General features: G+C 48.6%; 54 protein-coding genes and 1 other RNA gene (1 of these 55 running past the window's edge). 45 read left to right on the top strand and 10 right to left on the bottom strand.

Features of this window, described 5'->3' with window-relative positions:
• From ruvA to yajC, 7 genes are all read left to right on the top strand, one after another.
• On the top strand, positions 1-477 hold the 3' portion of the coding sequence (ruvA, locus tag HPY31_RS25090; RefSeq protein WP_012685581.1) for a Holliday junction branch migration protein RuvA. 141 nt of this gene lie to the left of the window's left edge; the window shows 477 of its 618 coding nt (coding positions 142-618); its start codon lies beyond the left edge, outside the window; its stop codon occupies positions 475-477.
• 4 nt (positions 478-481) lie between these two features.
• Complete coding sequence (gene ruvB / locus HPY31_RS25085; protein WP_012685582.1) at positions 482-1,480, top strand: Holliday junction branch migration DNA helicase RuvB; 999 nt, start codon at positions 482-484, stop codon at positions 1,478-1,480.
• The gene (locus HPY31_RS25080) at positions 1,477-1,695 is read left to right on the top strand and encodes a DUF2905 domain-containing protein (protein WP_012685583.1); all 219 of its coding nucleotides are present in this window, start codon (positions 1,477-1,479) and stop codon (positions 1,693-1,695) included. The genes ruvB and HPY31_RS25080 overlap by 4 nt, the downstream gene beginning before the upstream one ends.
• 162 nt (positions 1,696-1,857) lie before the next feature.
• Complete coding sequence (locus HPY31_RS25075) at positions 1,858-3,792, top strand: SpoIID/LytB domain-containing protein (protein WP_172142900.1); 1,935 nt, start codon at positions 1,858-1,860, stop codon at positions 3,790-3,792.
• A gap of 43 nt (positions 3,793-3,835) precedes the next feature.
• The gene (gene queA / locus HPY31_RS25070; protein ID WP_172142899.1) at positions 3,836-4,864 is read left to right on the top strand and encodes a tRNA preQ1(34) S-adenosylmethionine ribosyltransferase-isomerase QueA; all 1,029 of its coding nucleotides are present in this window, start codon (positions 3,836-3,838) and stop codon (positions 4,862-4,864) included.
• Between the two features lie 117 nt (positions 4,865-4,981).
• Complete coding sequence (gene tgt / locus HPY31_RS25065) at positions 4,982-6,112, top strand: tRNA guanosine(34) transglycosylase Tgt (protein WP_012685587.1); 1,131 nt, start codon at positions 4,982-4,984, stop codon at positions 6,110-6,112.
• 18 nt (positions 6,113-6,130) lie between these two features.
• The gene (gene yajC / locus HPY31_RS25060) at positions 6,131-6,451 is read left to right on the top strand and encodes a preprotein translocase subunit YajC (RefSeq protein ID WP_172142898.1); all 321 of its coding nucleotides are present in this window, start codon (positions 6,131-6,133) and stop codon (positions 6,449-6,451) included.
• A gap of 49 nt (positions 6,452-6,500) precedes the next feature.
• On the opposite strand, the gene HPY31_RS25055 is transcribed toward yajC, so the two are convergent.
• Positions 6,501-6,908 (bottom strand): TIGR04086 family membrane protein, encoded by a 408-nt coding sequence (locus HPY31_RS25055; RefSeq protein ID WP_012685589.1) that lies wholly within the window; start codon positions 6,906-6,908, stop codon positions 6,501-6,503.
• A gap of 130 nt (positions 6,909-7,038) precedes the next feature.
• On the opposite strand from HPY31_RS25055, the gene corA reads away from it, so the two are divergent.
• Both corA and HPY31_RS25045 read left to right on the top strand, forming a co-directional pair.
• Positions 7,039-8,016 carry a magnesium/cobalt transporter CorA gene (corA, locus tag HPY31_RS25050; protein WP_007717563.1) on the top strand — a complete coding sequence of 326 codons (978 nt, stop codon included), beginning with the start codon at positions 7,039-7,041 and terminating at the stop codon, positions 8,014-8,016.
• 68 nt (positions 8,017-8,084) lie between these two features.
• Entirely contained in the window at positions 8,085-8,792 is a 708-nt protein-coding gene (locus tag HPY31_RS25045) for a DUF421 domain-containing protein (RefSeq protein ID WP_172142897.1), read from the top strand.
• A gap of 9 nt (positions 8,793-8,801) precedes the next feature.
• Here the strand turns inward: HPY31_RS25045 and spoVB are convergent, their stop codons facing one another.
• Entirely contained in the window at positions 8,802-10,388 is a 1,587-nt protein-coding gene (gene spoVB / locus HPY31_RS25040; protein WP_172142896.1) for a stage V sporulation protein B, read from the bottom strand.
• Between the two features lie 88 nt (positions 10,389-10,476).
• On the opposite strand from spoVB, the gene HPY31_RS25035 reads away from it, so the two are divergent.
• From HPY31_RS25035 to HPY31_RS25000, 8 genes are all read left to right on the top strand, one after another.
• Positions 10,477-10,713, top strand: a complete 237-nt coding sequence (locus HPY31_RS25035) for a post-transcriptional regulator (RefSeq protein ID WP_172142895.1) — start codon at positions 10,477-10,479, stop codon at positions 10,711-10,713.
• Between the two features lie 185 nt (positions 10,714-10,898).
• Positions 10,899-12,137 carry a protein translocase subunit SecD gene (gene secD, locus HPY31_RS25030; RefSeq protein WP_016739229.1) on the top strand — a complete coding sequence of 413 codons (1,239 nt, stop codon included), beginning with the start codon at positions 10,899-10,901 and terminating at the stop codon, positions 12,135-12,137.
• Positions 12,127-13,044: a protein translocase subunit SecF gene (gene secF, locus HPY31_RS25025; protein WP_172142894.1), complete on the top strand. Its 918-nt coding sequence runs from the start codon at positions 12,127-12,129 to the stop codon at positions 13,042-13,044. The genes secD and secF overlap by 11 nt, the downstream gene beginning before the upstream one ends.
• A 164-nt stretch (positions 13,045-13,208) precedes the next feature.
• A complete protein-coding gene (gene recJ, locus HPY31_RS25020; protein WP_172142893.1) occupies positions 13,209-15,557 on the top strand; it encodes a single-stranded-DNA-specific exonuclease RecJ in 2,349 nt (782 codons plus the stop codon).
• Positions 15,558-15,569: 12 nt separating this feature from the next.
• Positions 15,570-16,082, top strand: a complete 513-nt coding sequence (locus HPY31_RS25015; protein WP_016739232.1) for an adenine phosphoribosyltransferase — start codon at positions 15,570-15,572, stop codon at positions 16,080-16,082.
• A gap of 383 nt (positions 16,083-16,465) precedes the next feature.
• Positions 16,466-18,637 (top strand): RelA/SpoT family protein, encoded by a 2,172-nt coding sequence (locus HPY31_RS25010; RefSeq protein WP_016739234.1) that lies wholly within the window; start codon positions 16,466-16,468, stop codon positions 18,635-18,637.
• A gap of 51 nt (positions 18,638-18,688) precedes the next feature.
• Positions 18,689-19,126, top strand: a complete 438-nt coding sequence (dtd, locus tag HPY31_RS25005) for a D-aminoacyl-tRNA deacylase (RefSeq protein ID WP_016739235.1) — start codon at positions 18,689-18,691, stop codon at positions 19,124-19,126.
• A 22-nt stretch (positions 19,127-19,148) separates the two neighbouring features.
• Positions 19,149-19,700, top strand: a complete 552-nt coding sequence (locus HPY31_RS25000; protein WP_172142892.1) for a short-chain dehydrogenase — start codon at positions 19,149-19,151, stop codon at positions 19,698-19,700.
• A gap of 81 nt (positions 19,701-19,781) precedes the next feature.
• Here the strand turns inward: HPY31_RS25000 and HPY31_RS24995 are convergent, their stop codons facing one another.
• Both HPY31_RS24995 and HPY31_RS24990 read right to left on the bottom strand, forming a co-directional pair.
• Entirely contained in the window at positions 19,782-20,324 is a 543-nt protein-coding gene (locus tag HPY31_RS24995) for a DinB family protein (protein ID WP_216675808.1), read from the bottom strand.
• A 191-nt stretch (positions 20,325-20,515) separates the two neighbouring features.
• Complete coding sequence (locus tag HPY31_RS24990; RefSeq protein WP_172142891.1) at positions 20,516-22,414, bottom strand: N-acetylmuramoyl-L-alanine amidase family protein; 1,899 nt, start codon at positions 22,412-22,414, stop codon at positions 20,516-20,518.
• Between the two features lie 155 nt (positions 22,415-22,569).
• Here HPY31_RS24990 and HPY31_RS24985 point away from each other — a divergent pair, with 155 nt between their 5' ends.
• The 7 genes from HPY31_RS24985 (at position 22,570) to HPY31_RS24955 (ending at position 30,373) form a co-directional block, all read left to right on the top strand.
• Positions 22,570-22,740, top strand: a complete 171-nt coding sequence (locus HPY31_RS24985) for a hypothetical protein (protein WP_016739239.1) — start codon at positions 22,570-22,572, stop codon at positions 22,738-22,740.
• 107 nt (positions 22,741-22,847) lie between these two features.
• Complete coding sequence (locus tag HPY31_RS24980; protein WP_172142890.1) at positions 22,848-24,371, top strand: coproporphyrinogen III oxidase; 1,524 nt, start codon at positions 22,848-22,850, stop codon at positions 24,369-24,371.
• A gap of 490 nt (positions 24,372-24,861) precedes the next feature.
• Positions 24,862-26,136, top strand: a complete 1,275-nt coding sequence (gene hisS / locus HPY31_RS24975) for a histidine--tRNA ligase (RefSeq protein ID WP_172142889.1) — start codon at positions 24,862-24,864, stop codon at positions 26,134-26,136.
• Positions 26,137-26,160: 24 nt separating this feature from the next.
• Entirely contained in the window at positions 26,161-27,951 is a 1,791-nt protein-coding gene (gene aspS, locus HPY31_RS24970; RefSeq protein WP_172142888.1) for an aspartate--tRNA ligase, read from the top strand.
• 50 nt (positions 27,952-28,001) lie between these two features.
• A non-coding RNA gene (ssrS, locus tag HPY31_RS24965) (6S RNA) lies at positions 28,002-28,183 on the top strand.
• Positions 28,184-28,252: 69 nt separating this feature from the next.
• The gene (locus HPY31_RS24960) at positions 28,253-29,008 is read left to right on the top strand and encodes a tRNA threonylcarbamoyladenosine dehydratase (protein WP_172142887.1); all 756 of its coding nucleotides are present in this window, start codon (positions 28,253-28,255) and stop codon (positions 29,006-29,008) included.
• Between the two features lie 6 nt (positions 29,009-29,014).
• A complete protein-coding gene (locus HPY31_RS24955; protein WP_012685607.1) occupies positions 29,015-30,373 on the top strand; it encodes an AAA family ATPase in 1,359 nt (452 codons plus the stop codon).
• Positions 30,374-30,389: 16 nt separating this feature from the next.
• On the opposite strand, the gene HPY31_RS24950 is transcribed toward HPY31_RS24955, so the two are convergent.
• Positions 30,390-30,563, bottom strand: a complete 174-nt coding sequence (locus HPY31_RS24950; protein WP_016739245.1) for a hypothetical protein — start codon at positions 30,561-30,563, stop codon at positions 30,390-30,392.
• 97 nt (positions 30,564-30,660) lie between these two features.
• Here HPY31_RS24950 and cymR point away from each other — a divergent pair, with 97 nt between their 5' ends.
• The 7 genes from cymR (at position 30,661) to HPY31_RS24915 (ending at position 37,493) form a co-directional block, all read left to right on the top strand.
• Positions 30,661-31,080 carry a cysteine metabolism transcriptional regulator CymR gene (cymR, locus tag HPY31_RS24945; protein ID WP_012685608.1) on the top strand — a complete coding sequence of 140 codons (420 nt, stop codon included), beginning with the start codon at positions 30,661-30,663 and terminating at the stop codon, positions 31,078-31,080.
• Positions 31,081-31,148: 68 nt separating this feature from the next.
• Positions 31,149-32,294 carry a cysteine desulfurase family protein gene (locus tag HPY31_RS24940; protein WP_172142886.1) on the top strand — a complete coding sequence of 382 codons (1,146 nt, stop codon included), beginning with the start codon at positions 31,149-31,151 and terminating at the stop codon, positions 32,292-32,294.
• Between the two features lie 173 nt (positions 32,295-32,467).
• Positions 32,468-34,132 (top strand): methyl-accepting chemotaxis protein, encoded by a 1,665-nt coding sequence (locus HPY31_RS24935; protein WP_172142885.1) that lies wholly within the window; start codon positions 32,468-32,470, stop codon positions 34,130-34,132.
• Positions 34,133-34,214: 82 nt separating this feature from the next.
• Positions 34,215-36,476, top strand: coding sequence for an SF1B family DNA helicase RecD2 (recD2, locus tag HPY31_RS24930; protein ID WP_172142884.1), 2,262 nt, complete (start codon positions 34,215-34,217; stop codon positions 36,474-36,476).
• 74 nt (positions 36,477-36,550) lie between these two features.
• Complete coding sequence (locus HPY31_RS24925) at positions 36,551-37,030, top strand: PRC-barrel domain-containing protein (RefSeq protein ID WP_172142883.1); 480 nt, start codon at positions 36,551-36,553, stop codon at positions 37,028-37,030.
• Positions 37,031-37,064: 34 nt separating this feature from the next.
• A complete protein-coding gene (locus HPY31_RS24920) occupies positions 37,065-37,271 on the top strand; it encodes a hypothetical protein (protein WP_007717618.1) in 207 nt (68 codons plus the stop codon).
• A 27-nt stretch (positions 37,272-37,298) separates the two neighbouring features.
• Positions 37,299-37,493: a hypothetical protein gene (locus HPY31_RS24915; protein ID WP_229088206.1), complete on the top strand. Its 195-nt coding sequence runs from the start codon at positions 37,299-37,301 to the stop codon at positions 37,491-37,493.
• 113 nt (positions 37,494-37,606) lie between these two features.
• Here HPY31_RS24915 and HPY31_RS24910 read toward each other — a convergent pair whose 3' ends face one another.
• Positions 37,607-38,293, bottom strand: a complete 687-nt coding sequence (locus tag HPY31_RS24910) for a TerC family protein (RefSeq protein WP_016739250.1) — start codon at positions 38,291-38,293, stop codon at positions 37,607-37,609.
• 379 nt (positions 38,294-38,672) lie between these two features.
• Between HPY31_RS24910 and HPY31_RS24905 the strand changes: the two genes are divergently transcribed.
• The 9 genes from HPY31_RS24905 to HPY31_RS24865 all read left to right on the top strand — a co-directional run bounded on the left by HPY31_RS24905 (position 38,673) and on the right by HPY31_RS24865 (position 48,412).
• Positions 38,673-39,737, top strand: a complete 1,065-nt coding sequence (locus tag HPY31_RS24905) for an AI-2E family transporter (RefSeq protein ID WP_012685616.1) — start codon at positions 38,673-38,675, stop codon at positions 39,735-39,737.
• A gap of 308 nt (positions 39,738-40,045) precedes the next feature.
• Positions 40,046-42,694: an alanine--tRNA ligase gene (gene alaS, locus HPY31_RS24900; RefSeq protein ID WP_172142882.1), complete on the top strand. Its 2,649-nt coding sequence runs from the start codon at positions 40,046-40,048 to the stop codon at positions 42,692-42,694.
• Between the two features lie 110 nt (positions 42,695-42,804).
• Positions 42,805-43,065, top strand: a complete 261-nt coding sequence (locus HPY31_RS24895) for an IreB family regulatory phosphoprotein (protein WP_007727936.1) — start codon at positions 42,805-42,807, stop codon at positions 43,063-43,065.
• Positions 43,066-43,074: 9 nt separating this feature from the next.
• A complete protein-coding gene (gene ruvX, locus HPY31_RS24890; RefSeq protein ID WP_172142881.1) occupies positions 43,075-43,491 on the top strand; it encodes a Holliday junction resolvase RuvX in 417 nt (138 codons plus the stop codon).
• Between the two features lie 5 nt (positions 43,492-43,496).
• Positions 43,497-43,787: a DUF1292 domain-containing protein gene (locus tag HPY31_RS24885; RefSeq protein ID WP_005832492.1), complete on the top strand. Its 291-nt coding sequence runs from the start codon at positions 43,497-43,499 to the stop codon at positions 43,785-43,787.
• 147 nt (positions 43,788-43,934) lie between these two features.
• Positions 43,935-45,035: an endolytic transglycosylase MltG gene (gene mltG / locus HPY31_RS24880; protein ID WP_172142880.1), complete on the top strand. Its 1,101-nt coding sequence runs from the start codon at positions 43,935-43,937 to the stop codon at positions 45,033-45,035.
• A 105-nt stretch (positions 45,036-45,140) separates the two neighbouring features.
• Complete coding sequence (locus tag HPY31_RS24875) at positions 45,141-45,776, top strand: O-methyltransferase (protein WP_012685621.1); 636 nt, start codon at positions 45,141-45,143, stop codon at positions 45,774-45,776.
• Between the two features lie 51 nt (positions 45,777-45,827).
• Positions 45,828-46,472, top strand: coding sequence for a uridine kinase (gene udk / locus HPY31_RS24870; RefSeq protein ID WP_016739257.1), 645 nt, complete (start codon positions 45,828-45,830; stop codon positions 46,470-46,472).
• A gap of 113 nt (positions 46,473-46,585) precedes the next feature.
• A complete protein-coding gene (locus HPY31_RS24865) occupies positions 46,586-48,412 on the top strand; it encodes a peptidoglycan D,D-transpeptidase FtsI family protein (protein ID WP_172142879.1) in 1,827 nt (608 codons plus the stop codon).
• Here the strand turns inward: HPY31_RS24865 and HPY31_RS24860 are convergent.
• On the bottom strand, positions 48,324-48,815 hold the full coding sequence (locus tag HPY31_RS24860) for a Mov34/MPN/PAD-1 family protein (RefSeq protein ID WP_049684149.1): 492 nt from the start codon (positions 48,813-48,815) through the stop codon (positions 48,324-48,326). The two genes, HPY31_RS24865 and HPY31_RS24860, sit on opposite strands and share 89 nt — an antisense overlap.
• A gap of 216 nt (positions 48,816-49,031) precedes the next feature.
• On the opposite strand from HPY31_RS24860, the gene HPY31_RS24855 reads away from it, so the two are divergent.
• On the top strand, positions 49,032-50,096 hold the full coding sequence (locus HPY31_RS24855; protein ID WP_172142878.1) for an HD-GYP domain-containing protein: 1,065 nt from the start codon (positions 49,032-49,034) through the stop codon (positions 50,094-50,096).
• 192 nt (positions 50,097-50,288) lie between these two features.
• Positions 50,289-50,855 (top strand): GNAT family N-acetyltransferase, encoded by a 567-nt coding sequence (locus tag HPY31_RS24850; RefSeq protein WP_016739260.1) that lies wholly within the window; start codon positions 50,289-50,291, stop codon positions 50,853-50,855.
• Between the two features lie 91 nt (positions 50,856-50,946).
• Here the strand turns inward: HPY31_RS24850 and HPY31_RS24845 are convergent, their stop codons facing one another.
• The 3 genes from HPY31_RS24845 to HPY31_RS24835 are packed head-to-tail and all read right to left on the bottom strand — an operon-like array spanning position 50,947 to position 55,384.
• The gene (locus tag HPY31_RS24845) at positions 50,947-51,669 is read right to left on the bottom strand and encodes a DUF1266 domain-containing protein (RefSeq protein WP_172142877.1); all 723 of its coding nucleotides are present in this window, start codon (positions 51,667-51,669) and stop codon (positions 50,947-50,949) included.
• Between the two features lie 20 nt (positions 51,670-51,689).
• Positions 51,690-53,684, bottom strand: a complete 1,995-nt coding sequence (locus HPY31_RS24840; protein WP_172142876.1) for a J domain-containing protein — start codon at positions 53,682-53,684, stop codon at positions 51,690-51,692.
• Positions 53,684-55,384: a molecular chaperone HscC gene (locus HPY31_RS24835; RefSeq protein WP_172142875.1), complete on the bottom strand. Its 1,701-nt coding sequence runs from the start codon at positions 55,382-55,384 to the stop codon at positions 53,684-53,686. Before HPY31_RS24835 ends, HPY31_RS24840 begins: the two co-directional genes overlap by 1 nt.
• Before the next feature lie 190 nt (positions 55,385-55,574).
• On the opposite strand from HPY31_RS24835, the gene HPY31_RS24830 reads away from it, so the two are divergent.
• The 3 genes from HPY31_RS24830 to HPY31_RS24820 all read left to right on the top strand — a co-directional run.
• Positions 55,575-56,894 carry an SMI1/KNR4 family protein gene (locus HPY31_RS24830; RefSeq protein WP_253901944.1) on the top strand — a complete coding sequence of 440 codons (1,320 nt, stop codon included), beginning with the start codon at positions 55,575-55,577 and terminating at the stop codon, positions 56,892-56,894.
• A gap of 16 nt (positions 56,895-56,910) precedes the next feature.
• Positions 56,911-57,342, top strand: a complete 432-nt coding sequence (locus HPY31_RS24825) for an immunity 22 family protein (RefSeq protein ID WP_172142873.1) — start codon at positions 56,911-56,913, stop codon at positions 57,340-57,342.
• A 37-nt stretch (positions 57,343-57,379) separates the two neighbouring features.
• On the top strand, positions 57,380-57,671 hold a 292-nt coding region (locus HPY31_RS24820; protein WP_172142872.1), incomplete at its 3' end, for an ankyrin repeat domain-containing protein.

The following is a 57,671-nucleotide window of genomic DNA, read 5'->3' as shown; positions in this document are numbered from 1 at the left end:
ACCCACCACCACGTGCGGGAAGATGCCATCCTGCTGTACGGCTTTGCCACCCGTGATGAACGCGATTTGTTCCGCAAGCTGCTCGATGTTAGCGGAATTGGTCCAAAAGGCGGATTAGCTATTCTGGCCGCTGCGACGCCTGAGCAGCTAGTGATGGCGGTTCAACAGGAGAATGTTACCTATTTGACGAAATTTCCGGGGATTGGGAAAAAGACAGCCCAGCGCATTATCCTCGATTTGAAGGATAAATTGGTAGGGTACACACCATCTGCGATTTTGACTGTTGCAGCGGGTGATTTGACAGCAGGCGAGCAAGCTGTGTCTGCACTGAATGAAGCACTCGATGCATTGACTGCACTGGGTTACTCTGATGGTGAACTGCAAAAAATCAGAAACACGCTGTCTGAGAAATCAAAAGAGGGCGATGGTGTAGAAAAGCTCATCAAACAAGGGCTTGCGTTGCTCATGAGGGGGTAGGATTTTGGATTCTCGGATCATCACGACGCATATGAATTGGGAAGAAGATGCGGCGGAGCTGAGCCTCCGTCCTCGCTATTTAAACGAATACATCGGTCAGCAGCATGTGAAGGAAAACCTGAAAATTTTTATTGAAGCAGCCAAAATGCGGAAAGAGTCATTGGATCACGTACTGCTGTACGGTCCGCCTGGTCTGGGGAAGACGACCTTGTCGCAAATTATCGCAAATGAGCTGGGTGTGAATATCCGCACGACATCTGGTCCGGCAATTGAACGCCCCGGTGATTTGGCAGCGATTTTGACGAATTTGCAAGAAGGCGATGTCCTGTTTATTGACGAGATTCACAGACTTAACCGAAGCGTCGAGGAAGTTCTGTATCCGGCGATGGAGGATTTTGCGCTGGACATCATTATCGGTAAAGGTCCAAGTGCTCGCAGTGTTCGTTTGGATTTGCCGCCATTTACACTGGTCGGGGCTACGACGCGGGCTGGAATGCTCTCCGCGCCGCTTCGAGATCGCTTTGGGGTGGTCAATCGCCTGGAGTTCTATACTGTCCCAGAACTGACTTTTATCGTTTCGCGTGCAGCCGACATCCTGCAGGTCGTCATTCGAGAAGGCGGGGCAGAGGAGATTGCCAGACGTTCACGGGGAACACCCCGGGTTGCAAACCGTTTGCTGAAGCGGGTTCGCGATTTTGCCCAAGTAAAAGGTGAAGGCGTCATTACGACAGAGATTGCCAAAGAAGCGCTGGAAAGATTACAAGTAGATGCCTGCGGTCTCGATCATATCGACCACAAACTGTTGCTAGCGATTATTGATCGTTTTGACGGTGGACCGGTTGGACTGGATACGATCGCAGCAACAATCGGAGAAGAGTCACAGACCGTGGAAGATGTTTGCGAGCCGTACCTCATGCAGATTGGCTTTATGCAGCGGACGCCACGTGGGCGTGTACTCACCCCAAGTGCGTACCAACACTTTGGTCGGGAGATGAAATCGTGAATCCTGTAGCCAAGCTACTTATTATTGGTGGTGCTGCTTTAATCGTAATCGGTTTGTTGTGGCAGGTAGGAGGCAGATTTTTGCCGCTGGGGCGTTTGCCGGGAGATATCGTGGTAGAAAAGGAAAACGTCAAATTCTACTTTCCCATTGTGACCTGTATTGTGATTAGCATCGTCCTGTCTCTTGGCATGTATCTATTTCGGTTGTTTAAATAAGCAAGTGTGTAGGCCATCGGAGCTCATCGTTCCGATGGTTTTTTTGTGTGTGCGGGCGTTTGGTCCCATTTTACGAAAAAGGCAGGAGATCAGCCGACGATTGTCGAAAAAACATTGGGAAGACATGCCAATTTTTGTTGAAAATCAGGTGAAGAAAGGACAATGGACGACATGAGAAAGAAATGGATGGGGAAAGTCCTTTCGGTGGGCCTGCTATCAGTAGTTCTCGTAGGAGGACATGAACCAGCGCAGGCAGCCGGCGACAATATTAGGGTTGCGCTATTTGTGGATACAGGACAAGGCTACCGGGGAGTAGTTCCTTCCGTTACGCTAACTGCTGCAAATGGTATGGAGGTCGTGCTTAACGGACCCGAAGGCAAGACAGATTTACCCGAATTAAAGGGAGATGCAGCTCGTTACCGGGTTGATGAATATCATCTGATCGTTGCCGAAACAGGTGACTGGAATCGCGCACAGCAGATTGCACAGCAATTGAGCCAACGAAAATACGAGGGTTCGATCCAGGTGGCAAAACGTAACGGTCAGACCGTCTATCAGGTTGTAAGCGGCACGTACGACACATATCAGGCTGCTGCGAATCAGGCAAAAATAGTTGCCCAAGCAATCGGGCAGAATCCGCTGGTAAAAGGTCCGCATCGACTCGAAGCGGGTAAATTCAAAAGCTTAAAGGAAGCACAAGAATGGCAGGCGTCCTTTGAAGCAGCGGGTATTCCTGCTTATCCTGTGATGGTATCAGAGGGGGATAAAGTAAAGTATGCCGTTTGGATCGGTGATGAGGTTAGTCCTGATGCTGTGAAAGAATTGAAACGAAGAGCAAACGCTGCATTTCCTTCTTTCTCCTACCAGGAGCCAGACAGCCATTCATATGTTATATTGAAGCAGGATGTATACGGATCACCGGATGAAGTGATTTGGAAGTATGTATTCTCCCCTCAAGTTAAGCTGACCGTTGAAGCGAATAAAGCAGACGATGAAACGGTGATTGGCGTTGTGGAACGAGAGCAGCGCACATATCGTGGTGAGATGGAGCTGTCGGAATACAATGGTCACTTGACGCTAGTAAATGAGCTTCCGATGGAAGAGTATCTGTATGGCGTCGTTGGCTCTGAAATGGCTCCAGGCTGGCCGATGGAAGCATTGAAAACGCAGGCAGTCCTATCGAGAACTCGTGCTGTGTGGCAAGGCAATAAGTATGGTGTTGCTAATGTGTCCGATACGGTTTTCGAACAGGCGTATTATGGCTATACAAAAGAGTCTGATGATGTGCGTGAGGCCGTCGACGAGACGGAAGGCGAAGTCATTTACTACCAAGGCAAACCAGCCGAGTCACTCTTCTATTCCAACGCAGGCGGTATGACAGCAGATGGCACAGAAGTATGGGGCAATCCCGTTCCTTATTTGCGATCTGTCGAGAGTAAAGACACCTATCCAATGGATAATGCAAGCGTATGGTATCGTGTGGCTTTAGCAGATGGTACGAGCGGCTATGTACGAAATGATCTGGTAACCGAAACAGGCCAGAGCAATTCAGCCGGACAAAGAATAGCGGTCATTTCGACCGAGAATACCAATTTGCGCTCGGGCCCAAGTACAACGACGAATCGTGTGTTGTCCGTACTCCCTACTGGTGCAGAGGTAACGATTCTCTCAGAAGTAAAAGAAGAAAATGCGTATTCGTGGACGCGTGGTCCGTTTACCGCTACAGAGATCGCAGCCATGATTAATGCCGCGCATGACAAGAACAAAGCTCCACGCATTTCAGGAAACGTAACGAGCCTGAAAGTGACAGAGCGCGGTCCATCTGGACGTGTGATCGCGATGGAAGCTAACGGGAAGCCAATCGTCGTTTCTTCACCGGATGCTATCCGTTCTGTTTTTCAACAAGGTGGCTCCCCTCTTCGCAGCACGAAGTTTGAAGTGGAAAAAATCAATGGTTCGCAATTCATCTTCCGTGGTACTGGCTTTGGGCACGGACTTGGTGTTTCGCAATACGGAGCTCGTGCAATGGCAGAGGAAGGGTATGACTACAAAGATATCTTGCAACACTACTACCAGGATGTGACAATCGAAAAGTAAGTCGTTTGCCACAAGATCTACCGCAAAAAGGAGTAACGATTTCGTGGACGTGCAACAATTTGATTTTGATCTGCCGGAGCATTTAATCGCACAGCACCCGCTAGAAGACCGAACTTCATCGAGATTGCTCGTGTTAGAGAAACAAACAGGCAATATCGTTCATCAGCAATTTACCAATTTAATCGATCACCTCCAAGCAGGGGACGTACTCGTCATGAATGACAGCCGCGTTTTACCTGCCAGATTGATAGGTGAAAAGGCTGACACTGGTGCGAAAATAGAAATCCTTTTGTTGAAATCACTTGGTGACGATCGTTGGGAGACGCTGGTGAAGCCCGGGAAACGGATGAAGCCGGGGACAGAAGTGGTTTTTGGTAACGGCCTTTTGCGTTGTGTTTGTGAAGACGTGACAGAGACAGGTGGACGAATCGTGCGCTTTTTGTACGAGGGAATCTTTTATGAGATTCTCGATCAATTAGGCTCGATGCCTTTACCACCGTATATTCACGCGCAGCTGGAGGACAGTGAGCGTTATCAGACAGTCTATGCGAAGGAGCGCGGTTCAGCGGCAGCTCCGACAGCCGGACTTCATTTTACAAAGCCGTACTTGGAGCAAATCGCTGCCAAAGGGGTACAGCTGGCTTATGTGACACTGCATGTTGGGCTTGGGACTTTTCGCCCTGTATCAGCGGATTCCGTGGAAGAGCATGTCATGCACGCGGAGTACTATGAGATTCCCGAGGAAACAGTAGAGTTGGTGAACCAGGCAAAAGCAGAAGGTAGAAGAGTAATCGCTGTCGGGACGACATCCTGCCGAACATTGGAGACGGTAGGGCGCGCGAATGGAGGAAAGCTGGTGGCAACCTCTGGTTGGACGGATATTTTCATTTATCCGGGCTACACGTTTTCCATTTTGGACGGGCTACTGACAAACTTCCACTTGCCGAAATCTACGCTCGTCATGCTTGTGAGTGCATTGGCTGGAAAAGAGAATGTGATGCGTGCCTACAAAACGGCTGTGGAAGAGGAGTATCGCTTCTTCAGTTTTGGCGATGCGATGCTAATTTTATAAAAATGTGAACAACCCACCTGTATAAGTGTATACTTATTAGTCAGGTGGGTTTACTTCACCCGGAAGTTTTTCTATAATAGGTAAGACTTACATACATAGCTTGAGGAGTGCAAAGATTTGGCTGTACGCTACGAGTTAATCAAAACATGCAAACAAACTGGTGCACGTCTCGGTAAGCTACATACACCTCATGGGACGATTGACACCCCTGTCTTTATGCCTGTCGGAACACAAGCGACAGTAAAGACGATGAGCCCCGAGGAGTTAAAAGCGATTGGTGCGGGCATCATCCTTAGTAATACGTACCATTTGTTTCTTCGTCCAGGGCATGAAATTGTTCGCGAGGCAGGCGGATTGCACGGTTTTATGAATTGGGACCGTGCCATTCTGACTGATTCCGGCGGTTTTCAGGTATTTAGCCTTAGTAACCTCCGCAAGATCACGGAGGAAGGAGTATCCTTCCGTTCCCACCTAAACGGAGAGAAGCTGTTTATTGGTCCTGAAGAGGCGACACAGATTCAAAACGCGTTGGGTGCCGATATTTTCATGGCATTCGATGAGTGTGCTCCTTATCCTGCGGAGTACGACTACGTAAAAAAATCAATGGAGCGAACAACCCGCTGGGCAGAGCGTTGCCTGAAGGCGCATACTCGTCCAAACGAGCAAGCGTTGTTTGGGATCGTTCAAGGTGGAATGTTCAACGACTTGCGCGCACAAAGTGCACGAGATCTCGTTTCCATGGATTTCCCAGGATATGCGATCGGCGGTTTGAGCGTGGGAGAACCGTTTCCTTTGATGTACGAAGTGCTGGAGCATACCGTTCCACTGCTTCCGACAAGCAAAGCCCGCTATTTGATGGGGGTTGGTTCACCGGATGCTCTTATCGAGGGAGCGATCCGCGGCATCGACATGTTTGATTGTGTGTTGCCGACAAGAATTGCCCGCAATGGGACATGCATGACAAGCCAGGGAAGACTGGTCATCCGTAATGCAAAATACGCGCGCGACTTTACCCCGCTTGATCCAAATTGCGATTGCTACACCTGCAAAAATTACACACGTGCTTACATCCGACACCTGGTCAAGTCGGAGGAAACCTTTGGAATCCGATTAACTACTTACCATAACCTGCACTTCTTGGTGAAGTTAATGGAACAGGTGCGTCAGGCGATTGCCGAAGACCGCTTGCAAGATTTCCGCGACCAGTTTTTCGCTCAATATGGATTGGGTGAAGATAGATCTTTTTAATCGAGGGGGATTTTTTTCATGGATGGCTTGACTCAGTTTTTACCGATTATCATCATGTTTGCGATTTTTTACTTCTTGTTGATTCGTCCGCAACAAAAGAAGGCAAAACAACGCAACGCTATGCTTGGTGCTCTGAAAAAAGGCGACAAGATCGTAACAATCGGTGGAGTGCATGGAACGATCCAAGACCTGTCTGATGATACTGTTACGTTGCGTATTGCTCACAACGTAAACGTTACTTTCGATCGTGGAGCGATCAACAACGTAGCTGCTTCCAGCAACGAACCTGCTAAGACTGAACTAACGAAGAGCGAAGAAACAAAAGAAGAATCCAAATAATACATGCGAAAAGCAGGTGGGTGATCCACCTGCTTTTTTCTGTCTTGTTTTAGCGGCGTGGCTTGATAACTTTAGGTTTATGCTTGTTGTTGGAATTTGCTGAATTCACGCCGAGAATCCCGCCTAAGGCAGCCACTCCAAAAGCGCCGAACAAAAACAGAAAGGTTCCCCATTGCATCGGAGCGTCAAAGCCGAGGAAGCCAATCAAGAGAATGAAGAGAAAGTACGTGAGTCCGGTAAGTCCGCCATAATACCAGCCCTTGCCGCCGCAACGACGTCCAGTAACGTATCCCCCGACCAAGAGGGCAATGGCATTGATTACGTACGTAAAATAGGGCAGCGTGCCTTCTCGTATCGAGGTGAAGCTAAGGAGCAGGGTCGCGAGCAACGCTCCAATTAAAACAAGACATGTCGTATACAATAGACCGGTCAGTACAGAGGTGGATGCACTTCGCACGGTATGTACCCCCTTATTGGAAGTGTTTGTACATCTATATGAGAGGCTTGGCTCACGTATTCATCTTCGCGTTGAACATTGAAAGGAATTTTCGTATGATGGATGGGGAACGAGACGGGGGTGAGGAAGATTGATCAAAACGTACTTTTATAACCACTCTGAACAGAAGATGTTTCACGACGTTGATCTGGCAACGAAGGATCAATGGCTGAAATCACCAGAGGATTTGCTCTGGATCGATCTGTATGATGTGGGAAACAATGAACTGCCCTATATTGCCAAGATTTTCGACTTTCACCCGCTGGCAATTGAGGACTGCCTGCACGTCAGTCCACGTGCCAAGGTAGACAAGTACGATGACTACTATTTCTTCGTTTTTCACGCCCTGCGTTACAATGAAGAAAGTGACGACGAGATCACAACGGTAGAACTGAACGTTTTTCTCGGCCCTAACTACATCGTGACGATCCACAAGTCCCCGATGAATACCATCGGTCGGATCGCTGCCATGTGTCACCGCAACATTTCATACTTGAACAGAGGTCCTGACTATTTGCTGTATGCCATTGTAGACGGGATTACCGATGAATATTTTCCCATTATTGATCGGATTAGTGTGCGGATTGACGAGCTGGAGGACGAGATTTATGAACATCAGATGGAGGAAATTACCGAAGAGTTCCTGGCGTTGAAGCGAACGATTATTTTAATCAGGCGTGTGATCATGCCGCAAAAAAGAATTTTCGCGAACGTCAACGGCCGTTACTCCTTCGACATTTCCGAGGAAAACGTTCCGTTCTACACCGACCTAACAGACCACTTGGAACGGATTTCGGATTCAACGGAAACCTTCCGTGATCTGGTTAACGGTGCGTTGGATACGTACTACACCATCATTAGCGCCAAAACAACCGAGACGATGCGGGTTCTTACCATCATCTCCACAATCATCCTTCCGCTGACATTTATCACCGGACTATTCGGGATGAATACGTTCGCATGGCTGGGTGAAGAAGCAGAACCGTATATGCTGATCGTGGCACTCGTAATTATGCTAGCCATGACGTTTGCCATGCTTCACATTTTCCGCAAGCGAAAGTGGCTGTAATTGGTGCTAATACTTTCCCTGCCCCCTGTTGAACACTAGTATCAAATGTTCTTTGGGGGGCAGCGTAAGTGGATAATCTTACTATGGTGTTACTTCGCACCCTTTTCTCGTATTTTTTCCTCCTGATCTTAGTGCGGTTAATGGGAAAGCGGGAATTGGGAAAGCTGTCCGTTTTTGATGTGGTCATCTCGATTATGCTTGCAGAAATGGCTGCACTGGCGATTGAGGAAGTCGATAAGCCTGCTCTTCGGTTTTATTTGCCGATGCTGTTGATTGCCTTATTGGAAGTCGCCTTCGCTTATGTGTCATTAAAAAGCAAGAAATTCCGCGATACTGTGGACGGCTCTGCCGATTTGATTATAGAAAATGGGCAAATCAGGGAGCAGGCGATGCGCCGCAATCGCTTGAACATGGATGATTTGATGGTACACCTGCGGCAAAAAGACGTAAAAAACATTGCCGATGTTGAATTTGCGTTGTTGGAGCCAACCGGACAGATGAGTGTCTTTTTAAAGGAGCAAAAAGAAAAGGTTACGAGGGAAGATCTCGCGTTGATGAAAAAGCTACAGGTCGGTCCTGTCTCATACAAAGGCCTGCCCATCCCACTGATTCTCGATGGCAAGGTGCGAACGGAGGCATTGAGCAAGATCGGACAAAACGAGCTATGGCTGAAACGAGAAATCCGGAAATACGGAATCAAAGACATTCGAGAAGTTTCTTTTTGCAGCATTGACGAGCGTGGCATCATGTATTTGGACAAAAAAGACAAGCCGTAGCAATAAGTGCTAACGGCGAGGGAAGAATGCGGCGAGTTGTTCGCCGATCCACGGAATGCGACGGACGTCTTGCTTGCCCAAGACGCGCATGGCGATGAGTAGGACAATGTACAGCAACATGCTAATGAAGGTGCTTGCGGTCAATAGCTGTCCAATCGAAATGTCCGTAAACCAGTGCTTGGCAATGTAGGAACCGGAATAACCCATGAGCAGCATGGCAACCGCGATTTTGCCGAATTCCCGAAGGTCGACCGTAAAACCAATTTTTTTGATCAGGCTGGCGAAATGCAATAACGTCCCAAGCGTAATGCCGATATTAAGAGCAATGACAGCACCGTGAATGCCGAATGATGGATGTGCCGTGAAAAAAAACATGGCGACAGTTTTGATGATGGCACTGATCAGTGTATTTCGAAAGACGACCTGAGCGTAATCGAGACCTTGCAAAGCGGCGGCAAGAGGGGCTTGGAAAAACAGGAAGACGGAGAACGGTGCCAGCTCTTTTAGCAGCACGCCAACCTCCCGATACTCATTGCCGTAGAGCAGGACACATAAGGGTTCTGCAAAAATAGTGAGTAAGACGGTACAAGGTGCTCCAATGACGAGTGTAATCCGCATGGCTTGATAAATGCGGCGATGCACGAGTGGAGCATTTTTTTGATAGGCCGCTTCCGCTACGGCAGGAACGAGGGAAACGGACAAGGAATACGTTAAAAAAGTGGGGAAAAGCACCAAAGGAACGGCCATTCCAGCAAACTGCCCGTACAAGCTAGTAGCAGTCGAGGTGGTAAAGCCTGCAATAACGAGCGCGTACGGTACGAGCATCGGCTCAAGCACGTAAGCAATAGAGCCGATGATGCGGCTGAGCGTGACAGGGAGTGCGACATGGATGAGTTGCGACAAGCTCTTTTTGCTTGCTGAAACCGTCATGAGAAGAGGCTTATCTAGAAGCTGAGCTGCTGCTTTTTTGCTGCCTTTGCGATATTGCCAGAGAATGTACAAGAGTCCGGCGGCTTCTCCAAAAATAATACTGGCGACAGCCCCTGCTGTGGCGTACTCAATGCCTTCAGAAAGAAACGACATCGTCATGACAACGACCAGTGCCATTCGGACGACTTGCTCCACAAGTTGAGAGACGGCAGTAGGGATCATGTTTTGCTTGCCTTGGAAGTATCCTCGCAGGACAAGGGAAATGCCGGAAATCGGGATGACCGGAATGGCTGCAAGCAGAACAATGTGTGCACGAGGGTCAGCGAATAGCATTCCCGAAATCCATTGTGAGAACAAGAGAAGCAGGACGCAAATGAAGAGGCTAATCCCGCCGGCAACCGACAAGGCTAGTAACAAAAATCGGCGAGTCAGCCGCGGATTATTAGCTGCTTCCGTCTCTGCCACTTGCTTTGCAATGGCAACCGGAAGTCCGAATGTCGTCACAGTAATCAGAAAGTATAAAAGGGGCACAACCATCTGATAAAGCCCCATTCCTTCCGCTCCGATAATGCGCGACAACACGATCCTGTGAGCAAAGCCAAACACTTTGGTGATGCCACCAGCAATAATGAGGATGACCGTTCCGTAAAAGAAGGATTGTTTCATGGAAGGCTCCTTTGCAAGGATAAATTCACTCAGTAAAGAATATGGACGTGCCGCTGTCGGCATGACTACTTTGAGGGGGAAAATTGGGATGGACCAAGCGCAAAAACAGGAATGGTATGGGCAAGTCGTAAGTCTTTGTGTAAGCAAGGCAGAGGAATTTGCTCTTTTGGGGTACGATAACGTGGCGCCTGAAGACGTTTGGGAATGCGTCACGAACGGCTATAAAGAAATGCCACCGATACACCAGCTTGTCAACGACATTTTGTCCTTGAAGCCTAACAAGTACATGAATTACCTCATGATTCAAATGTACAAAAATTCTTAGTGATTTTATAGAAACTTCCGGCTGTCCTCTTCGTATACGTACATGTCGCGAAAAACGCAAGGGGTTGGTTACCATGGTTTACATTCCCAGCAATAATTGACACGTTTTTTTGTACTTCGTTATAATGGGCATATTGGTTTCTCGTCTAGGACGGGACCCTGTTAGGAAAGAGGGGTATTACTACTATGGTTAAATGGGGAAGATTCCTCCTGTTTCTGGTCGTTGTAGGGCTTTTGGCTACGCTTGTAGCAACTACGACCAAGCAGGTGGCAGGAAACATCACACTCGGTCTGGACCTGCAGGGCGGGTTTGAGATTCTGTATGAGGTAGAGCCTCTCGAGGCTGGGCACAAAGTTGATATCGAGCTTTTGAAATCAACAGCTCACATGATTGAAAGACGGATTAACATCGGTGGCGTAGCTGAGCCAGTCACCACTACCGAATTGCCAAACCGGATTCGTGTTCAAATCGCATCACAATCAGCGGATCAGGACAAGCTTCGGGAGTTGATCGGGAAGCCTGCTCATCTGACATTCCGTGATGAAAATGGCAAGATTATGTTGCAGGGAAGTGACTTGGCTCCAAACGGGGCAGCAGTTGGTTATGACGACCTGAAACGCCCGCTCGTTACCCTGAAATTCTCTGACCCGAAGAAGCTAGAAGAAGCTACACGTGCAAACCTGCACAAGCCAATGGCGATCTTTTTGGATGAGACGATGCAAACTAATCCGACCATTCAATCGGTCATCTCTGGTGGCAGCGCGCAAATTACTGGAAATTACACACAGGAATCCGCACAAGAATTGGCTGATCTGCTGAATTCCGGTGCGATGCCAGCCAAACTGATTGAGAAGCAAGTAACCTCCGTGGGTGCTTCCTTGGGAACTCTGGCTCTGGAGAAAACCATGTATGCAGGGTATATCGGTGCTGCGCTGATCTTTATTTTCATGCTAGTTGTTTACCGTATGCCAGGTATGATTGCAAACATTACCTTGGCTGGATTTACCTATTTTTGTATGGTTGTACTCGACTGGATGCATGCAACGCTGACGCTGCCAGGTATTGCTGGATTTATTTTGGCTGTAGGGATTGCCGTGGATGCCAACATCATTACCTATGAGCGCATCCAGGAAGAAATCCGTTCTGGCAAGACAGTCCTCTCTGCCTTCCGTGCAGGGGAACGCCGTTCCTTGATTACGATTATCGATGCTCATGTGACGACACTGATTGCAACGGGCGTTCTGTTTTTCTTCGGGACGAGCTCCGTACAAGGCTTCGCTGTTGTATTAGCGATGACGATTATCGTAAGTATCATTACCAACGTGTTTGGGTCCCGCTTCCTCCTCTGGCTGGTTGTCCGTTCCAACATGTTTAAAAAGCCGTTCTGGTTCGGGGTAAAGGAGAGTGAGATCCGTGAGCTATGATAAAGACCATACTGTAATCAGATTTGACATCGTGAAAAATCGCAGGAAGTTTTTCATCGCTTCCTCTGTGATTATTATCATCGGCCTTCTGTTTACGCTATTTCAAGGTCTTCACCTTGGCGTTGACTTCAAGGCAGGAACTCGCTTAGATATGTTCATTGGAAAAACATTCAATCCGACAGATGTAGAAGAAGTGATCAAAAAAGAGGTTCCTAATGTGAATTTCAGTAAGGTCACTCCGTATGGTGAAAATCAAGCCTACACACGTTTTGACCAAACCATTTCATCCGACACACTGATGAAAATGGAAATGGCTCTCAAAGCAAAATACGGTGAGCAGGTCTCGAAGCAGGTTTCGTCGGTTGATCCGAGTATTGCGCAAGAGATGGTGCAAAAAGCGGCGATTGCGGTTTCAATTGCTGCTGTGGGAATTGCCATCTACATCGCGATCCGCTTCCAATGGCTGTTCGGTATTGCATGTGTCGTGGGGCTTGCGCATGACGTGTTTATTCCGATTGCGTTGTTCTCTATCCTCGGGTTGGAGGTAGACATTACCTTTATCGCCGCGCTTCTGACGATTTTGGGTTACTCGATTAACGATAAAATCGTTATTTTTGACCGGATTCGGGAGAACTTGAGAACGATGAAATCCAAGACAATTCCTGAACTGGAACATCTGGTGAACGTGTCACTGTGGCAAACGATGCGTCGTTCTGTATACACGGTAGCGACTGTATTCTTCACAGCTCTTGCACTGGCTGTTTTGGGAAGCGAGAGCATCCAGAACTTCTCCTTGGCCCTGCTGTTCGGTCTGGTGAGTGGTACGTATTCCTCTATCTTTATTGCAGCCCAAGTATGGGTGAATTTGAAAGAACGGAATATGAAAAAGAAGAAAGAAGTAATGTAACGGTGGACGAAACCGCAGGTGAACCCTGCGGTTTTTCTATTCTCTGTTTCTGTATTTGCCGCAGTTTGAAGCCGTATGAGAGTTTTGCATAAAACGGTATGTTTTATGCAGTTGTCAGCTTCCTGCTCCATCCACTATAATGAATGAGGATTGGAGGAAAGCCCATGCTGAAAGCGAAAACACGCTGGAAACTGGCCACCTATGATGAGCAGCTTGCTGCTAGTATCGCCGCAGATTGCCAGCTTACTCCGCTCGTATCCAAGCTACTGGTGATACGTGGCATTGATACATCACAAAAGGCTCGTGATTTTTTACAAGCCGGTCCAGAATTGTTTCATGACCCTTTCTTGCTGGATGGAATGGAACAAAGCGTGCATCGCATTCAACAAGCCATTCAAAGGCAAGAACCGATTTGCATATACGGCGATTACGACGCCGATGGGGTTAGCTCCACATCGCTAATGGTACATCTACTGCGCCAACTCGGCGCTGTTTTTGACTACTACATTCCCAACCGTTTTACAGAAGGGTATGGGTTACATAAAGACGCCTTGGCGCATCTGCATCAAAGCGGCTATAAACTGATCATCACTGTTGATACAGGGATCAGTGCAGTCGAACAGGTAGCGTACGCGAACCAGTTGGGTCTTGACGTCATTGTAACCGACCATCACGAACCTCCGGCAGTCATCCCGGAGGCATTTGCTGTGATTAACCCCAAGAAGCCTGGTTGTTCGTACCCGTTTGATATGTTGGCGGGAGTCGGGGTCGCCTTTAAAGTAGGGCATGCCTTGCTGAAGGAGCCGCCTCTGCATTTGGCTGATTTGGCTGCATTGGGGACGATAGCGGATCTGGTGCCGTTGGTAGATGAAAATCGCATTCTTGCTCGAGCAGGATTAAAGCGCTTAAATCATACAAGGAACCTTGGTCTGCAAGCCTTAATTCGAGTTTGTGGGTTGGCCGATACTGAGCTGTCGGCGGGACATGTAGGCTTTGCGCTTGGACCGCGTCTGAATGCGAGTGGAAGGCTGGAGACGGCTGAATCCGCTGTGAAACTGCTGACGACTTCGGATATGGACGAAGCAGAGAAATGTGCCCAGGCGCTGGATGACTTAAACCGGGAACGTCAGGAAATCGTCGCAGCGATGACTGAGGAAGCTGTCCAGATGGTGAATGAGCTGTATCCGCCAGACCAGAACAATGTTCTCGTTCTGGCTAAAGAAGGCTGGAACGTGGGCGTGGTAGGGATTGTAGCTTCCCGATTGGTTGAGCTTTTTTACCGTCCAACGATTGTGCTTGGCATCGATCCGGAAAAAGGAACGGCAAAAGGCTCGGCGAGGAGCATTGCAGGTTTTGATATGTATGAAGGTTTGACTGCTTGCAAGGAATGGCTACCGCACTATGGCGGTCATACAATGGCAGCGGGGATGACCTTGCCTGTAGAAAATCTCGACTTATTACGCCAAAAATTGAACGAGCTCGCTGGAGAGTGGTTGTCCACCGAAGACTTCACACCGATGACCAAAGTGGACGTTGCGATGAGTATGGAAGAGATCAGCTTGACCGCAGCGGAGCAACTCGAACAGCTCGCCCCATATGGTATGGGGAATCCAACACCGCTCGTTTTGTTAGAAGAAGTAGAAACACAAGGGATGCGCACCATTGGGCGAGATGACAATCATTTGAAGTGTACATTGAACAAAGCGGGAACCTCTTTGGATGCAATTGGCTTCAACTGGGCACATGTAACAAAGAGAGTAACGCCCAAGGCACGTTTTCACGTATTGGGAGAATTGTCTGTAAACGAATGGAACGGAAATCGAAAGCCTCAGCTGACGATCCGTGATTTGTCTGTTGGACACCAGCAAGTGTTTGACTGGCGAGGCAGTCGAGACAAGATAGAGAAATGGCAGCAAGTGATGACGGAGTCCAATTCGGTGACGATTCTGTTTCGCGAGGAAAGCTATGAGCCATTGGCAGCGAAGGCGACAAGCGATCAGGTGAATTCCTTGATCGTGGTTGGTCGAGAGGGGACGAATATCACAGCCTCTTCCAACGTGATTTTGTATGATTTGCCGACGCGCCGTTCCGAATTGGAAGTGGTTCGTGTCTTGCTCAAACAAGCGGAGCGCATATACTGTTTGTTTGGTGATCCGGATTTAGGAATGGAGCGGCTTTCCTGTCCGGGCCGGGATCATTTTAAACAGTTGTACCAGTTTTTCGTGCAAGTGCCAACTGTTAAAAAAATCCATATGGATGCATTGGCCAGAAAGCTGCAATGGAAAAGAAATCTATTGGACGGCATGATCGCCATTTTTATGGAGCTAGAGTTTTTAGCGGAGGAGGCCGAGCAGTACACGCTGCAGGTCAACACTGCCAAAAGGCCACTCGAGAGCTCTGTGCTCTATGCGAATTGGAAGGAAGAGGCACAGCTCGCGACGGATTTATTACTTTCTTCTTCCGATGCAATGATTCAAGCGCTTCATCAATTGGTGGAACCAACCACCGTTTAGGAGGAATTTTTCATGGATTTTAAACAATATATTCGTGTTATCCCAGATTTTCCACAGCCAGGTATTCGTTTCAAGGACATCACTACTCTCTTGAAGGATGGCCCTGCTTACAAAGCTGCGATCCAAGACTTGGCTGTCTTCGCTCGTGAAGTACAAGCAGACGTAATTGCGGGTCCAGAAGCTCGTGGATTCGTAGTAGGTGCGCCATTGTCGTACGAAATGGGAATTGGATTTATACCGATCCGCAAGTCTGGCAAGCTGCCATATGAATCCATCAAGGCGAATTACGACCTGGAGTATGGAAAAGATGCGCTGGCTGTACACGTAGATGCTATCCAACCAGGTCAGCGTGTTCTGATTGCAGACGATTTGCTGGCTACAGGTGGAACCATTGAGACAACAATCAATTTGATTGAGCAACTCGGTGGCAAAGTAGTAGGAGCGGCCTTCTTCATCGAACTCTCCTACTTGGATGGACGTAGCAAAATAGGTGAAATTCCTATCAAATCGCTCGTTCAATATTAATTGATGCAACAAGGGAAAACGGGTGAGATGCCCGTTTTTTTCTTTTTTCTACCGCTGTACATACTTTACAGGGGAATTCAGCTTTACAAGACGAACGACATACAAGATAATAGTATGAAATAGACAGACATGATACGTGCAAGTAAGCCTTCGCCTGCGGCAAAAGACTTGGCAACGCCCAAGTTTTCTAGACGTATAGGAAAGTTCAAGTGCTTCACAGTGCGAAATGCGTCCAGGCTTAAACTTTCCGGAGCGCATCACGAAGTGCCCCAGCGTCTGCTTCCGGCAATACTTCGGTGAAACTTTCCGCTATAATGCGGTCGCTCCTCCGTGAGAAGGCCTCGATCGAGGTTATTTTACTGAGAGGATAAGGGAAGGGAACTATGATTACCGGCATTGATGAGATAGTAAAAAAAGCAAGCACCTATTTATCACAAACGGATATGGACCTGATTACACGTGCCTATCAGCTAGCCGAAAAAGCGCATGAAGGGCAAATACGCAAATCAGGCGTTCCTTACATTATGCACCCAATCGCCGTGGCGGGTATTCTTGCAAACCTGCACATGGATGCCGTTACGATTGCGGCTGGATTTTTGCATGATGTCGTGGAAGATACCGAGATTACGCTTGATCATCTCCGTGAGCAGTTCGGACCGGATGTAGCTCTCCTGGTAGATGGAGTGACCAAGCTGGAAAAAATTAAATACAAGTCCAAAGAAGAGCAGCTCGCCGAAAACCACCGTAAGATGCTGGTTGCCATGGCACAGGACATCCGCGTCATCATGATCAAGCTGGCAGACCGTCTGCACAACATGAGGACACTTCGGCACATGTCCGAGGAGAAGCAACGCGAGATTTCCGATGAAACGCTGGAAATCTTTGCGCCACTTGCCCATCGCTTGGGGATCGCTTCCGTCAAATGGGAATTGGAAGATACGGCGCTTCGGTATTTGAATCCGCAACAGTATTATCGGATTGTGAATTTGATGCAAAAGAAACGGGTGGAGCGCGAAGCCTACCTGAATGAAGCATCGGATACGATCAGAGAAAAGCTGGGCGAGTTAAACATCGAGGCTGAAATTTCGGGACGTCCGAAGCATATCTACAGCATCTTTAAAAAGATGACGAGACAAAACAAGCAGTTCAACGAGATTTATGATCTGCTTGCGTTGCGAATCATCGTGAATGACATCCGCGACTGTTATGCGGTTCTCGGTATCGTGCATACCCTGTGGAAGCCGATGCCAGGCCGATTCAAAGATTACATTGCCATGCCAAAGACGAACATGTACCAATCGCTTCATACCACAGTGATTGGGCCAAAAGGTGAGCCATTGGAAGTGCAAATCCGCACGTGGGATATGCACCAGACAGCAGAGATCGGGATCGCGGCTCACTGGGCGTACAAGGAAGGCAAAAGCATCGTGCAAGGCTCTTTTGCAGAGAAGCTGGGTAGTCTGCGGGAGATTATCGAAGGTGGATCGGAAGAAGCTCCGAACGCGCAAGAGTTCATGGAGAGTCTCAAGCAGGATCTTTTCTCCGATACGGTTTTCGTCTTCACGCCAAAAGGCGATGTAGTCGAGTTGCCAAAAGGCTCTGTACCGCTAGACTTCTCCTATCGGATTCACTCTGCCGTTGGAAACAGAACGATTGGCGCCAAGGTGAACGGCAAGATTGTACCGCTAGACTATGCGATGAAAACAGGCGATATCGTCGAAATCCTGACGTCCAAGCATTCCTACGGTCCTAGTCAGGACTGGCTCAAGATGGCCAAATCCGCGCATGCTCGCAATAAAATTAAGCAGTGGTTTAAAAAAGAGAAGCGGGAAGAGAACGTCGCCAAAGGTCAGCAAATGGTGGAAGCAGAGATCAAGTCGCGCAGCTTTGACGTAAAAGAAGCGATGACGGAAACGAACCTGAAGGAAGCGGCAGCCCGGTTTAATTTCCAAGGGGCAGAAGACATGTTTGCCGCAGTCGGCTATGGCGGCATTACGGCATCGCAAATTGCGACTCGTCTCCTAGACAAACTCCGTCGGGAGCGCGAAGAACAAAACCCGACCATTCCTGAGGTCAAACCGAATCCAGCAAATCGCTCTGCCAAGAGTGAGTCTGGCGTGAAAGTTCGTGGCCTGGATAATTTGCTCGTCCGTATTTCTCGTTGCTGTACACCTGTCCCAGGCGACCAGATTATCGGTTTCATCACGAGAGGTCGTGGGGTATCGGTGCATCGACTAGACTGTCCAAACGTACTGACTGACGAATGTACAGAGCGTCTGATTGATGTCGAATGGGATACCGATTTCAAACATAATTTCCATGTAGAGATCGAGATCACGGGCAATGATCGGAGCGGACTGTTAAACGATGTATTGCAGGTTGTGGCTGAAACCAAGACGAATATTGCGGCTGTCAGTGGCAAGTCCGATAAAAATCGAGTCGCTACGATTCATATGACCATCTCGATTAGCAATGTGGATCATCTGTTGAAAGTAGTAGAGCGCATTAAGCGCATCAAAGATATTTATTCGGTTCGCCGGATACTGAGCACCTGATCCCTCGTGGATTGGGTGTTCTTGTTTAGCGAAGAGGAAGGATGAGTCAGTGTGAGAGTTGTCGTACAAAGAACGAGAGAAGCGAGTGTGACTGTAGCAGGAGAGATTGTCGGACAAATTGATCACGGCTTAATGCTACTGGTAGGAATTACGCATGAAGACACAGAAAAAGAAGTAGAATTTGTCGCAGACAAAATTGCGAACTTGCGTATTTTTGAAGACGAGGAAGGCAAAATGAACTTCTCTGTTTTAGACAAGGGTGGTCAAATTTTGTCCGTATCTCAGTTTACGCTGTATGGCGATTGTAGAAAGGGCAGAAGACCCAACTTTATGGCTGCCGCACGACCGGAGCTAGCTGAACCGCTGTACGAGCTGTTTAACGCCAAGCTGCGGGAAAAAGGGCTCCAGGTGGAAACAGGACGCTTTGGTGCAATGATGGACGTGCGTTTGTTAAATGATGGTCCTGTCACATTGATTGTGGAATCGTAAACACAGCCAAGGGGATGAAAACATGACGCAAGAAGCATTGGTGATCGGTGCGAGTGGCATGCTTACAGAGGTTTCCCGATGGCTGGCTCACCAAGGTTATCAAGTAACCGTGCTTGGGCGTGATCCAGTCAAATTAAGTCGTATCAGAGACGGTTCCATTCATCCTGAGTCGATTCATTTGCTGTCTCAAGACTATTATCAGACAGACAGCTTGCGGCAGTCTATGGCCGAGCTCGTAGAGAAGAGAGGGCCAATGGATGTGGTTGTCGCGTGGATTCATTCGACTGCACCGCAGGCACTCTCTGTGATCGTGGAAGAACTGTCACGTCCTGAGAAGCACTGGCAATTGCTGCATGTGTGTGGGAGCGGTGCTTGGAAAAATTCACCGACAAAGCCTACATCAGAAGTTTGTATATATCGACGGGTCATCCTCGGTTTTACATGCGCAGGTGAGCATTCACGCTGGCTGACGAATGATGAGATTGCGGCTGGGGTGGTTGAGGCTCTGCAAACAACTGAACAACAAATAATCGTCGGTCAGGTCGAGCCGTGGGAAAAACGCCCGGCTTATTAATCCACTTCGAAATAGCGAAGTCAAAAAACAAAAAACGATTGCATTCGGCAATCGTTTTTGTCGTTTCAGTACGAAATCGGGTCAGTGAATGTAATTGGCTGTAGGGAGGATCAGATTTTTGCCAATCAGGTTCGCAGAAATCGGCTTTTTCCCGACTTCTCGTGCCCATATCGATAGCTGTCCGATATGGTGGATTTCATGAGCGATCATGTGCCGCATAATTTCACCCCATGTGTACGTAGCGATGCTGCCGTCTGGTTTCGTATCTTGAAAGGCTCTTGTTTCCATGCTTTCATCCCAATTGCGCAAAAATTGAAGCACATCCGGGCGAAAAGTCACCTCCAGCTCACAAACCTTTTCCAAGCGATTGTAAAGGTTGAAGCTTTCTTGAAAATCAGGCCTTCCCAGCATGACTTGAATCCAGCTCCACTCTACATCAATGACATGGAACAGGGTATGCAAAATCCCCCCGACACCTCCGATGCGCGGACGAAGCAATTCTTCTATCGGAACATCCTCACACCATTTCAGCCATTCTTCACGAACAATCCAATTGTACTCAAACAAGGTTTTAATAGAAATCACTCCATTTTCAAAGGTTAACTTTTGATCACCTGCGTCCATACCGTGCGATTACTGTTATTGTGATTGTTTTTCATCCGTCATCACTCCTTTCGATGCCTTATCATATTCGCAAATCCTTTGGGAATTCCTGCCTGTCTTGTCTTGATGCGATCAGATGCGCCATAAAAGAAACCCCCATACGAGAGAGCTCGAGACAGCTTCTTTCGCCTGGGGGTTTTGTAAGAGAGGGATTAACCTCCTTGATTGCTTTGTGTATTAAAGTACTGGACAATCCCTTTGAACAGACCTTCTGCGGCAAGATCCTGCTGTTTCTCGGAACGTGCGCGAATCTCATCGTTGTAGTTGGATAAGAAGGAAATCTCGGCCAAAATGGATGGCACCGGGTTTTCGCGTAGAACGAAATAGTTTCCGTACCGATAATTCATGTCCTTGTAGCTCGTCGCTTTCACCAGTTCTGTTTGAACGAGGGAGGCGAGCTTGCTTGAGTTACCTTGGCTGTAGTAGAAAATAATCGAGCCATTCGTTGCAGAGTTTGGATGCGTATTATGATGGACGCTGACAAAAATATCAGCCTGATTTTGAATCGCGATGTCGACGCGCTGTTGCAGGGTCAGTTTGCGATCATCAGCCCGTGTCATGATGACTTTGGCACCTGCTGCTTCCAACTTGTTGCGCAGGAGCAGAGAAACTTGCAGATTGACCGTTTTCTCTAAAGTAGAGAAGCTGGAGCCAGTCGAACCACCATCTGTGCCACCATGTCCAGCATCGACGACGATGACTTTACCGGCAAGATCATTACTGCGTACCACTGCTGGCGCACCGTTAGCTGAAACGAGCCAGCCTGCAATGTAGCCTGTGGAGCCGTCAGGGAAGTTTACTTGGAACCACTCGCCTGATTTATTGGCAATCCCGTATTTCTCGCCAGGTTGCACCTGTTTGATAACAGCGTGATCGGTACTCGGACCAGAACGAACATTGGTATCTGGATTCATGACCGTCACGTATGGGCCACTCGGAGTAGGCATGCTTGGTTGGTCCACCGTAATGTGCTGGCCTGCCACCCAGCCAGTTTTTCCGTCCGCCGCTTTGATGCGGTACCAGTCTCCTTGTCTCTCCAAAACAGTCAGCTTGCTTCCGACGGGAAATGTAGTTTGAATGGCACTGCTTGTGTTCGGTTCACTGCGCAGATTCAATCCGTCCGTTTTTACTGTGGCGGTTTGACTGGAAGAGGACGGTTGTCCAGTCTGAGGTTGCGTGTTCCCATTTCCATTTTCAGGAAGGGTCGGCTGACCTGTGTCCGGATTGGTTTGATCGGTGGAGAGCCAAGCATTGACTCCATCGTAAGGGAATTGAATCCAACCATTTTGTCTGTTCAAGACCGTGATTTTCTCGCCCGCATGTAGTTGACCGATGGCAGGTGTACTGGCATCTGGCGTGGCGTATACGTACGGAGCGAAATCCAAGGTTAGGCTGGTTCCTTGTAGTGCAGGAGGCTTCGGTTGTGAGCCAGTGCCCGCTGGATTGGTCGTTGGGGGCGTACTACCTGTAGAGGGAGGAGAAACTGCTTGTCCCGTACCTACTTCTTTTACAAGCCAGTTTGCGACCCAGCCTTTTGTTCCTGCATTGAGTTGAATTTGGAGCCATTCGCCACTCGTTTGCACGATGGGGTAGCGTGTTCCTGGATTGATGGTTTGTACGACTGCATATGTCTGTCCGGGTCCAGAACGAACATTGAGATTCGTTGTGGTGCTCTCCACTTGCTTGGCAGATACAGTTGCTGGTTTCGCTGGTTTCTGTTGCTGTTGCTGTGTGCTGACGAGCCAGTTCGCTACCCAACCGCTTTGACCGTTCGGAAGCTTTACTTGAATCCAGTCATTTTTAGTGGAGATGACGGGCAGCACAGTTTTGTTCGGCAGTGAAGTAACGATAGCGTCTTGGAGGCTGGGACCTGAACGGACATTGAGCTTGTCCACGGTGACCTGAACAGAACCGGCGGCCCAGGCTGCAGAAACGGGGAGGGAAATGGCACAGACGACAGTCAGGAGACTCATCAGGATCTTTTGACGAACAAACACGATAGACATCCTTTCCGAAATACCTAGCTTTTTAAATTCATTGCGCTCTTGCATGTTTTTGCCAAAATAATCACTTCGCTATTTCTCCTGCTTTTTCCTGCAAAATACGACAAGGTTCTGCATAGGTTCCCTGATTGCTTTTCAGCTGGCAAGGCAATACTAGATTTTACTAGATGCTAGCGCACGCAGCTTTTCAGGAGGAATTTATCGTGAGACAGTCAAAGAAGGAAACATTCGCGCAAGGATTGAATCGGCAGTTTTTGTCTGTTGATTTTCAAGACGATTTAGAGAAAGAAACGTCACTACAAAATGCGGAAATGGCCCAAGATTTTCATCCGGGCTTACGAGATATTCAACACCCCCGGCAAAAACGGACATAACCGTTTTTGTCACCTTGCACACGATGCCACAACTTGTCTAGTTGACCCGAGTAATTCTCGTCGGCTATGATGAGGAGTGGCATTTTTGAAAAAAGCAGGTGAACTCCATGATACAGATGATATGTGAGGGACACGCATTCGAGCGGGAACTCTCCTTAATTCTCGCGTTATTTTATGAAGATCCAGCGCTCACTTTTGTGCCCGAGTGGACAGATGAGGCTGATTTGAAAATCAAGCTGGCATTGACCGTGCGTGATAATGGAGTCGTAGCTTCGGGAGAGTTATACGATGGCAAGCGAAGCATCTCCCATCAGGTGGAGCGAGACTACGTAGCACGTGATGAGAAAGCGATGAAAAAGACGGCCAAGCAAGCGCTATGCTATGCGCTGTTATTGATGCTGGAAGAATACACGGCCATGGAGCAAGGCTGGGGAATTTTGACCGGGATACGCCCGACGAAACTGTTGCATCAGTTGAACGCCGCTGGTGTAGACAGACAGGAAGCACACAAGAAATTGCAACAGGATGTGATTTTGCGTCCATACAAGCTAAAGCTTTTGCAAGAAATCGTAGATAAGCAGCTGAACGTCGTGCCTGATTTGTATCAGATTGACCGCGAGCTATCGGTCTATATCGGAATCCCATTTTGTCCGACGAAGTGTGCGTACTGTACGTTTCCTGCTTACGCGATTCGCAGTCATACGGCTTCGGTTAATCCGTTTCTTGAAGGTCTCCATTACGAGATGGAGCGGATGGGGGAGTGGCTTCGGGCGAATGACCAACGGATCACGTCCATTTATTTCGGAGGCGGAACCCCTACGAGTATTACCGCAGATGACATGAATCAGCTGTTTGAGACGATGCATCGTTCGTTTCCACACATGGGAGATGTGCGTGAGTTGACGGTTGAGGCGGGAAGACCCGACACGATTACACGCGAAAAGCTCGATGTCATGAAGCGGTGGGAAGTAGATCGGATCAGCATTAACCCACAGTCGTTTACGCAGGAGACGCTCCAGGCAATCGGACGTCACCACACCGTCGAAGAGACGATTGAGAAATACCATCTGGCTATGGAGATGGGCTTGACAAATATTAATATGGACCTGATCATCGGGCTGCCAAACGAAGGCGTAGCCGAGCTGGCACACAGTCTCCAAGAGGTAGAAAAACTAATGCCTGCCTCGCTGACGGTGCATACGCTGTCTTTCAAGAGAGCATCTGAGATGACGCAAAACAAAGACCGCTATAAGGTCGCCAGTCGCGAAGAAATTAGTAAGATGATGGAGATGGCTTCCGATTGGACAGCAGCGAACGGTTATGACCCGTACTATTTATATCGTCAGAAAAACATTTTGGGAAATCTGGAGAATGTCGGGTATGCCAAGCCAGGGCAGGAAAGCATCTACAATATCATGATCATGGAAGAGGTACAAACCATCCTTGGTCTCGGCTGTGGGGCGGTATCCAAGCTGATGGCTCCAGGAAGTGGCAAGCTGACGCGCTTTCCGAACCCCAAGGACCCGAAAACGTACAATGACACGTACAAGGTTCTGGTTGAAAACAAGCTCCGTGATTTGGATGAAATCTATACGGGTGCGAGAACGGCTGGACAGGTATCTGGCAAGTAAGTGATGGATATACTGTTGATTAATAAAAAAAGTTTTATTTAAGCGCCTGTTGACGGCTGTTGGCGGGTTTGCTATGATTCACATTAAGCTTTTTTATTGAATAAGAAATGATCTGATGACGGGAACAAGTATCCAGGAACCGGATGCCCAGAGAGAAAGCGCCGTGGCTGAGAGTGCTTTCGTATTACGGCTTGGTGAATGACATCCCTGAAGACCGCAGTGAACGGCTGAAAGAAATCTCTTTCCCCAGTAACTGGCAGGCGTGTGCCGGCGTTAACGGCTAATAAGTGGGATAGCCTTTTGAGATATAGGGCTATTCAAACAGGGTGGCACCACGGGAGTATAACCAGTCTCTCGTCCCTGACATGCGGCGATTTGCTAAATGTCAGGAGACGAGGGGCTTTTTTATTTGTTCATAAAAAAAGGTTCCTTGATCCTGAAGGTTTGGCTTTAGCCCGAGTTTTTGAAAAGACATGGAGGTTCGAGAGGAATGACAAGAATTCAGATCCCACGCGGTACGCAGGATATCATGCCTGGTACTGTAGAGCTGTGGCACTACGTGGAGGCCAAGGCCCGCGATCTGTGTCGCCGCTCCAATTACGCGGAAATTCGTACGCCGCTGTTTGAGAGCACAGAGTTGTTCCAACGGGGTGTAGGCGAGACCACGGATATCGTGGAAAAAGAAATGTACAGTGTAGCCAATCCGCGCAGTACAGATGCTCTCACGCTGCGTCCAGAAGGGACAGCGGGTGTTGTTCGCTCCTACGTGGAAAACAAGCTGTACGGTGTGCCTAATCAGCCTACCAAGCTGTACTACTTAGGCCCGATGTTCCGTCACGAGCGTCCGCAAGCAGGCCGCTATCGCCAATTCGTCCAATTCGGTGCAGAAGCGATCGGTTCAAGCGATCCAGCGATTGATGCAGAAGTCATTGGCCTTGCGATTCGTCTGTATCAGGAGCTCGGATTGACAGGACTTTCTGTGGAGCTGAACAGCGTAGGTACAGGAGAAGACCGGGCACGTCACCGTGAGCATTTGCTCGCACATTTGAACGGCGTTCGCTCTGAGCTGTGTGAGGATTGCCAGTCTCGCATCGATCGCAACCCGCTGCGCGTACTCGATTGCAAAAATGAAACATGCAAAAGACTGACGATGGACGCTCCGTCCATTTTGGACTACTTGAGCGAAGAGTCCGCGGCACACTTCGAAGCTGTACAAAACTACTTGACCGCGCTGGATATTCCGTTTCATGTAAATCCGCGTTTGGTTCGCGGTTTGGACTACTACACACTGACCGCATTTGAAATCAAAATGGCGGAGATCGGTGCGGTAGAAACACTTTGTGGCGGTGGGCGCTACAACGGACTGGTTGCAGAGCTGGGCGGCGACGATATGCCGGGCATTGGCTTCGCACTCAGTATCGAGCGTCTGCTGTTGGCTCTGGAAAAGCAAGGTGTTCAACTGCCAATCTCAGGTGGCATCGACTGCTTCGTAGTGGTGCAGACACCAGAAGCGAAAACAACGGCTTTCGTCCTCGTTGACCAATTGCGTCAAGCAGGGATTGCGGCTGAGCTGGATTATCTGGATCGGAAAATGAAAGCACAGCTGAAGCAAGCAGATCGCCTACAGGCACGTTTTACGGCGATCATTGGTGAGTCTGAATTAGCGAACGGCACGGTTGTTCTAAAGGAAATGGCAACAGGTGAACAACAAGAAGTGAAACGCGAGGAACTCGTTGCGGTACTCGCTGCAAAAGCAAATCAATAAAACAAATCGTTGGGGGAAATGATCATGTCTTGGCAATATCGCACCGTACATGGTGGAGAAGTAACAACAGCACACGTTGGGCAGGAAGTCGTACTGAACGGATGGGTACAAAAGCGTCGCGACCTCGGAGGCGTCATCTTCATCGACTTCCGTGACCGCACTGGCATCGTCCAAATCGTATTCAACCCGGAGTACAACAAAGAAGCTTGGGAAGCGGCTGACAAGGTTCGCAGCGAATACGTACTGGTTGTAAAAGGGAAAGTGGTAAACCGTGCACCAGAAGCAGTCAATCCGAAGCTGAAAACCGGCGAAGTAGAAGTGCACATCTCTGAAATCGAAATCTTGAACGATGCAAAAACGCCTCCGTTCCTGATTGAAGACGAGATCGATGTAGATGAACAAGTTCGTCTGAAATACCGCTACCTGGACTTGCGCCGTCCAGAAATGCAGCGCTCCCTGATTTTGCGCAGCAAAGCAGCGAAAGCATTCCGTGACTACCTGGATGAGAACAACTTCCTGGAAATCGAAACACCAATTCTCCAGAAGAGCACTCCTGAGGGCGCACGTGACTACCTCGTGCCTTCCCGTGTACATCCAGGCGAGTTCTACGCACTGCCACAATCACCACAGCTGTTCAAACAGCTTTTGATGGTATCCGGTTTGGAGCGCTACTACCAAATCGCTCGTTGCTTCCGTGACGAAGACCTGCGTGCTGACCGTCAGCCAGAATTTACCCAAATCGACATTGAGACCTCTTTCCTGTCTATGGAAGAGATCCTGCCGATGATGGAAAAGATGGTTGCTCACGTATTCAAGCAAACGGTTGGCGTAGATGTACCGACTCCATTCCCGCGTCTCACGTATGCGGATGCCATGGCTCGTTACGGTTCTGACAAACCAGACGTACGCTTCGGCATGGAGCTGACAGACGTATCTGATCTGGTTGCGACAAGCGACTTCAAGGTGTTTGCAGCAGCAGTAGCTGGCGGCGGACAAGTAAAAGCGATCAACGCAAAAGGTTGCGGACACTACTCCCGTAAAGAAGCAGACGACCTGGGCAAATTCGCTTCCCGTTATGGCGCGAAAGGCTTGGCTTGGATCGGCTTCAAAGACGGCGAAGTCAAAGGGCCAATTGCGAAGTTCTTTAAAGAAGAAGAAATCAACGAGATGAAAGCACGCTTGGCGGTAGAAGAAGGCGACTTGCTCCTGTTCGTTGCTGACAAACCAAAAGTAGTAGCAGATGCATTGGGTGCCCTTCGTTCCAAGCTGGGTGCTGAACTTGGTCTGATTGACCAAAGCAAGTTCGCATTCCTCTGGGTAGTAGACTTCCCGCTGGTTGAGTGGGATGAGAATGCAAAGCGTTACGTTGCTCTGCACCATCCATTCACACGTCCAAAAGACGAAGACCTGCACCTGTTCGACACTGATCCAGGTCAAATGCGCGCACAAGCGTACGACATGGTACTCAATGGATACGAGCTCGGCGGAGGTTCCATGCGGATCTTCAAGCGCGAGGTACAAGAAAAAATGTTTACCGCACTTGGCTTCTCACCAGAAGAGGCACGTAAACAATTCGGCTTCCTCATGGATGCATTCGAGTACGGTACACCTCCACACGGTGGAATCGCACTTGGTTTGGACCGTCTGATCATGCTCTTGGCTGGCCGCACCAACCTGCGCGAAGTCATCGCATTCCCGAAAACAGCAAGTGCGAGCGACCTGATGGTAAACGCTCCAGATGTCGTAGACGGAAAACAATTGGAAGAGCTGTCCATTGCAACAATTGTCACAGAAGAAGAAAAGGTGGAAGCGTAATCGACTTGCGCAACTGCATTGCTCTTTGATACATTGGTAATACTATGATGAAAGCCCTGCGATGCTCGTGACATCCGATAGTTTTGAGCCACAAAGTTTGTTTAGGGAGTTTTTCGTCCGTGATTGTAAAGGCATGCCTCCTTAGAGTGGACGTCTGTAACAGTTCGGCAAGACACCCACCTGCGATGAGCAGGTTCAAAACTAAGGAGTAACACGACATAATGGGGCTCCTTTTTTCTATTTCAATCCTACTTTTCCGATTGACTATAATCCAGCTTGCGAATGAAAGGTGACACGAAATATGCTTCATCAATTTTCTCGTTGTGAATTGGCCTTCGGTCCCGAAGGTTTGGAAAAAATGAAAAATAGCTGTGTTGCTGTATTGGGAATTGGCGGAGTTGGTTCCTTTACGGTGGAAGCACTCGCGCGTACAGGTGTAGGCAAGCTCATTTTGGTAGATAAGGATGTAGTAGACATCACGAACATCAACCGCCAAATCCATGCGACGCTGAACACAGTCGGTCAAAAAAAGGCGGAGCTTATGAAGGAGCGCATTGCGACGATCAATCCAGAGTGCGAGGTCGTAACTCTCCATATGTTCTACAATGAAGAAACAGCGAATGCGCTGTTCGAGCATGAACTGGATTACATCGTGGATGCGATGGATACCATGTCTGCGAAGCTCCATGTGATTAAGGAAGCGAAGCGTCGCAATATCCCTATTATTTCTAGCATGGGTGCGGCCAACAAAATGGACCCGACTCGTTTTGAGGTTGCCGATATTTCCCAAACGAGTTATGATCCGATTGCAAAGGTCATTCGTCGTGAGCTGCGGAAAAGCGGTATCTACAAAGGAGTAAAAGTGGTATATTCCCGTGAGATTCCCGTAACCGTACGTGTAGATGTACGCGAACAGATCGTTTCCAACCCGGATTCACCGATTAGTAAAGTGCGGATGCCTCCAGCGAGCAATGCTTTCGTGCCTTCTGTAGCTGGTTTAATTTTGGCCAGTGTAGTGGCAAGAGATATTTTGGAGTGGCAGCCTGTAAAAGGATAGTGGAATATGGATGATTTATTCACGTTTGCCTATGACCAGCAGGGTGGCGGCAAACAGAAGCCATTGGCTGCACGGATGCGGCCGCAAACGATTCAGGATGTAATCGGGCAATCGCATATTTTAGCTCCTGGAAAGCTGCTTCGACGCGCGATTGAAGCAGATCAAGTGTCCTCTGTCATTTTTTACGGACCTCCGGGAACAGGGAAAACAACACTGGCAAAAGTCATTGCCCGAACCACACGTACGCATTTCTCCGAGCTAAATGCCGTGACGGCCGGTGTCGCTGACATCCGTAAAGTGGTAGATGCAGCGAAGGAACGGCTCGTTATGGACAGTCAGCGGACAACCTTGTTCGTAGACGAGATACACCGCTTCAATAAATCACAACAGGATGCCCTTCTCCCTTATGTGGAGGAAGGCACGATTATTTTGATCGGCGCCACGACGGAGAATCCTTTTTTTGAGGTGAATCCGGCGCTTTTGTCGCGTTCACAAGTATTTTCCCTTCAATCGCTTTCTCATGAGGAATTAAAGCAGGTCATGGATCGGGCACTTACTGATGAAGAAAACGGATTGGCGGAGCTCTTTGTCACTGTAGAACCGGAAGCGGCAGAGCATTTGGTTCAATACGCAGAAGGGGATGCCAGACGTTTGCTCAACGCATTGGAACTGGCGGTGACAACGACGCAACCAGGTGCAGATGGGCGGATTACGGTGACATTGGACGTTGCCGTGGAATCCATTCAGCGCAGGGCAGTACGCTACGATAAGAGTGGGGACAATCATTACGACACGATCTCCGCTTTTATTAAATCCATTCGTGGTTCTGATCCGGACGCAGCTCTTTACTGGTTGGCGAGAATGATTGATGCCGGAGAAGATCCACGGTTCATTTCTCGCCGCTTGGTAATTTCGGCTTCAGAGGACATTGGAAATGCTGACCCGCAAGCGATCACAGTTGCGATGTCCTGCTTTCAGGCGGTAGAATTGGTGGGGATGCCTGAAGGGCGTATCCCTTTAGCACAAGCGACGACGTACCTGGCAACCGCACCCAAAAGCAATGCTGCTTACAACGGAATTAATTCTGCGTTGGATCGTATCCGAACAGATGGACACAAGCAAGTGCCGATTCATCTGCGAGATTCTGCCTACAAGGGAGCTGCGAAGCTGGGACACGGTCAGGGATATCTGTATCCGCATAACTATCCATATGGGTATGTACCTCAACAGTATCTGCCTGACGGTGTAAACTACTCGTTCTACCAGCCAAAGGATCACGGCTATGAGCGTCACATTCGCCGTTTCCAGGAAGAAAGACAGAAGATGGATGAACGTGGATTGCCAAGGAAAAACTCCCCCGAATAATGGGGGAGCGAACATGTTACGTGCGGACATTTCCGCCTGGTTTATTGGGCAAATCACCGTTTTCATTCGGCTGTTTGCTCTGCTCACTCGCACCGTAACGGGCTTTGTGAGCAATCGTGCCTGCGGGTTGGTCGTACAAGGTTTCGGACGGGTGGTTGGGACCTCGTTCCGAGCGTTTGTTCGTTGTCATCTGCATATCACCCCCTAAGATGTTAGTGTGTCCCTCGATACAGAAGACATGTAGGGGGCGGGCGCGTATTACCGATACAAAGAGGAGAGTTGTTAACGTGAAGATTTCAACGAAAGGACGTTACGGGCTGACGATCATGATGGAATTGGCCAACCGTTGCGGAGAAGGGCCGACTTCCCTGCGGAGCATCGCCCAAAAACACGATTTGTCCGAGCATTATTTGGAGCAATTGATTGCACCTCTGCGTAACGCGGGTTTGGTAAAGAGTATCCGTGGCGCATATGGCGGTTATGTTCTGGCGAAGCAGCCGGATGAGATTTCTGCTGGCGATGTGATTCGCGTGCTGGAAGGACCGATCAGCCCTGTGGAATTTGCAGAGGAAGAAGACCCGGCTAAGCGTTTTTTATGGCTGCGTATTCGGGATAGTATTTCTTCTGTTTTGGATTCGACATCCCTTCAAGACTTGATCAGTTTTGAGGACGATGGTCCTGCCGATAATTATATGTTTTATATCTAGAATTTAAGAGGTTGTTCAAAAAGCCGACTTTTTGAACACGTACTATAAGTTGGTAGAAGGTGACAGCATTGTCAGAGCGAATGTATTTTGACCATGCAGCTACTACGCCGGTGCATCCGCGTGTAGTTGCAGCTATGACTCCCTATTTGACTCAAGTATACGGGAATCCATCCAGTGTCCATGGTGCAGGTCGCGAAGCACGAAAAGCGTTGGAGCATGCGAGAGACACGATTGCCGACTTTATGGATGCTGATCCGCAATCGCTCATCTTTACGAGTGGCGGGACAGAAGCGGACAATATGGCAATCATCGGCGCTGCAATGGCACAGCGCGAACGTGGTCGCCACGTCATCACTTCGCAAATCGAGCACCATGCAGTCTTGCATGCTTGTGAATTTTTGGAGCAGGCAGGATTTGAAGTGACGTACTTGCCTGTTGACGAGACAGGCATGGTCCGTTTGGAAGACCTGAAACAAGCGGTTCGTCCGGATACGGTACTGGTGTCTATTATGTACGGCAACAACGAAGTAGGAACGATCCAGCCAATCGAGGAAATGGGTACCTTTCTGCGTGAAAAAGGGATTGTTTTTCATACAGATGCCGTACAGGCTTTTGGTGTCCTGCCTGTCCATGTACGAAAGCTGCCTGTTGATATGCTCTCGGTATCCGCCCATAAAATTAATGGGCCAAAAGGAGTCGGCGCTTTGTATTTAGCGCGTAAGGTTCCGTTTTCCCCGATTTTGCACGGCGGTTCACAAGAGCGCAAGCGCAGAGCGGGAACGGAAAACCTGGCCGGGATTGTTGGGTTTGCCGAAGCGACGAGGGTCGCTGTCGAGGAAATGGCGGAGCGAGTTGAAAAGTATAAGCAGATGAAAGCAGCGATGATCGCAGTCTGGCAGGAAGCAGGAATTACGTTCTGCCTGAATGGACATCGCGAGCAGGCATTGCCACATATTTTAAATGTGTCCTTCCCTGGTGCCCATACAGAAACCATGCTGATGAATCTGGATATCGCCAAGATTGCAGCAGCGAGCGGCTCAGCTTGTACATCCGGATCACTAGAGCTGTCACACGTTCTAAAAGCAATGCACTTGGACGAGAAGATTGCTCTTTCAGCCATTCGTTTCAGCTTTGGGATTACGAATACGGTGGAAGAGGCGAAGCAAGCTGCTACAGCGGTTGCTGCGATTGTGAAGCGTTTGGTACGCGAATAACGAAGGATGAAAGCCGTTTGGATGAAGCCAAGCGGTTTTTTCATTGGAGCAAAAGTGGGTTTCTTATTGGAGTTTGTGGTGAATTGTGGAAGAGGATGGTAAAATGGTGCTGTAGTACTAATTTTTAAGAACTACTACTACAATTCGGATCATCCGATAAGGAGAGGACTTTCATGTTGGCCAGACGCTACTCTATTCGCTACAAACTGGTGTTTACAATACTCATCCTAACCATGCTCCCATTAATGGTCGTCGGTTATATCCAATTTGAAAATGCGCGCAGCGCGCTATACAAGCTCGCTGTATCTGACTTGCAATACATAACGGAAATAAAGGCACGCGAGCTGGCTGATTACACGCAAGAGGCAACGAGTAGTGAGCGGAACAGACAGAAAATTAACGAAATAACACGCGAGGTGGCCGAAAAATATTACAAGCCAAATGGCATGGTTGGCTACGCCTATATCTTGGATACGAGTGGAATCGCCATCTTTCATCCAGACACGAAAGTTGAGAATACCTCTTTGGCGAATGAACCATTCACGCAAGTCATGCTCGCTCAAAAAAACGGCTGGATCGAATATGAATTCGGAGGCTCTACAAAAGTGGCGGCGTATAAGCAGCTGCCGAACGGGTGGATTCTTGTTATTGGTAGCTACGAGAATGATTTGCTGACGACGATTGAGAGCAGTCGTCCGATGATGTTCCTCCTCAGCCTGATAAGTGCGAGCTTAGCGCTGGTTACTGGCATTTTTATTGTCAACAAGCTGGTACGACCTCTAAATGAGCTGGTATCAGCAATGAAGCGTGCAGAGACAGGAGATTTGACCTCGCAAGTGACTGTTCGTTCCCGGGACGAGCTTGGGGAATTATCGTCGATGTACAATGAGATGATGGGAGTATTTCGCAGCATGGTCAACGAAGTGCAGCGAGTAGCCCAGCAGGTCGCGGCAGCGTCGGAAGAATTAACAGCGAGTGCGACAGAAAGTGCGCGTGCTTCCGAACAGATTTCCATGGCTTCTTCGGAAATCGCTACGGGTTCCGAACAACAAAAACAAACGGTGACGGATACGGTACGCTTTTTGTCTCGCATCGGTGGAGATATCCAACTCATTGCGGCCTCGACTTCCCAAGTCAATGCTGATGCGATAGACGCGAATCGATTGGCACAGGTTGGGGAAGGCAAGCTGCACGAGCTCGTACAAGAAATGGATCAAATCACGGATCACGCCCGTCGCACAGAGCAGGTTATCCGCGAGCTTGGCTCTCAATCCGAGCAAATCATCGGTATCATCACGATCATTCGTCAACTATCCAACCAGACGAATCTATTGGCTTTGAATGCCGCCATCGAGGCTGCACGGGCGGGGGAACAGGGACGCGGCTTTGCGGTTGTGGCTCAAGAGGTACGTAAGCTGGCTGAGCAATCGGGTGCAGCTGCAGAAGAGATCGCAGGCTTGATTCATACGATCCATACAGATATTCTCGAGGCTGTAACGGAAATGGGAACGACTGCTGTCGCTATCCAAGATGGACGCGAAGGAGTGGCGCAGGCAGGAGACAGCTTCCAGCAAATCTTGGTGGCCGTTCAAGACGTCAGCCAGCAAGTACATCGTATGAACGATGCAGCCCAAGCCATTCATCGCGATACGGTTCAATTGGTGGGTCACTCGAAAAAAATTGCTGGACTTGCGGAAACAGCGGCCAGAGATACACAGGAAGTGGCAGCAGCGTCTGAAGAACAGTCAGCAACGTCTGAGGAAATGACGGCAGCATCCGAAACGCTGGCGAAAATGGCGGAGCAGTTGTCAGAACAAGTAAAACGATTTACAATTTAAGACGAGCATATGAGAAATCCACTTTCCAAAAGAAGTGGATTTTTCCTTTCTGGAACGGTTTTTTATGTAAGGAGGCGTTTAGATGGATGAGCAGCAGTCAATCTCGCTGTTTGCGGAAACCTACATTCGAGGATTTGTTTCTCAAGAAATTTTTTACAATGAAGAAACCTGGTACGGAGTTATCCGTCTTAAGATAGAAGAGACTACCGAATCGATCAAAGAATCGGAGGTCATTATTGTCGGTAATTTTCCTCGCCCGCATCCAGATGAGCTGTACACCTTTTACGGTGAATGGAAAACACATGCTCGTTTTGGACAGCAGTACGTAGCAAAACGCTATGAACGTGAAACGCCGAAAACATTGGCAGGGGTTGAGCGCTACTTAGCTAGTGGCTTGTTTCAAGGGATCGGAAAGAAGATGGCCAAACGAATTGTCGAGCAGCTCGGGGTAGATGCGCTGTCGATTATCGCGGACTTCCCAGAGCGATTGGCTGAGGTACCAGGCATTTCTGAACAACGTGCCAAAACGATCTATGATTCCGTGGTCGAGCATCGCTCCTTGGAAAGTGCCATGGTTTTCTTGTACGACTTCGGCATTGGTGTGAACATGGCGCTGCGTATTTATCAGACCTACAAGATTGAAACGATGACAGTGCTAAAGGAAGAGCCTTACCGTTTGATTGAGGATGTCGTAGGAATCGGCTTTAAGCGAGCAGATGACATTGCACGAGCAACTGGGATCGCTGCTTCCTCAGAAGAACGTGTGAAGGCGGCGGCTCTCTTTATGTTGCAGGAGGCATCGTATTCGGAAGGACATGTTTATTTGCCTGTGGAGGAGCTTTGTGAAAAAACTCTGCGCCTTCTCGAAGAGTGCGGAGGGCACGTCTTTTCTGGAGACGATATTCAACTGGCAGTGGAAGCCCTGTTTGTGTCGAGCAAAATTGCCTGGGAAGATGAGCGGGTTTATTTGCCCTCGCTGTTTTTTGCCGAGCTTGGTCTGGCCAAAAGGCTGCGTCACTTCGCATCACGGGATGAATTCGGTACGTTCCCGACATCGGAATTTTATCGTGCGTTAGGGGCGGTCGAGGATGAGCTGGGGATTACATATGCCCAGACGCAGCGTGATGCCATTGAACAGGCGATCAAGGCAGGTTTGATGCTGTTGACAGGGGGACCTGGTACGGGGAAAACGACAGTCATTCGCGGGATATGTCGTGTCTTTTCTCAGCTTCATGGATTGTCGCTGGACTTGAAAAAATACAACGAAGATAATCCGTTCCCGATCGTTCTTGTGGCTCCTACCGGACGTGCAGCAAAACGTATGACAGAGACTACGGGTTTACCTGCAATGACCATCCATCGCTTGCTCGGTTACAAAGGGGAGAGCTTCGAGCATGATGCGGAGCACCCAATCCGTGGACGGCTATTAATTGTCGATGAAATGTCCATGGTCGATATCTGGCTTGCCAATCAATTGTTTCGTGCGGTCCCAGACGACATGCAGATCATCATGGTAGGTGACCCTGACCAGTTGCCTTCCGTAGGACCGGGGAATGTTCTCTTGGATATGATCCGATCTGGATTGCTTCCGTTGGTACAGCTGACAGAAATTTATCGGCAAGCAGAAGAGTCTACCATTATTCGATTGGCCCATGATGTACGCAAGGGGAATGTACCGGCAGATTTGCTTCACACCACCCCGGATCGGCGATTCTTCACAAGTTTGCCACAAGAAGTTCCGGAAGCAGTGAAACAAATTTGCTTCGGAGCCGTAAAAAAAGGATATACGGCAAAAGATGTTCAGGTATTAGCCCCTATCTATAAAGGTAATGCCGGTGTGAACCGGTTGAATGAAGAATTGCAGGAGCTGTTTAATCCGAAAACGCCGCAAAAGCGTGAAGTTACTTTTGGAGAGACGACTTTCCGTACAGGAGACAAGGTTCTGCAATTGGTGAACAATGCTGAAGAACAGGTGTTTAATGGTGACATGGGTGAGATCGTCGCCATCTTTTTCCCGAATGAAAATGCGGAGAACCAGGAGATGCTGGTCGCTGCCTTTGATAACAGGGAAGTAGTGTACAAGCGTTCGGATTACCATCAGCTGACGCTTGCCTACTGCTGCTCGGTTCATAAGTCTCAAGGTAGTGAATTTCCGATTGTGATCATGCCGTTTGTCAAAAGTTACTACCGTATGCTCAGACGCAAGTTGGTCTATACCGGGATCACCCGGAGCAAATCATTCCTCATCATGTGTGGAGAGCCGGATGCGTTCCGTGCTGCTGTAGAGTCTGATGAGGAAGGGGTACGGTACAGTTATCTGGAGGAACGGCTAAAGCAAGAGTGAAGTTGGAACCATTTGCGCCGAATGGGCCCGTCCATTTCGCCTGATACTAACAAGGCGGAAGGGGGATGTCCCACATGCGCAAGGCAATGGATGCAGTCGGATTGCCAGTTGTTTGCCTTCAAACAGGCGAGACGATTGGAACCGTGCGTGACATTCTTTGCGACTCCACTTGGCATGTACGAGGAGTCTTGCTGAGCGAACAGGGCTGGTTCCAATCAGGTACCTATATTCCTGCCGAACATATTCATGCGGTTGGGGAGTCCTGCCTTACCGTATCGGGAAAAGACGCGATCACGCCCTTACCTCATCTCGCCGGACTAGAGCCTGTCGGCATTGTGACGGGAAAGACGAAGTTAAAAGGAAAAGCGGTAATTACCGCTTCCGGAGAGAGTTTGGGGAGGCTGGAAGATGTTTACTTTTCAGCCAACTGGGAGAAACTTGTAGGGTACGAACTATCGAATGGCTGGTTTGCAGATATTACGGAAGGACGAAAACGTCTCCCTGCACCAGCATCCGTTATCATCGGGGAAGAAAACCTGATCGTGCCGGACTAGTTCGTGGCCAGGCGTGAAAGGGAGGAAAAGCGTGATGCGTGTCATATGCCCGAATTGCAGTTCCAAAGACGTAGGAAAGATTGGAACCAATCAATACTATTGCTGGAACTGCTTTATAGAAATGAGCGTTTCCAATGAGCAGATCGCTTCTGTCTACCAGGTTGAGGAAGATGGATCTTTGCATTCGCTTAATGATCTGTTTATTGAGGACCAGACAGTAACCGCTCACTTGAATATGTAGTGGATTTGAGCGGCAAATCCAATGGAGGTGGCACGCTTGTTCACTCGAAGCCTGTTGCGGGTTCTGGCCACAAGCGGAATTGTGGCGATCATTGGCTATTGGTTGGCTCCGCGACGTCGCAGTCGGTTTTCATTGAATTGGAATCAGTTGCCCTTCTCCATGCGTGATGTAACGCGTATGTGGAAATCAGGTCGCAAGCTGATGCGTGCCGTTACTCGTTAACACAAAATGTGAATTGGAACGTAAACAAACACCCGAACATACACTGTGTTCGGGTGCTTTTTTCGCCATACATGAAAAAGCTCCGTCGCGGAAATGACGGAGCTTGCGTTGTATTAGGATTGTTCTGCCAAGCGTTTTTGCTGTTGGCTTTTCGTGCGCCCGATCAACAGGACACCAACCACAACAGCTACGATGAATACCCATTTTACCCAAGGGTAAGCGGCAAAGAATGGTGTGAGGAACTTCTCACCTGTTACCATGTTCGCAGCGGTATACGCCAATACTGCAGAACCGATATAGATAACGATCGGATATTTCTCGATCAGTTTCAAGATCAATGTGCTACCCCATACCATGATGGGAACACTGATGATCAAACCGATAACTACCAGAAGGAAATCACCATGTGCTGCACCTGCAACGGCGATAACGTTATCCAATCCCATTACGGTGTCGGCTACGATAATCGTCCAAATCGCTGCTCCCAGTGATCCGCTTGCCTTCATATTCTCATGACCATTATCCTGAATCAGCAACTTGAGAGCGATCCAAATGAGAATCAAACCACCTACAAGCAGCAGGCCAGGAATTTTCAGCAACCAAACCACAGCGAGTGTCGCCAATGCACGAATGACAATGGCACCGACCGTTCCCCAGATGATAGCTTGCTTTTGCTGATGAGCGGGCAGGTTACGAGCCGCCATCCCGATGACGAGGGCATTGTCCCCGGCCAGCACGAGGTCGATGATAACGATAGAAAGTAATGCGGTCCAAAACTCAGGGCTTAACAATAAATCCATTTCTCTTCCTCCTCCTAATCCATTGTAGAAGCGAATAATCCGCTGGCCGTTTTCTTGATACCTCCCATAGTGTATGTAAAGGGGCGAAAAAGAAAACGACCTTTCCCGATTCAGGAAAAGGTCGTTTGAAAACCAAAAATAGACCTTTTACCTGATCGGCAAAGGTCTTGCTTACAACATTGCGAAAATGTTGCCAACATAGCCGGGGAAAAATCCCGTAATGACGACTATGTTGCGAAAAAGCTACTCCCCTTTGGAGATATCCTCTTGTAATTACATAGTACTGAACACGAAATTGTGTGTCAATAGGTTACATGAAATTAATGTGAATGAGACAAGCTAAAAAAGATGTAGGCAAATAGGGAGGAGTTGGGGGAACGTGGATGAACTTCGGCGAAGTCGTCTATTTGCTGCTGCTGTTTGGGTCATCACACTTTTGGTCATCGGCAATCTGCTTTGGCTGCTCCGACCAGTCCTGTCACAGTTGTTTTCGCTCATAAAGGAAGTGCTCGTTCCCGTCATATTGGGACTCGTCATTGCGTACTTGCTCCATCCGATCGTGCAATTGCTGGAAAAAAGAAGGGTTCCGCGCTTGATGGCAGTCCTGCTCATCTATGGATCATTTGTATTGGTGATTACGATTGCGATCATTAATGCCATCCCAGTTTTCACAAAGCAATTGGTGGAGCTGTCAGACGATATTCCCCGCCTGATGGATTGGTACTATACATGGATGAGTGAGTGGGAGGCACGAAAATATTTCTTGCCGGATAGCATCTCGAAGGGTGTGGACCGGGTGATCATCCAGTCGAATGAGGGAATGTCTCATTCCGTATCGAAAATCGTGGATAATGCCAAGCATTCGATGGGCAAGCTGTTTGCCTTTGCTATTGTGCCGTTTATCGCTTTCTACTTTTTGAAGGATATGAAGCAATTGCATGAGACGGGGATGTCGATTGTTCCAAAGGCTTATCGGAAGCAAGTGCTAATTGTTCTGCGGGATATAAATGAATCCTTGGGCAAATACATACATGGACAAATGATGGTCGCCCTGATCGTAGGCGTCTTCGCATACTTGGGCTACTGGTGGATCGGCATGCCGTATCCTTTTGTGTTGGCTGCATTCGTATGTCTCACCAACATCATTCCGTACATCGGACCATTGATTGGGGCGGCACCAGCAGTTGTGATCGCGATTACGATTTCCACCAAGACACTGTTACTCGTTGTCGTTGTCAATCTCATCATTCAAATCGTGGAAGGGAACATTTTATCTCCGAACATCGTTGGTCGTTCCTTGCATTTACACCCGCTACTGATTATCTTGGCACTGCTGGTAGGGGAAACGGTAGGGGGGATCATCGGGTTAATCGTTGCTGTTCCGATTCTGGCCGTTTGCAAAGTGATCGTTAGCCGAATCGCTGTCATGATGCATGAAAGTTGACAGTGATCAGGTAAAATATTTATAATATGGACAAAGTGATTTATGTGAAATCAATGAGGGAACGAGTATGTTGCAGACCTTTTACAGAGAGGACGCTCCATGGTTGAGAGGGCGACCAAAAGAAGAGCAGCAGAAGGCTACTCCTAAGACCGGGCAAAACCCGGCGGCTTGGCACCGTTAGACGCCACTTAAGCGACAGGCCTTGGCTCAGATGTAGCGAGCCTGTAAGCAGGGTGGTACCGCGAGAAATCAGTTCTCGTCCCTGAGGGGATGGGGGCTTTTTTTATTTTTAGATGAGGAGAATGTAGATGAAGAAGCTGACAGGCAATCAAATCCGCCAGATGTTCCTCGACTTTTTTGTAGAAAAAGGACATCGCATTGAGCCTAGCGCTCCATTGGTTCCAATCGACGATCCTTCCCTTCTGTGGATCAACAGCGGTGTGGCGACTCTTAAGAAATATTTTGACGGCCGCATCATCCCGGACAACCCACGTATCACGAACTCACAAAAGTCTATTCGTACGAATGATATTGAAAATGTGGGACGTACGGCTCGCCACCACACTTTTTTTGAAATGCTGGGTAACTTCTCAATTGGTGAGTACTTCAAGGAAGAAGCGATTGAATGGGCATGGGAGTTTTTGACAAGCCCAAAATGGATCGGCTTTGATCCAGAGCTACTCTCCGTTACCATTCATCCAGAGGACGAAGAAGCATTTGAGCTGTGGAACAAGAAAATTGGTGTTCCAGAAGAGCGAATCATCCGACTGGAGGGCAACTTCTGGGATATCGGAGAAGGCCCTAGCGGACCGAACACGGAGATTTTCTATGACCGTGGAGAAGCGTTCGGAAACGACCCGAGCGACCCTGAGCTGTACCCAGGTGGGGAGAACGAGCGCTACCTGGAAATATGGAACCTGGTATTCTCCCAGTTCAACCATAATCCAGACGGTACCTACACGCCGCTGCCTAAGAAAAACATTGATACGGGGATGGGTCTTGAGCGCATGACGTCTGTCATCCAAGGCGTAGACAACAACTTTGAGACAGACCTGCTGTTCCCGCTGATCGAAAAGACCGCGGAAATCTCCGGTGTGAAGTATAAAACAAGCCCTGAGATGGATGTAGCCCTGAAGGTTATCGCTGACCATGCACGTACGGTTGTGTTTGCGATCGGTGACGGTGCGCTTCCATCCAATGAAGGACGTGGCTATGTCATTCGCCGCCTGCTTCGCCGTGCCGTACGTATGGGGAAAAAGCTGGGCGTAGAGAAGCCATTCCTGTACAGCTTGACTGAGACAGTGGGTACAATGATGGGTGAATTCTACCCAGAGGTTGTCCAAAAGCGTGCGTTTATCGAAAAAGTCATTCGTGCCGAGGAAGAGCGTTTCCACGAGACATTAAACGATGGTCTGGCGATCCTGTCTGACATGGTAAAAGCAGCAAAAGATAGCGGAAAGACTCAACTGTCTGGTCAAGATGTGTTCAAAATGTACGATACGTATGGATTCCCTGTTGATTTGACAGAAGACTTCGCAGACGAGCAAGGGCTGACTGTCGATCGCGATGGCTTTGATAAAGCAATGGAAGAACAGCGTGAGCGTGCACGTGCAGCACGTCAAGACGTAGACAGCATGCAAATCCAAGGTGGTCCATTGTCTGATTTGACGGTTACGAGCCAATTTGTTGGTTATACTGAATTGGTAGCAACAGGTAAAGTCGAAGCGATTATTTTGGACAACCAGCTGGTAGAAGAAGCAGAAGAAGGTCAAACCGTACAAGTCGTTCTGAGCCAAACTCCTTTCTATGCAGAAAGCGGCGGTCAGATCAATGACGAAGGTTTCCTGATTTCTGATATCGTGAAAGCACGTGTGACAGATGTACAAAAAGGGCCAATGGGTCAAAATGTGCATTCCGTCATCGTCGAAGCAGGTACCCTGCGTAAAGGCGATGAGGTTCGCGCGGAAGTGAACCGTGAAGCACGTCTGGCTATCACGCAAAACCATACAGCGACTCACTTGCTGCATCAAGCACTCAAGGATGTCCTGGGAACGCATGTCAACCAGGCAGGTTCTTTGGTAGCACCAGAGCGTCTCCGTTTTGACTTCACTCACATTAGCTCCATTACTCCAGAAGAGCTGGAGCGTATCGAAGCAATCGTGAATGAAAAAGTGTGGGCAAACCTGGGTGTCGAGATCTCCAACAAACCATTGGCTGAGGCAAAAGCGATGGGCGCGATGGCGTTGTTCGGTGAAAAATACGGTGACGTTGTACGCGTTGTAAAAGTGGGCGAATACAGCCTGGAGCTGTGTGGTGGATGCCATGTGAACAACACCGCGGAAATCGGTCTGTTCAAACTGGTTAGCGAGAGCGGTATCGGTGCAGGTACACGCCGTATCGAAGCAGTAACAGGACGCGGCGCTTACCAGTTCTTGAATCAGCAGTTCACTACACTCAAAGAAGTGGCGCAAGCACTCAAAGCACCTGTACTGGCAGAAGCACCTGCACGTGTAGACGGTCTGCAACAACAATTGAAAGAAGTACAGCGCGAAAACGAGTCCCTGCGTGCAAAACTGGGGAACATCGAGGCAGCGTCGTTGACGGATAAACTCCAACAAGTAGACGGTATGAATGTACTCGCTGCACGTGTTTCCGCTGTCGATATGGACAACCTGCGCGGCATGGTGGATGAGCTGAAAAATAAACTCGGCTCCGCTGTCATTGTGTTGGGTGCGGTCGATGGCGACAAGGTGAACCTCGTTGCAGGTGTAACCAAAGATCTCATGGATCAAGGCATTCACGCTGGCAAGATCATCAAGGAAGTCGCAACTCGTTGCGGTGGCGGTGGTGGTGGACGTCCTGATATGGCACAAGCCGGTGGTAAGGACCCATCCAAGCTGCAAGAAGCACTGGATGCAGTAGTTGACTTCGTGAAGAGTCAAGTAGTAGCGAAATAATGCGATTGTAAGAGAAATTTGTATAATCGACAGGAGTAAACGAAATCCGAGTCGAATACAAAAAAGAGTAGGTAACCAAAAGAGTCTCAAAGGAAATCGAGGTGTTGATTGTGAGTTCGTTGGATAATACCATGAAATTCACGGTGCCCAAGGAAGCGAATGCGGCGGATGTCCAAGAAACATTGACAGAGGTGTACAAAGCCCTGCAGGAAAAAGGATACAACCCGATCACCCAGATCGTCGGTTACTTGCTTTCTGGCGACCCGGCGTTTATCCCACGCCACAACAACGCGCGGAGCCTGATTGGCAAATTGGAACGGGACAAAATCATAGAAGAGTTGGTGACCGTTTACTTGTCAGAGCGCAAGTAGACCTTAACGATGACACGATTGATGGGGTTGGATGTAGGCGACAAGACGATTGGAGTAGCTGTCAGCGATGAGCTGGGATGGACTGCGCAAGGAGTAGAGACCATCAAGCGACAATCCAAGGAAAAGGATTTTGCCCGCCTGAGCGAATTAGTTTCGCAGTATCAAATTGGGGCTTTCGTAGTTGGTTTGCCCAAAAACATGAACGGAACCATAGGCCCGCGTGCTGAAATGTGTCTAGCATTTGGCAAGCTTTTGGAGGAACGTACGTCTCTTCCTGTCCACATGTGGGACGAACGCTTGACGACAATGGCGGCAGAGCGTATGCTGATTTCTGCTGATGTTAGCCGTCAAAAGCGAAAGACAGTGATAGATAAAATGGCGGCCACTTTAATCCTCCAAGGATATTTGGACGCGAAATCGAGGTGACCACAATGAGTGAAGAGATGATGGAAGAGTTCGAAGTGGGCGATGTGATCGCGCTAACGGAAGAAGGTACCGAGGAACCGCGAGATTTTCGTATCATGTACATTTTTGACATTGAAGACCGCAGCTATTTGGTACTCGTACCAGTAGATCAGGAAGAGGAAGAAGAGTACGAGGTTCACTTCCTGCGCTATGACGGTACAGACATGCTTCAGCCAATCGAGGATGATGAAGAGTGGGAGCAAGTAGAAGCTACCTTCGAAACGTTGATTGCTGATTTGGAGAAAGACGGAATTTAATAGATTCGTGGAAAGAGAGTCCGCAACTGGCGGACTCTTTTTTTATGTCTTTTTTCGCCAAAATCACCCATGAAGTGACAGTTGGATAAGCCTCTTGTATAATGAATGGGATGGAGATAAAGAGACCCTAAAGGGAGGATTTCTAGCTTGAAACCAATGTCAGCGAAGCCTGATTTTAACCCCGAACGCCCTGCGACGCGTCGACGCAGACGCGGCGGACGAATTGTGATGTGGCTGGTTGCCCTGTTGTTGTTGATCATTTTGGCTGCGGGGGGAGCAGCGTGGTACGTGTACCAGCAATTACAGCCTGTCGCAGGTGAACAGACGGTGAAGAACGTGGCGATTCCGTCCGGTTCCTCCGTACAAAAAATCGGTCGGGTACTGGAAGAACAAGGTCTGATCCGAGATGCCGATGTATTTAATTACTACGTGAAGTATAAAGGCGTGGCCCCTGATCTTAAGGCGGGAGAGTACCAATTCACGACTGGCCAAGCCATTGACGAGATACTAACAGCCATGGTGGAAGGAAACACGGTGATCAATGCGAACCGATTTACGATACCAGAAGGCTGGAATGTCGAACAGATCGCAGATCATCTCGATAAAGAAGGCATTGTAGAGAAAGCGGCATTCTTAAAAGAAGTAAATGAAGGTGCATTCCCCGAATATCCTTTTGTTGCTGCCATACCGAAGCAAGCAGATCGAAAAAACCGTCTGGAAGGGTATCTGTTCCCGGAAACGTATGAGGTGGACAAAGAAGCTACGGCACATGAAATCGTCTCGCGTATGCTGGCTCAATTCCAAAAGGAATGGAAGCCAGAGTGGACAGAGCAGCTGAAGCAGCGCGATTTAACACTGGATGAAGCAGTGAATCTCGCATCGATCGTTGAACGTGAAGTAACCGTTGACAAGGAGCGTCCGCTTGTTGCAGGAGTGTACTACAATCGAATTCGCGATAAGTGGCCGTTGCAGGCTGATGCTACCGTCCAATTTATTCTTGGCAAACAACGAGACAGGCTGACCTTTGAGGACCTAAAAGTAAAAAGTCCGTATAACACGTACACAAATCCTGGATTACCACCGGGCCCGATTGCCAACCCAGGCAGAGCTTCGCTTGAAGCAGTCGTCAATCCGGCCAAACACGATTACTTTTTCTACGTGACGAAAAAAGACGGAACGTCCGAGCATTACTTTTCCAAAACACTGCAAGAGCATGAAGCAAATAATAAGAAAAGCAGGGGAAACTAACCAGGTTTCCTCTTTTTTTTGCCTGCACTCAACAGTGCTTGACGTAGCCAAGTTTTCCTTTGATGTGCTATAATAATTCGGTTGTAACGAAAGAGGAGTGAAATCATGATTACCAATCCGGCAATTGACGACTACGTGTCAAGCCTGGTTCCCGAGCGTTCTTTGCTGCTCAAGCGACTGGAGCAGGAGGCGGCAGAGGAAAACATCCCCATTGTGCAGCTCCCATCCGCTCAAGTCATGCGGATGTTGTTATTGCTGCATCGTCCCAAAGCGATTCTTGAAGTGGGTACAGCAATTGGGTATTCCACCATTTGGCTTGCAGAAGCTGCACCGGAAGCGCGAATTGTCACGATGGACATAGATGAAGATCGATTGGTGAGAGCACGGGAAAATATAAAAGAAGCAGGATGTGCCGATCGTGTGGAAATACTCTCACGTGACGCCACTTTAGGGCTGCCGGAGTCGTATCAATTTGATTGCTTGTTTATCGATGCGGCCAAAGGTCAATATCGAACGTTCCTCGATTTATATCTACCGCTTCTTCGCGAAGGCGGTTTGGTAATCAGCGACAATGTCCTGTTCCGAGGACTGGTGGCGACCCCAGAAGAAGCGGGCAAGCGCCAGCGTCCGATGGTGGACAAGCTGCTTTCTTATAATTCACATCTAATGGAGCGTCCTGATTTAGAAACGACATTTATTCCAGTCGGAGACGGGTTGGCCATCAGTATGAAAAAGAAGTAAAAACATAGGGTCGTATATGCGTAAAGCATCATGAGGAAGGGGACATGAAGCATGGGTAACCCCGTATTGATTGGGGTAGCGGGAGGCAGTGGTTCTGGAAAAACGACTGTAGCAAAGGAGCTGTACCGCCAGTTCCAAAATGATAGTGTAACGATGATTGAGCAGGATTCCTACTACAAGGATCAAAGCCATTTGAGCCCAGAAGAGCGGGCGCTGACTAACTACGACCATCCCTTCGCTTTTGACAACGATTTGTTGCTTGCGCATTTGCAGGAGCTCATGCAAGGAAAAGCGATTCAAAAACCGATCTACGATTTCAAGGTGCATAACCGCAAGCCGGAGCAAATCCAAGTCGACCCAAAGGATGTCATCATTCTGGAAGGAATGCTGATTCTGGAGGATGAGCGGATTCGTAATTTAATGGATATCAAGGTGTTCGTCGATACCGATGCGGATGTGCGTATTGCACGTCGGATCGTACGTGACATCGAAGAGCGCGGTCGTTCCCTTGATTCAGTGGTGACACAGTACTTAAACGTCGTTCGACCGATGCACTTGCAGTTTATTGAGCCGACCAAGCGATACGCAGACGTCATCATCCCAGAGGGCGGCTACAACCGAGTAGCATTGGATCTGTTATCCACGAAGATCGGAAATATCTTATTGGAGAAGCACCAATTCACCAATCAATCATAGACACCTAAAAGTGCACCGTGCCGTACGGTGTGCTTTTTTCTTTTTTCTTTGTTCGTTGTTTCTGTCGCGTACATTCCGGCAATACTGGTGAAAAAAGCCAGGGAGGGAATTCGATGCAGCTGGATCGACGAATCAAAAGACGTCACTTCCTTGTACTTCTGTCCATGTCGTTGTTATGGCTCGGTTTGATCGTGCGTTTGTGGTGGATTCAACTTGGATCACCCCATCGGTTTTCTCGGCATGGTGTTGACTTGGTAAAAGCAGCAGTAAAGCAAAGACAGCAAAGCATCGTACTGCATAGCGGGCGTGGCGATATCGTAGATCGAAATGGGTACGCCTTTACCGGAGAAGAGCATCTCGCCTTGATTTTGTTCCCGTTGGCGCGTGGGAGCCTCCAAGGAACAGATGGCTTGCAGCGGTTGGCTCAAATAACCGGAGAATCTAAGGAACGCCTGTCAGAGACCATGGAAAAGGCGAAAGTACCGCTGCTCATGCGAGAGGCGTCTGGAAAGCTGGTGATGCTCACAGAGCGGCAGGCCGAGGAAATCAATGCCCTTGCCATCCCAGGAGTTGTGGCATTGGCGGTGACAGAGCGATACCGTGCTGATGAAGTAGCCAAGCATTTGATTGGTTTTATCCATAAAAATCCCAACATGGTGCAGAAGCTGTATCCAGATGAATGGACAAGCGGCAAAATGAATGCCGAGAGCACGCTAGGGGCGTCGGGCCTGGAGCGAAGCTTTGACCGTTTTTTACAGGGGGTCGAGCCGTCTGTCTTGTCCTATTATGTAGATGGGCATGGTCAACCGCTCCGAGGGTTGGATATCCGCTATACAAAGCAATCGAATCAATACTATCCGTTGTCCTTGACGACTACCTTGGATGCAGCGATCCAGAGACGCATGGAGGCAGCAGCCGATCAAGTAGGTCTCAAAGAGGGCAGTATCGTGGTTTTGGACGTACAGACAGCCGATGTTCTTGCAGCTGTGAGCCGTCCTACCTATGATCAAACGAATGTTACAGGAAACACGAGCGATTGGAAGAATCGCGCATTCAAACAACTCCCGCCTGGTTCGGTCTATAAAACTGTGGTAGCAGCAGCCGCCCTGGCGGAAGGAATCGTTTCACCAACTGACCGTTTTTTATGTACAGGGGAATACGGGAAGTACCATTTCTCCTGCTGGAAAAAAGAAGGCCACGGCAGTGTGACACTGGAAGAAGCGTATGCCCAATCCTGCAACATTGCGATTGCCCATATCGCCAAGATGGTAGGCGGGGAAAAGTTGGAGGAATATGCAAAAAAGCTGGGCTTGACCACTCAAGTGGGACATCTTACCCCTCATCTGTATAAACTCCAAAACTTCAAGCAGCTGGATGGCGAAGAGCCAGGTAGAGTCTTTGCTGAGGGGATATCCCGCGACGATGAAGGCGTCCTGATTCAAAGCGCCATCGGTCAGCGGGATGTACGCATTACCCCCTTGCAAGCAGCAAATATGATGGTAACGATTTTGCGTGGCGGTCAAAGCTCTCAAGTACGGCTGGTAAAAGAGATCGCATACCGAAATGGCCAGTCGTTCCATACATTCCCCGAGCAGAAGCTCACTTTGGACGGTATTGACTACGTCACAGCCAGCAAATTGCGAAAAATGATGCGAAAAGTTGTCACAGAGGGAACAGGAAAGATGCTCATGAATTCCGCTTGGCAGGTGGCAGGCAAAAGCGGGACCGCGCAAATCGGGGATGCGAATGGAAACAACCATCTGTGGTTTCTCGGGTACGCTCCGTTAGAAGAGCCACGTTACGCCATTTGTGTCGTGGCAGAAAACCAGCCGAGTTGGGGGAAAAACCAGGCTATGGAGCTTTTTCACCAAGCTGTTGCTGGGCTTGCCGATCATACAGCTCAATCTTCCCAACCTCGCGAAGAGTATTTCCGAGGATGAATCCTCTTGCGTTAATTTGATTGTTTTTACTTAGCCCGACGATCAGCATGAGGGGAGAGGAAGACATGTACATGGATTGCGAGGCTTTTGCCCAAATAGTTCTCTTATCACCTTTGCTGGGTGACAGGCGTTTCACCGTATGACTATGCCAATCACCAATGTATTTCCATTGTCGATTTCTGCTTAATTTGCGGACGAGCTTGTTGAGATGCGTGTCATCGAAAAAAATAGAATGTGGCTGGTGAATCGCATTTGGGCCTGGTTCACTTGCATACGTAACGACCCATCTATCCTCACCAAGTGGGTATCCCATCATCACCCCTCCTGTTTCCAGTGAGGGTTTTTTTCGTACGGCCTGCTCAATCTGTTTCCACGCTTTTGGTGTGATGTACAGCGTCGTCATGAGACGTTCGTCCCTCCTTGATAAAACCACTGACATTTGCTTGATATCATATGTATGCGAATGGTGAAATGACCCGTGTCCAGCAAAGTTAGGAATTGTCGAAAAAAAGATTGTAACTAACCTTCTTCCTTTCTATAATTTGAATAAAAGTGTGAGTTCAAAAAGTCGGCTTTTTGAACAACCTCTACTAAGACGGAGACTGGAAAGGTTGATTGTATGCCTTTGGCACCTGTTGATCTCTCACTGATTGGACAAGTATTAGCGGCAGATTTGTACACCGAACAAGGAATATTGCTGCTGGGACAAAATACGACGATCACACCTGCCCATGTGATCCTATTGCAAAAGCAACGAGTCCGTGAGGTTGAAATCATACAGAGTCTTACAGAGGGAACTGGTGAGGAAGTTACTTCTCAACTATTCCAACTTGATGCAGATTCTGAGACCGTTGCTGCTTATGTACAAGCTCTCGACAAAACGAGACTACTCTTCGACGAACTGACAGTCGGCGGGGCACAAACACTTGATCACTTTTCCAACATCTTTTTTGATGTAGCAGAAAAGTCGACGAAGCATTTGGGGTTGTTCCGGAACTTGTACGTGCTGGAAGGGGCAGACAGCTATACATACCGACATTCATTAAATGTAGGCATTCTCTGTTCGCTTATAGCTCGCTTGATGAAATGGGATGAAGAGCGAGTAGCATTCATGGGGATAGCCGGATTTATGCATGACATTGGGAAAATGAGAGTACCGAAGGAAATATTGCTGAAGCCAGGCAAGCTAAGTGAAGAGGAATTTGCGATCATGAAGAAGCATACCGTCTTCGGCTATGAAATGATCCGTGAAATGAAGGGTGGGACTGAGCTGTTGGCATTGTGTGCCTTGCTGCATCACGAGCGACTCGACGGGTCTGGCTATCCGGAGCAAAGAAAAGGCGATAGCATTCCAATTGAATGTCAGGTGCTCGCTGTTGCCGACATGTTTGATGCGATCTGTTCTGATCGGGTGTATAAAGGGAGGACGTCCCCATTCGAGGCGGCACAGCTCCTATGGAAGGAAGCCTGTAACGGAATATTGAACGTCGAGATCGTTGCACAGTTTGTTCGCTACATTGCCTTGCTGTACGTAGGCGCGAAGGCGAGGTTGAGTAGCGGGGAAGAAGTCGAAGTCATTCTCATTCATCAGGATGAACCGATGCGTCCGTTGGTAAGAAGAATGGGTGAATTCCTCGATTTGCGGCATGATCGCAAGCTGACGATTGAAAAAATGATTGGATAAGAAAACCCGATGCGAAAAAGGGAAAACCGCTCTCGGAAAAATGAGAGCGGTTTCATTGTTGCTGATCTGTGAACGATCGTCGGGAAAGCTCGATCAGCTTGGAAGATTGTGACACAATGAAAGTGTGTATGATAAACAAAGAAACGAAAAGAATCGTGTCGTGCGAATGCTCGAAACGCTAGGAGGAAACACATGATACGCAAAGCGGAACCGACAGATGCAGCTTTTGCTGCGCCATTAATTTACGATGCCATTGGCGATATCGCGCATACGTTGACAGGTGCAACGGAGGCGGCGGAAGCGATTCGTATGATGGAGGAGTTTTTTGCGAAGGAGAATAACCGGCTCAGCTACGAAAACGCAGTGATTGCCATGGATGGAGATGTACCAGTAGGACTGGCGCTCTTTTATCATGGAAGCCAAACAGAGGTGCTCGATCGCCCCTTCGTTGAGCATGTCCAACGTTTGACTGGCGAGACGATTACGCTCGTAAAAGAAGCAAAGGACGACGAGTTCTATTTGGATTCTGTTGCGGTTGATTCCTCGTGCAGAGGGAAGGGGATCGGATCACTTCTCCTGGATGCTTTTGAAAAAGAAGCAATTCAACGTGGACATGACCGAATCGCTTTGCTTGTTGACGAGGAAAAACCACGTGCGCGCAAGCTGTATGAATCGCTCGGCTATCGTGAGGATGGGACAGTGATCGTAAGCGGGCATAAATTGAGCCATATGGTGAAGGATCTACCGAAAAAGGCGTAAGAAGGCATCTAATGGGCTTGATACAAGAATAAAAAACGTTTCCCGTCGGACAAAGCGCAAGAAGTCCGAGGGAAACGTTTTTTTTGTAAGCTTAGCTGCTAAAAGCAGGGAGGCATTCTGCATGGGGTGATGAGGGCAGGTAAGGTGTGAGATCAAACTTCCAGTCAAATTCACGGATCGGACTGTACTTACCCGTCAAGAGTTTCAAAATGTGAGCTTCGGTTGCTTTCCTTGTATGTTTAGACGCGCCTGCTTCGTCGTAAAGATTGCCGCATGCATAGGCAAACAAATACTCTTCCCAGCTCGAATAAGCGAGTTGGATTCGCTTGGCTACGTTCAGCATGCCTTCTACGGCCTCCGCCTTGGGAAGATAGGACTGCTGGGCGCCTGCCTTGCAAATAATGAGATACCAGGCGTAATCAAAAGCGGCAATACCGGCATGTGGGAGTCTGTTCATGTACGCGTACACGACCAACTGTCGGGCTGACTCCAGATCGCCTTTTTTTAAGGACGCGATGTAGTTGGAACGATTGGCATCGCTGAGTGTAGATAATACGTGGCGATGCTGATCAAATTCAGTTCTTCGCCCATGCTCCAAAAACCAAGTCAAGCGCTCTTTCGTTTTCGTGGCATCCCCGGTATCCCATCTGTTATCAATACGAAGCCGCAAAAACGTATCGCGCAGGCGGTTGTATTCGTGGATGGCCAAATAATACGCGAGCCGCTTCTGATTTAGGCAAACAGAGGAGAGCGCATGCAAGTAGCGGCTTAACTTTGGATCGATCTCTTTTTCGTTTTCTGCTTCTTTTGTCATGGTAGTCCTCCCTGCCTCCTTTAGTGGAATGTCAATGCTTTGCGAGTTTTGGGAAACTCACGAATGATGCGGATGTAATACAACATGGAAATCACCGCGAGAATCCCCAGAAGCCATGATCCCGTCCATCCTATTTCTTCTAAGTCAGGCTTGGCATTGATATACGTATCGGCCATGAGAATCGACTGATAGGGATGCTTTCGTTTTTCCAAAGCATTCACAATGACAGGCAACATCTCCCCATCCGGTATCGCCTTCAGCGTTCCTCGCATCGTTATGGATTGCTTGTCATGAATTTCCTTGGCATGGTCGTAGTCCGTAATGACAATGATTAATTGTTGACCCAGATATCCCACATTTACATAGCCTGTGTCCGAGTTTAATAGATCTCGCTCTTTGGCTTTGGCAGCAGGGATGAACTCTGCTTTTGGCTCAGGATACTTCTCTTTGTCATAGACACGGAGCATATTGATATAAGACGCTTTGGTCAATGTAAATTCGACCTGGTAGCCAAGAGGAGTTTGTTTCATCTCTTCCACCGTCTTGATTTGGACAGGCTTATATTTATTGACCAAGGAGTCAACCATTTGCTCCGAAGTCATATCCAGCTTCATGGATACGACAGCAAACATAGCGTAATGGAGCAGAAGGAGAAAAATAATCGTCCAAATGTTACGTCTCGTGTAGAGAGCAAAAAATTGCTTGAGCCTTGCTAGCCTTCCAGGAAGTCCAAGCGTTTGCAAGTTTTTTCTCCTAACAGCTTTGGCTTGCTTGCTCGCAGGTGGTTCCGTCATTTTGTTAAACGGTGAGTGTATTTGTGTCAGGCATATCTTCGCGTCGATATCGGATGGATTATGCGAGAGTATCTCCTGAAAAACTTCTTGCGCCTTCTCCCATTCCCCTAGCTGAAGATAGCATTTCCCCAGCAAGCTGCGAGCGTCCCACAGTTCTGGCATGCGAGTGAGGATTTCCTCGCAATCTTTAATCGCATCTGTGGCATCTCCCTTTTCGAGGAAAAGTCGGGCACGATACAAATACGCATCGATGTTATCTGGATCAAGACGTATCAATTGATCAAAGGTATGAAAGGCGCGATTCTTATTTCCGGTTCGCAAAAAATATTCGCCCTGCAAACGGATCAAATCGGGGTCAAGAGCGTACAGAGCATGAGCTTTTGCCAAATAGCTTTGAGCCGTTTCCCAATCATTTTCCATGAGGGCAAATAACGCATCGCTGCGCCATTCTAGAAACGCTTCAATATCCAAGTCATCACGATTCTCAAAAGAGGGGTAACGCAGCGTGAAGATCTGGTTAAGCTGGCCGTTCAGGTAAGCGACAAAACGTCCTGAGAGCTGGCTTGCGTGCTTTTCTGATTTCTCCCGCCATTGAAAATGGGAATCGAGCAGCTTCCACACTTCATAAGGCAAGTGATAGTGTTCTTCTAAAAAGTGGAGAAATCGCGTATCGATGAGTTGATGGCAGCCGACATTCCACATGGCCTCGTCATTCAGCAACTCACGCCAGTTTTCAAGCAGGATACGTTTGTGATAGTTGTCGTACAACTCTTGCGTACGGCGGAAAAAACGCTCCACCATATCATCGGGGTTCATGGAGCGTTCGGAATGATCGTAGTTCTCCGTGAAATCGTACCGCTTGGGAATCGGGATTTCTTCTTGAGAGACTACTTCTTGCGTTGGTTCCTCTAAAAATCTGTCAAACAGGGTGAGCCGCTGCGGCGGATCGTAGCTAGGCTGCTCTTCTTCTGCTGGTTCAGAATGCCACTGCTCATATCGACGTCTCGGCGGCTGGAGGTGAATCGTCTCTTCTTGCATTTCAGGATCCCGCTTGTCGTCATTGCGTGTGAACTTCAGAGCGAGGTCATACGCCTCTCGCAATCGCTGAAAGCCTTCAGGATCAACTTCCGGATTGTGCACCTTCAACTTTTTGGCATAAGCCTTTTTTATCTGGGCAGGATTGTCCGTCGGTTCAATCCCGAGAATCTCCCAAATCCCCATTAATACTCATTCCACCCTTCAAACATGTCCAGCTGCTGCTTCAATTCTTCTGCTGCTTTGGCAATGTCCCTTTCATTTTGGGTGGACAGGACACTTTCGAAGCGGCGTAGGTAATTCGCAATGATCATACGGTTTTCGCCCAACGCTTCCTCATACATACGCTCGCCTTTTGCCAGAAGCAATCGATTTTCGGTTCGTTCTCTGGGGTGGATCTTTATGTTTTGAAGAGCTTGAAAACGCTCCTCAATTTCTTCTTTTGAAAGACTACCCGGATTTTTTTCGATGACGGCCTTGGTTTTGACTCCTGTAGATACGACAGTCACTTCGACTTCGAGAATCCCGTTGATGTCATATGTATAACGAACATCGATAGACTCCTCGCCCTTTTGGGCAGGGGGAACTTTGATATTCAGTTCGCCAAGCTTGAGGTTATGTTCGACGCGTCGGCTTTCGCCTTGATACACGTCAACGAGAATGGAGCGTTGATTATCGTAAACGGTGTACAGGCGTTCTACCCGGCTGACCGGGATTGGCGTATTGCGCTCGATGATCGGAAAAAAGTAGCCATCCTCATGTTTGCCATTTGCCATGGTTTGAACAATCCCCGTACCGAGTGTGTATGGGCAAACATCTGTTAATACAAGCTCGTTTAACGCCTCGTTGCGTTCCTTGAGTGCTGCTTGTATCGCTGTACCCAATGCAACAGCCTCATCGGGATTAATATGGGAATAGGGCAGTCGCCCAAATATTTTGCTTACGATGGACTTGATAAGCGGCATCCGCGTCGCACCGCCAATAAGCACGATGGCATCTAGGTCCCGAGGTGAGATGGATGCGTCTCGCAAAGCACGCTCGATCGGCTGACGCAGTCGTTGCAGCAGAGGAAATGCGAGTTCTTCCAGCTGATTTCGACTAAGGGTCGTTTCAACCAGCTCACCCTGAATATTGACACTCATCTTCCCTTCTTGCTCGGAAAACAAGGCACGTTTGCACAACTCAGCTTGTTTGTGGATGGACGAACGCGTTTTGCTGTCCAGCGTGTTGATATCGAGTCGATGGGCTTCTATGAAATAAGAGGCGATCAGATCGGTAAAGTCTTCGCCGCCCAAAAAGTTGTCTCCAGCGATTGATTTTACTTCCATCACACCTTCGAACATTTCCAAAATAGAAACGTCAAACGTTCCACCACCCAAATCGAATACGAGGAATTGTGTCTCGGATTCCTCTTGATGGAGCCCATATGAGATTGCGGCGGCAGTCGGTTCGCTGATTAAGCGCTCTACTTTCAGTCCAGCAAGCTCTGCTGCCCGCTTGGTCGCTTTGCGTTGTGTGTCGTTGAAATAGGCAGGCACACTAATAACCGCCTCGTGAACGGGGTGCCCTAAATGAGCCTCTGCATCTGCCTTCAAAGATTTAATCACAAAGGAGGAAAGGTCATCGGCAGAAAAGGAATATCTTCCTAGTTGGTATCTTTTTTCTGTCCCCATAAACCGTTTAAAAGTAGAAGCGGTACGATCTGGGTGAGTTAAGAGGCGCTCTCTGGCGATTTTTCCAATCAAGATCTCGCCGTTCTCATCGACGCTGACAACAGAAGGAGTCAGTGTTTCTCCGAGTGCGTTTGGAATGAGCGCGGGTCCATTTTCAGTCCAGTAGGCAACCAAACTGTTCGTCGTGCCCAAATCAATTCCAATGGTGGTCATTAGCTAGGTCCTCATTTCCGTGTTTTTTCTACTAATATCGGCAAAAATAGTGACTTAGTAGATAATTTTACCATGAAAAATATGGATATAATTGGTGCTTTAGTAGGATATGAAATCGAATTTTAGAAAAAGAAAATAGATATAGAATTCGTAAGATAGAAAACGACAGACGAGAGAGGTCGTTATGCCAATGCAGCAACGAATGGAAAAGTGGTTTGAAGCGTGGAAGTTACTTATGCATGATATGGAGCGACAAGGTGCTCAGGTTTGGCCGCTCACCATAGAACCTCCAGCAGCGCTGGAAGAAATCGAAAGAAGAGAGGAAAGTCTCGGAATCAGCTTTCCCGCGACGATCCGGACTATTTTACTATTGGGCAGCAGTCAGGTTCAAATAAATTGGTCGTTGCCATCTCGAGCGTTAGATCCTTTTTCGCTCAGTGGGGATTTGGGATGGTCATTGGATGCGTTTGAGTGGCCGTACTTTGGTGGGGACGAAGAGAGTGAGGACGAGAAAAGGTATCTCTGTTTTCACGTCGGTGGGAATGGCGACATGCTGCTCATCGATTTGTCGACAGGCGTGGATGACCCACCCGTTTATTCTTGGGGGCATGAGACAGACGAATTCCTATTGCTCGGCAAAAGCTTCACAGAGTTCGTAGAGCGAGTCACGGAGCTGGGCTGTATTGGGGCAGAGTGCTGGAATTATGAAGCACTCGCCGGTGCAGATGGGCTCGATGTCGAGGGGCAAGTCGCACAAGAGTGGAAAGAATGGCTGCAAATTTATCGGACGCTAACCTTTGAAGAGGCAGCGCAAGATTTCGAGAAGCTAGTCTTGTTTGCAAAAATGCATGGTGCAGGAGATTCACGTATCCAAGAGGCATTTACCCAGTACGATTGGAAGCCAATTTTGCAAAAATGGGTAACACAAATTGAGCAGGAAACCTCATCGAGTAATCTGCTACTTTGGTGCCAGCTCATTGTCGAGACAGTGGGCAAGAAGGCAGAGAGCTGGGTGCGCTCGCTATGGGAGTCCGGGCCACATTATGAACGGATAGGGTCAAGCCAACGTGCATATCTAACGGCAGCTTGTTTGCCGGAAGAAGAGGGCTTACAACGAGTTTTGTCTGAAATGGATGAAGTCGTTGCCAGGAAAGAATGTTTGGTAGGATATGCTGCCAACAGTCATTTGCATCACTTTCACTCCCGAGAAGTCATTTTGTGGATGGAGCCGCATGTGGCGTACCCGATTGAAGGCTGGGATGAGCTTTTCGCGGTGTCACGTCCACAATGGGAGGATCTGATTCGCTGGCTGGACGGAAATGAAGCACAGCGGCAGATTGCATTAAGTGCTTGGGGAAAAATGCTGACAAGTGGTGAATCGCCTTCCGGTGAAGCGAATTGGCAAGAAATCAATCGGTTGCTGGATGTAGCATACGAAAAAGCCATTCTGCGCAAGGAAAAGGAGCGTGTAGATCGTATTCGCTCTTCCTTGGAAACCGTAAAGCATTAGACGAGGGGGAGAGACAATGAGAAATGTTGTAACCGTATGGGGAACAACCTTACAGTCTTCCGACGAGCTAGCGGATTTTCTGACCCCGGTTTACGATGAGGACGGGGATGTGATACCGTCTGGCTTTTTAACAGCGTCTGGTCTTGAATGGATAGACGAGGACTTTTTTGAAGTACATGAGGTACAGGATGCAGAGGCAAGAGCGGACTTTTTCATGTATTTGGAAAACGAATATGCGATGAATGCAACCCTCGATCGAAAAGAATGGCCGGAAAAGCTCACAGAGGAAATTGGCAAGTACCCACATGTCATTTTGCTGTATGGCAATGAATCGCGGTACGGATCGATTAACGAAAAATTGTTCGATCTCACTGAGGGCGGCGGGCAAGAAAAAGATTCACCGCTGGTCCTGCTCGCGAAACTAGTATTTGAAACAGAAGAGCGGTAAGGAGCAGGGAGGAATACATAAGAGAGGAGAGAAAGACATGGCTTACCATTTCGCAGATTTGTATGATGCGGCTGAACTCGGAGACATCGAGCTCGTAAAAAAGATTGTGACGAAACAGCCGGAGTTGCTGCATGAAAAGGATGAGTATGAGTTTTCCGTACTGCATGGCGCAGTGATGACGGACGATGTAGACCTCATTGCGTATTTGGTCGCACAAGGTGCGGACGTTCATGCGAAAAACGATGAGGGGATTACCCCATTGCATATCACGCTCTATCCAGAGGTTGCAGAGGCGCTCATCGCGCACGGTGCAGACATACATGCCAGTG

It is taken from the genome of Brevibacillus sp. HB1.3, assembly GCF_013186635.1.
Classification (GTDB): Bacteria; Bacillota; Bacilli; order Brevibacillales; family Brevibacillaceae; genus Brevibacillus; species Brevibacillus brevis_D.
Note: the sequence above shows the minus strand (reverse complement) of the source record. Positions and strands in the feature narration are given on the sequence as shown.

Bases quoted from the DNA above. Each gene is read 5' to 3' on its own strand.
- yajC (WP_172142898.1), top strand. From the start codon at position 6,131: ATGGATGGCTTGACTCAGTTTTTACCGATTATCATCATGTTTGCGATT.
- HPY31_RS25000 (WP_172142892.1), top strand. From the start codon at position 19,149: ATGACGCAAGAAGCATTGGTGATCGGTGCGAGTGGCATGCTTACAGAG.
- HPY31_RS24840 (WP_172142876.1), bottom strand. From the start codon at position 53,684: ATGGGGATTTGGGAGATTCTCGGGATTGAACCGACGGACAATCCTGCC.
- HPY31_RS24960 (WP_172142887.1), top strand. From the start codon at position 28,253: ATGCTTCATCAATTTTCTCGTTGTGAATTGGCCTTCGGTCCCGAAGGT.
- HPY31_RS24855 (WP_172142878.1), top strand. From the start codon at position 49,032: ATGCCTTTGGCACCTGTTGATCTCTCACTGATTGGACAAGTATTAGCG.
- HPY31_RS24955 (WP_012685607.1), top strand. From the start codon at position 29,015: ATGGATGATTTATTCACGTTTGCCTATGACCAGCAGGGTGGCGGCAAA.
- ruvX (WP_172142881.1), top strand. From the start codon at position 43,075: ATGACACGATTGATGGGGTTGGATGTAGGCGACAAGACGATTGGAGTA.
- HPY31_RS24925 (WP_172142883.1), top strand. From the start codon at position 36,551: ATGCGCAAGGCAATGGATGCAGTCGGATTGCCAGTTGTTTGCCTTCAA.
- HPY31_RS25035 (WP_172142895.1), top strand. From the start codon at position 10,477: ATGGACCAAGCGCAAAAACAGGAATGGTATGGGCAAGTCGTAAGTCTT.
- recJ (WP_172142893.1), top strand. From the start codon at position 13,209: ATGCTGAAAGCGAAAACACGCTGGAAACTGGCCACCTATGATGAGCAG.
- udk (WP_016739257.1), top strand. From the start codon at position 45,828: ATGGGTAACCCCGTATTGATTGGGGTAGCGGGAGGCAGTGGTTCTGGA.
- HPY31_RS24830 (WP_253901944.1), top strand. From the start codon at position 55,575: ATGCAGCAACGAATGGAAAAGTGGTTTGAAGCGTGGAAGTTACTTATG.
- HPY31_RS24990 (WP_172142891.1), bottom strand. From the start codon at position 22,414: ATGCAAGAGCGCAATGAATTTAAAAAGCTAGGTATTTCGGAAAGGATG.
- HPY31_RS24910 (WP_016739250.1), bottom strand. From the start codon at position 38,293: ATGGATTTATTGTTAAGCCCTGAGTTTTGGACCGCATTACTTTCTATC.
- HPY31_RS24845 (WP_172142877.1), bottom strand. From the start codon at position 51,669: ATGACAAAAGAAGCAGAAAACGAAAAAGAGATCGATCCAAAGTTAAGC.
- HPY31_RS24950 (WP_016739245.1), bottom strand. From the start codon at position 30,563: ATGACAACGAACAAACGCTCGGAACGAGGTCCCAACCACCCGTCCGAA.
- HPY31_RS24860 (WP_049684149.1), bottom strand. From the start codon at position 48,815: ATGACGACGCTGTACATCACACCAAAAGCGTGGAAACAGATTGAGCAG.
- HPY31_RS25010 (WP_016739234.1), top strand. From the start codon at position 16,466: ATGATTACCGGCATTGATGAGATAGTAAAAAAAGCAAGCACCTATTTA.
- HPY31_RS24865 (WP_172142879.1), top strand. From the start codon at position 46,586: ATGCAGCTGGATCGACGAATCAAAAGACGTCACTTCCTTGTACTTCTG.
- HPY31_RS25075 (WP_172142900.1), top strand. From the start codon at position 1,858: ATGGACGACATGAGAAAGAAATGGATGGGGAAAGTCCTTTCGGTGGGC.
- spoVB (WP_172142896.1), bottom strand. From the start codon at position 10,388: ATGAAACAATCCTTCTTTTACGGAACGGTCATCCTCATTATTGCTGGT.
- HPY31_RS24850 (WP_016739260.1), top strand. From the start codon at position 50,289: ATGATACGCAAAGCGGAACCGACAGATGCAGCTTTTGCTGCGCCATTA.
- HPY31_RS24835 (WP_172142875.1), bottom strand. From the start codon at position 55,384: ATGACCACCATTGGAATTGATTTGGGCACGACGAACAGTTTGGTTGCC.
- hisS (WP_172142889.1), top strand. From the start codon at position 24,862: ATGACAAGAATTCAGATCCCACGCGGTACGCAGGATATCATGCCTGGT.
- HPY31_RS24825 (WP_172142873.1), top strand. From the start codon at position 56,911: ATGAGAAATGTTGTAACCGTATGGGGAACAACCTTACAGTCTTCCGAC.
- HPY31_RS25015 (WP_016739232.1), top strand. From the start codon at position 15,570: ATGGATTTTAAACAATATATTCGTGTTATCCCAGATTTTCCACAGCCA.
- HPY31_RS24995 (WP_216675808.1), bottom strand. From the start codon at position 20,324: ATGGACGCAGGTGATCAAAAGTTAACCTTTGAAAATGGAGTGATTTCT.
- HPY31_RS24920 (WP_007717618.1), top strand. From the start codon at position 37,065: ATGCGTGTCATATGCCCGAATTGCAGTTCCAAAGACGTAGGAAAGATT.
- HPY31_RS24885 (WP_005832492.1), top strand. From the start codon at position 43,497: ATGAGTGAAGAGATGATGGAAGAGTTCGAAGTGGGCGATGTGATCGCG.
- HPY31_RS24875 (WP_012685621.1), top strand. From the start codon at position 45,141: ATGATTACCAATCCGGCAATTGACGACTACGTGTCAAGCCTGGTTCCC.
- HPY31_RS24980 (WP_172142890.1), top strand. From the start codon at position 22,848: ATGATACAGATGATATGTGAGGGACACGCATTCGAGCGGGAACTCTCC.
- alaS (WP_172142882.1), top strand. From the start codon at position 40,046: ATGAAGAAGCTGACAGGCAATCAAATCCGCCAGATGTTCCTCGACTTT.
- HPY31_RS24935 (WP_172142885.1), top strand. From the start codon at position 32,468: ATGTTGGCCAGACGCTACTCTATTCGCTACAAACTGGTGTTTACAATA.
- secD (WP_016739229.1), top strand. From the start codon at position 10,899: ATGGTTAAATGGGGAAGATTCCTCCTGTTTCTGGTCGTTGTAGGGCTT.
- aspS (WP_172142888.1), top strand. From the start codon at position 26,161: ATGTCTTGGCAATATCGCACCGTACATGGTGGAGAAGTAACAACAGCA.
- recD2 (WP_172142884.1), top strand. From the start codon at position 34,215: ATGGATGAGCAGCAGTCAATCTCGCTGTTTGCGGAAACCTACATTCGA.